The organism is Burkholderia sp. AU39826 (assembly GCF_020419965.1).
Taxonomy (GTDB): Bacteria; Pseudomonadota; Gammaproteobacteria; order Burkholderiales; family Burkholderiaceae; genus Burkholderia; species Burkholderia semiarida.
In genome coordinates this window covers 1-55,538 of record NZ_JAIZQG010000021.1, presented here as the reverse complement: position 1 = coordinate 55,538, position 55,538 = coordinate 1, and the positions used below count along the sequence as shown (strand labels likewise).

Annotated in this window: 60 protein-coding genes, 4 tRNA genes and 1 rRNA gene (1 of these 65 running past the window's edge); 5 read left to right on the top strand and 60 right to left on the bottom strand. The window is 63.0% G+C overall.

Features of this window, described 5'->3' with window-relative positions:
• The 4 genes in view from pilQ to LGM42_RS26895 are tightly spaced (each overlapping or abutting the next) and all read right to left on the bottom strand, a layout consistent with a single transcriptional unit that may run on beyond the window.
• A protein-coding gene (gene pilQ, locus LGM42_RS26910; RefSeq protein WP_226233764.1) for a type IV pilus secretin PilQ crosses the window boundary here: on the bottom strand, nt 1–630 show its 5' end (the start). Its footprint begins 996 nt before the window's first position; the window shows 630 of its 1,626 coding nt (coding positions 1–630); the start codon lies at nt 628–630; its stop codon lies off the left edge, out of view.
• On the bottom strand, nt 627–1,493 hold the full coding sequence (locus LGM42_RS26905) for a pilus assembly protein (protein WP_226233763.1): 867 nt from the start codon (nt 1,491–1,493) through the stop codon (nt 627–629). The genes pilQ and LGM42_RS26905 overlap by 4 nt, the downstream gene beginning before the upstream one ends.
• The gene (locus LGM42_RS26900; RefSeq protein ID WP_226233791.1) at nt 1,490–2,143 is read right to left on the bottom strand and encodes a fimbrial protein; all 654 of its coding nucleotides are present in this window, start codon (nt 2,141–2,143) and stop codon (nt 1,490–1,492) included. The genes LGM42_RS26905 and LGM42_RS26900 overlap by 4 nt, the downstream gene beginning before the upstream one ends.
• Nucleotides 2,143–3,066 carry a competence protein ComA gene (locus LGM42_RS26895; RefSeq protein WP_226233787.1) on the bottom strand — a complete coding sequence of 308 codons (924 nt, stop codon included), beginning with the start codon at nt 3,064–3,066 and terminating at the stop codon, nt 2,143–2,145. Before LGM42_RS26895 ends, LGM42_RS26900 begins: the two co-directional genes overlap by 1 nt.
• Before the next feature lie 220 nt (nt 3,067–3,286).
• Between LGM42_RS26895 and LGM42_RS26890 the strand changes: the two genes are divergently transcribed.
• Nucleotides 3,287–5,680, top strand: coding sequence for a penicillin-binding protein 1A (locus LGM42_RS26890; RefSeq protein ID WP_226233761.1), 2,394 nt, complete (start codon nt 3,287–3,289; stop codon nt 5,678–5,680).
• Nucleotides 5,681–5,760: 80 nt separating this feature from the next.
• Here LGM42_RS26890 and cyaY read toward each other — a convergent pair whose 3' ends face one another.
• A complete protein-coding gene (gene cyaY / locus LGM42_RS26885) occupies nt 5,761–6,087 on the bottom strand; it encodes an iron donor protein CyaY (protein WP_059577339.1) in 327 nt (108 codons plus the stop codon).
• Nucleotides 6,088–6,123: 36 nt separating this feature from the next.
• Here cyaY and lptM point away from each other — a divergent pair, with 36 nt between their 5' ends.
• The gene (gene lptM / locus LGM42_RS26880) at nt 6,124–6,402 is read left to right on the top strand and encodes an LPS translocon maturation chaperone LptM (protein WP_081066463.1); all 279 of its coding nucleotides are present in this window, start codon (nt 6,124–6,126) and stop codon (nt 6,400–6,402) included.
• A 50-nt stretch (nt 6,403–6,452) separates the two neighbouring features.
• Here the strand turns inward: lptM and msrQ are convergent, their stop codons facing one another.
• The 5 genes from msrQ to LGM42_RS26855 all read right to left on the bottom strand — a co-directional run bounded on the left by msrQ (nt 6,453) and on the right by LGM42_RS26855 (nt 12,625).
• On the bottom strand, nt 6,453–7,169 hold the full coding sequence (msrQ, locus tag LGM42_RS26875) for a protein-methionine-sulfoxide reductase heme-binding subunit MsrQ (protein WP_226233759.1): 717 nt from the start codon (nt 7,167–7,169) through the stop codon (nt 6,453–6,455).
• A gap of 20 nt (nt 7,170–7,189) precedes the next feature.
• Nucleotides 7,190–8,185 (bottom strand): protein-methionine-sulfoxide reductase catalytic subunit MsrP, encoded by a 996-nt coding sequence (gene msrP / locus LGM42_RS26870; RefSeq protein WP_059577410.1) that lies wholly within the window; start codon nt 8,183–8,185, stop codon nt 7,190–7,192.
• A 159-nt stretch (nt 8,186–8,344) separates the two neighbouring features.
• The gene (ccsB, locus tag LGM42_RS26865) at nt 8,345–9,535 is read right to left on the bottom strand and encodes a c-type cytochrome biogenesis protein CcsB (RefSeq protein ID WP_060315550.1); all 1,191 of its coding nucleotides are present in this window, start codon (nt 9,533–9,535) and stop codon (nt 8,345–8,347) included.
• Nucleotides 9,536–9,539: 4 nt separating this feature from the next.
• Nucleotides 9,540–11,753 (bottom strand): cytochrome c biogenesis protein ResB, encoded by a 2,214-nt coding sequence (locus LGM42_RS26860; protein ID WP_226233758.1) that lies wholly within the window; start codon nt 11,751–11,753, stop codon nt 9,540–9,542.
• A gap of 218 nt (nt 11,754–11,971) precedes the next feature.
• The gene (locus LGM42_RS26855) at nt 11,972–12,625 is read right to left on the bottom strand and encodes a c-type cytochrome (protein WP_059640224.1); all 654 of its coding nucleotides are present in this window, start codon (nt 12,623–12,625) and stop codon (nt 11,972–11,974) included.
• A 214-nt stretch (nt 12,626–12,839) separates the two neighbouring features.
• Between LGM42_RS26855 and yihA the strand changes: the two genes are divergently transcribed.
• Both yihA and hemB read left to right on the top strand, forming a co-directional pair.
• Nucleotides 12,840–13,499: a ribosome biogenesis GTP-binding protein YihA/YsxC gene (gene yihA, locus LGM42_RS26850; RefSeq protein WP_059640226.1), complete on the top strand. Its 660-nt coding sequence runs from the start codon at nt 12,840–12,842 to the stop codon at nt 13,497–13,499.
• Nucleotides 13,500–13,752: 253 nt separating this feature from the next.
• Complete coding sequence (gene hemB / locus LGM42_RS26845) at nt 13,753–14,751, top strand: porphobilinogen synthase (protein WP_050013164.1); 999 nt, start codon at nt 13,753–13,755, stop codon at nt 14,749–14,751.
• Nucleotides 14,752–14,882: 131 nt separating this feature from the next.
• On the opposite strand, the gene dsbD is transcribed toward hemB, so the two are convergent.
• From dsbD to LGM42_RS26600, 49 genes are all read right to left on the bottom strand, one after another.
• Entirely contained in the window at nt 14,883–16,730 is a 1,848-nt protein-coding gene (gene dsbD, locus LGM42_RS26840) for a protein-disulfide reductase DsbD (RefSeq protein WP_226233757.1), read from the bottom strand.
• Nucleotides 16,723–17,049 (bottom strand): divalent-cation tolerance protein CutA, encoded by a 327-nt coding sequence (gene cutA / locus LGM42_RS26835; protein ID WP_226233756.1) that lies wholly within the window; start codon nt 17,047–17,049, stop codon nt 16,723–16,725. The genes dsbD and cutA overlap by 8 nt, the downstream gene beginning before the upstream one ends.
• A gap of 191 nt (nt 17,050–17,240) precedes the next feature.
• On the bottom strand, nt 17,241–17,636 hold the full coding sequence (rplQ, locus tag LGM42_RS26830; RefSeq protein WP_006477175.1) for a 50S ribosomal protein L17: 396 nt from the start codon (nt 17,634–17,636) through the stop codon (nt 17,241–17,243).
• Nucleotides 17,637–17,785: 149 nt separating this feature from the next.
• On the bottom strand, nt 17,786–18,763 hold the full coding sequence (locus LGM42_RS26825) for a DNA-directed RNA polymerase subunit alpha (protein WP_006477176.1): 978 nt from the start codon (nt 18,761–18,763) through the stop codon (nt 17,786–17,788).
• A gap of 124 nt (nt 18,764–18,887) precedes the next feature.
• On the bottom strand, nt 18,888–19,511 hold the full coding sequence (gene rpsD / locus LGM42_RS26820; protein ID WP_059577365.1) for a 30S ribosomal protein S4: 624 nt from the start codon (nt 19,509–19,511) through the stop codon (nt 18,888–18,890).
• Nucleotides 19,512–19,665: 154 nt separating this feature from the next.
• A complete protein-coding gene (gene rpsK / locus LGM42_RS26815; protein ID WP_004197937.1) occupies nt 19,666–20,067 on the bottom strand; it encodes a 30S ribosomal protein S11 in 402 nt (133 codons plus the stop codon).
• 28 nt (nt 20,068–20,095) lie between these two features.
• The gene (rpsM, locus tag LGM42_RS26810) at nt 20,096–20,461 is read right to left on the bottom strand and encodes a 30S ribosomal protein S13 (protein ID WP_006400641.1); all 366 of its coding nucleotides are present in this window, start codon (nt 20,459–20,461) and stop codon (nt 20,096–20,098) included.
• Nucleotides 20,462–20,499: 38 nt separating this feature from the next.
• Nucleotides 20,500–20,616 (bottom strand): 50S ribosomal protein L36, encoded by a 117-nt coding sequence (gene rpmJ / locus LGM42_RS26805; protein WP_004199844.1) that lies wholly within the window; start codon nt 20,614–20,616, stop codon nt 20,500–20,502.
• Nucleotides 20,617–20,636: 20 nt separating this feature from the next.
• Nucleotides 20,637–20,855, bottom strand: a complete 219-nt coding sequence (gene infA, locus LGM42_RS26800; RefSeq protein WP_004521905.1) for a translation initiation factor IF-1 — start codon at nt 20,853–20,855, stop codon at nt 20,637–20,639.
• Nucleotides 20,856–20,862: 7 nt separating this feature from the next.
• Nucleotides 20,863–22,212 carry a preprotein translocase subunit SecY gene (secY, locus tag LGM42_RS26795; protein ID WP_006482915.1) on the bottom strand — a complete coding sequence of 450 codons (1,350 nt, stop codon included), beginning with the start codon at nt 22,210–22,212 and terminating at the stop codon, nt 20,863–20,865.
• A 42-nt stretch (nt 22,213–22,254) separates the two neighbouring features.
• Nucleotides 22,255–22,689 (bottom strand): 50S ribosomal protein L15, encoded by a 435-nt coding sequence (gene rplO / locus LGM42_RS26790; RefSeq protein WP_006482880.1) that lies wholly within the window; start codon nt 22,687–22,689, stop codon nt 22,255–22,257.
• A 26-nt stretch (nt 22,690–22,715) separates the two neighbouring features.
• Nucleotides 22,716–22,898 carry a 50S ribosomal protein L30 gene (gene rpmD / locus LGM42_RS26785; RefSeq protein ID WP_006400644.1) on the bottom strand — a complete coding sequence of 61 codons (183 nt, stop codon included), beginning with the start codon at nt 22,896–22,898 and terminating at the stop codon, nt 22,716–22,718.
• Between the two features lie 15 nt (nt 22,899–22,913).
• Nucleotides 22,914–23,432 carry a 30S ribosomal protein S5 gene (gene rpsE, locus LGM42_RS26780; RefSeq protein WP_006482895.1) on the bottom strand — a complete coding sequence of 173 codons (519 nt, stop codon included), beginning with the start codon at nt 23,430–23,432 and terminating at the stop codon, nt 22,914–22,916.
• A gap of 14 nt (nt 23,433–23,446) precedes the next feature.
• Nucleotides 23,447–23,812, bottom strand: a complete 366-nt coding sequence (gene rplR / locus LGM42_RS26775) for a 50S ribosomal protein L18 (protein WP_006477183.1) — start codon at nt 23,810–23,812, stop codon at nt 23,447–23,449.
• Nucleotides 23,813–23,824: 12 nt separating this feature from the next.
• The gene (rplF, locus tag LGM42_RS26770) at nt 23,825–24,355 is read right to left on the bottom strand and encodes a 50S ribosomal protein L6 (RefSeq protein ID WP_006477184.1); all 531 of its coding nucleotides are present in this window, start codon (nt 24,353–24,355) and stop codon (nt 23,825–23,827) included.
• 18 nt (nt 24,356–24,373) lie between these two features.
• A complete protein-coding gene (gene rpsH / locus LGM42_RS26765) occupies nt 24,374–24,769 on the bottom strand; it encodes a 30S ribosomal protein S8 (protein ID WP_006477185.1) in 396 nt (131 codons plus the stop codon).
• Between the two features lie 14 nt (nt 24,770–24,783).
• Nucleotides 24,784–25,089 (bottom strand): 30S ribosomal protein S14, encoded by a 306-nt coding sequence (rpsN, locus tag LGM42_RS26760; protein WP_006482884.1) that lies wholly within the window; start codon nt 25,087–25,089, stop codon nt 24,784–24,786.
• 7 nt (nt 25,090–25,096) lie between these two features.
• On the bottom strand, nt 25,097–25,636 hold the full coding sequence (gene rplE / locus LGM42_RS26755) for a 50S ribosomal protein L5 (protein WP_006482882.1): 540 nt from the start codon (nt 25,634–25,636) through the stop codon (nt 25,097–25,099).
• 16 nt (nt 25,637–25,652) lie between these two features.
• Nucleotides 25,653–25,961 carry a 50S ribosomal protein L24 gene (gene rplX, locus LGM42_RS26750; protein ID WP_006477187.1) on the bottom strand — a complete coding sequence of 103 codons (309 nt, stop codon included), beginning with the start codon at nt 25,959–25,961 and terminating at the stop codon, nt 25,653–25,655.
• A 9-nt stretch (nt 25,962–25,970) separates the two neighbouring features.
• Complete coding sequence (rplN, locus tag LGM42_RS26745) at nt 25,971–26,339, bottom strand: 50S ribosomal protein L14 (protein WP_006482918.1); 369 nt, start codon at nt 26,337–26,339, stop codon at nt 25,971–25,973.
• A gap of 309 nt (nt 26,340–26,648) precedes the next feature.
• On the bottom strand, nt 26,649–26,921 hold the full coding sequence (gene rpsQ, locus LGM42_RS26740) for a 30S ribosomal protein S17 (RefSeq protein WP_006477189.1): 273 nt from the start codon (nt 26,919–26,921) through the stop codon (nt 26,649–26,651).
• A complete protein-coding gene (rpmC, locus tag LGM42_RS26735; protein WP_006400652.1) occupies nt 26,918–27,112 on the bottom strand; it encodes a 50S ribosomal protein L29 in 195 nt (64 codons plus the stop codon). Before rpmC ends, rpsQ begins: the two co-directional genes overlap by 4 nt.
• Before the next feature lie 9 nt (nt 27,113–27,121).
• On the bottom strand, nt 27,122–27,538 hold the full coding sequence (gene rplP / locus LGM42_RS26730; protein WP_006482873.1) for a 50S ribosomal protein L16: 417 nt from the start codon (nt 27,536–27,538) through the stop codon (nt 27,122–27,124).
• Nucleotides 27,539–27,540: 2 nt separating this feature from the next.
• Entirely contained in the window at nt 27,541–28,341 is an 801-nt protein-coding gene (rpsC, locus tag LGM42_RS26725; protein WP_006482899.1) for a 30S ribosomal protein S3, read from the bottom strand.
• 11 nt (nt 28,342–28,352) lie between these two features.
• Entirely contained in the window at nt 28,353–28,682 is a 330-nt protein-coding gene (gene rplV / locus LGM42_RS26720) for a 50S ribosomal protein L22 (protein WP_004199272.1), read from the bottom strand.
• 12 nt (nt 28,683–28,694) lie between these two features.
• Nucleotides 28,695–28,970 carry a 30S ribosomal protein S19 gene (rpsS, locus tag LGM42_RS26715; RefSeq protein ID WP_004199273.1) on the bottom strand — a complete coding sequence of 92 codons (276 nt, stop codon included), beginning with the start codon at nt 28,968–28,970 and terminating at the stop codon, nt 28,695–28,697.
• 10 nt (nt 28,971–28,980) lie between these two features.
• A complete protein-coding gene (gene rplB / locus LGM42_RS26710; RefSeq protein ID WP_034209733.1) occupies nt 28,981–29,808 on the bottom strand; it encodes a 50S ribosomal protein L2 in 828 nt (275 codons plus the stop codon).
• Between the two features lie 2 nt (nt 29,809–29,810).
• Nucleotides 29,811–30,125, bottom strand: coding sequence for a 50S ribosomal protein L23 (gene rplW / locus LGM42_RS26705; RefSeq protein WP_004199275.1), 315 nt, complete (start codon nt 30,123–30,125; stop codon nt 29,811–29,813).
• Nucleotides 30,122–30,742: a 50S ribosomal protein L4 gene (rplD, locus tag LGM42_RS26700; protein ID WP_006477192.1), complete on the bottom strand. Its 621-nt coding sequence runs from the start codon at nt 30,740–30,742 to the stop codon at nt 30,122–30,124. The genes rplW and rplD overlap by 4 nt, the downstream gene beginning before the upstream one ends.
• Entirely contained in the window at nt 30,742–31,392 is a 651-nt protein-coding gene (gene rplC, locus LGM42_RS26695; RefSeq protein WP_006482922.1) for a 50S ribosomal protein L3, read from the bottom strand. Before rplC ends, rplD begins: the two co-directional genes overlap by 1 nt.
• 178 nt (nt 31,393–31,570) lie before the next feature.
• Complete coding sequence (rpsJ, locus tag LGM42_RS26690; protein ID WP_004199280.1) at nt 31,571–31,882, bottom strand: 30S ribosomal protein S10; 312 nt, start codon at nt 31,880–31,882, stop codon at nt 31,571–31,573.
• Nucleotides 31,883–32,169: 287 nt separating this feature from the next.
• Entirely contained in the window at nt 32,170–33,360 is a 1,191-nt protein-coding gene (gene tuf, locus LGM42_RS26685; protein WP_034209732.1) for an elongation factor Tu, read from the bottom strand.
• A gap of 42 nt (nt 33,361–33,402) precedes the next feature.
• Complete coding sequence (gene fusA, locus LGM42_RS26680) at nt 33,403–35,505, bottom strand: elongation factor G (RefSeq protein WP_059535572.1); 2,103 nt, start codon at nt 35,503–35,505, stop codon at nt 33,403–33,405.
• 123 nt (nt 35,506–35,628) lie between these two features.
• A complete protein-coding gene (rpsG, locus tag LGM42_RS26675; RefSeq protein WP_006477195.1) occupies nt 35,629–36,099 on the bottom strand; it encodes a 30S ribosomal protein S7 in 471 nt (156 codons plus the stop codon).
• A gap of 172 nt (nt 36,100–36,271) precedes the next feature.
• Entirely contained in the window at nt 36,272–36,652 is a 381-nt protein-coding gene (gene rpsL, locus LGM42_RS26670) for a 30S ribosomal protein S12 (RefSeq protein WP_006400662.1), read from the bottom strand.
• Between the two features lie 225 nt (nt 36,653–36,877).
• Nucleotides 36,878–38,725, bottom strand: coding sequence for a DNA helicase RecQ (recQ, locus tag LGM42_RS26665; RefSeq protein ID WP_226233755.1), 1,848 nt, complete (start codon nt 38,723–38,725; stop codon nt 36,878–36,880).
• A 277-nt stretch (nt 38,726–39,002) separates the two neighbouring features.
• The gene (rpoC, locus tag LGM42_RS26660; RefSeq protein ID WP_006482896.1) at nt 39,003–43,244 is read right to left on the bottom strand and encodes a DNA-directed RNA polymerase subunit beta'; all 4,242 of its coding nucleotides are present in this window, start codon (nt 43,242–43,244) and stop codon (nt 39,003–39,005) included.
• A gap of 21 nt (nt 43,245–43,265) precedes the next feature.
• The gene (rpoB, locus tag LGM42_RS26655) at nt 43,266–47,372 is read right to left on the bottom strand and encodes a DNA-directed RNA polymerase subunit beta (protein ID WP_034209726.1); all 4,107 of its coding nucleotides are present in this window, start codon (nt 47,370–47,372) and stop codon (nt 43,266–43,268) included.
• A gap of 381 nt (nt 47,373–47,753) precedes the next feature.
• Entirely contained in the window at nt 47,754–48,128 is a 375-nt protein-coding gene (rplL, locus tag LGM42_RS26650) for a 50S ribosomal protein L7/L12 (protein WP_006482911.1), read from the bottom strand.
• A gap of 63 nt (nt 48,129–48,191) precedes the next feature.
• A complete protein-coding gene (gene rplJ, locus LGM42_RS26645; protein ID WP_006482916.1) occupies nt 48,192–48,689 on the bottom strand; it encodes a 50S ribosomal protein L10 in 498 nt (165 codons plus the stop codon).
• Between the two features lie 308 nt (nt 48,690–48,997).
• On the bottom strand, nt 48,998–49,696 hold the full coding sequence (gene rplA / locus LGM42_RS26640) for a 50S ribosomal protein L1 (protein ID WP_006482906.1): 699 nt from the start codon (nt 49,694–49,696) through the stop codon (nt 48,998–49,000).
• Nucleotides 49,697–50,128, bottom strand: coding sequence for a 50S ribosomal protein L11 (gene rplK / locus LGM42_RS26635; RefSeq protein WP_006477201.1), 432 nt, complete (start codon nt 50,126–50,128; stop codon nt 49,697–49,699).
• A gap of 141 nt (nt 50,129–50,269) precedes the next feature.
• Nucleotides 50,270–50,827: a transcription termination/antitermination protein NusG gene (nusG, locus tag LGM42_RS26630; protein WP_006400672.1), complete on the bottom strand. Its 558-nt coding sequence runs from the start codon at nt 50,825–50,827 to the stop codon at nt 50,270–50,272.
• A gap of 1 nt (nt 50,828) precedes the next feature.
• The gene (gene secE, locus LGM42_RS26625; protein ID WP_006482892.1) at nt 50,829–51,209 is read right to left on the bottom strand and encodes a preprotein translocase subunit SecE; all 381 of its coding nucleotides are present in this window, start codon (nt 51,207–51,209) and stop codon (nt 50,829–50,831) included.
• 42 nt (nt 51,210–51,251) lie between these two features.
• Nucleotides 51,252–51,327, bottom strand: a tRNA-Trp gene (locus LGM42_RS26620).
• Between the two features lie 59 nt (nt 51,328–51,386).
• Complete coding sequence (gene tuf, locus LGM42_RS26615; RefSeq protein WP_034209732.1) at nt 51,387–52,577, bottom strand: elongation factor Tu; 1,191 nt, start codon at nt 52,575–52,577, stop codon at nt 51,387–51,389.
• Between the two features lie 66 nt (nt 52,578–52,643).
• A tRNA-Thr gene (locus LGM42_RS26610) sits at nt 52,644–52,718 on the bottom strand.
• Nucleotides 52,719–52,740: 22 nt separating this feature from the next.
• Nucleotides 52,741–52,814 (bottom strand) — tRNA-Gly (locus LGM42_RS26605).
• Between the two features lie 43 nt (nt 52,815–52,857).
• A tRNA-Tyr gene (locus LGM42_RS26600) sits at nt 52,858–52,943 on the bottom strand.
• A 1,145-nt stretch (nt 52,944–54,088) separates the two neighbouring features.
• Between LGM42_RS26600 and LGM42_RS26590 the strand changes: the two genes are divergently transcribed.
• Nucleotides 54,089–55,209 (top strand): IS3 family transposase gene (locus LGM42_RS26590; RefSeq protein WP_226233753.1). Its coding sequence is split into 2 segments (ribosomal slippage): nt 54,089–54,347 and nt 54,347–55,209, totalling 1,122 coding nucleotides; the frame shifts between segments, so codons are not numbered across the junction.
• A 228-nt stretch (nt 55,210–55,437) separates the two neighbouring features.
• On the opposite strand, the gene rrf is transcribed toward LGM42_RS26590, so the two are convergent.
• Nucleotides 55,438–55,538, bottom strand: a 5S ribosomal RNA gene (gene rrf, locus LGM42_RS26585); the annotation flags it as partial.

The following is a 55,538-nucleotide window of genomic DNA, read 5'->3' as shown; positions in this document are numbered from 1 at the left end:
CGTACGGCTCGCGAGCGGCTCCAGATCGGCGGCCCGCGCGTGCATGTCGAAGCGCTCGCGTTCGCGCGCAGCCAGCTCGGCTGCCGGGGTGACCCAGATCACGTTGCCGCGCCGGGACATCGCGAGCCCGTGCGTGTCGAGCAGCGTATCGAACGCGTCGCGCCAGCCGACATTGTTCAGACGTAACGTCACCGTGCCCCGCACCTGCTCGCCGACGACGATGTTGAGCCCCGTGAACCGCGCGATCGCGTCGAACGCAGCCGCGAGCCCGACGCCCTGCAGATTCAGCGAGATCCGCCGTGCGTCGTCCGCATCGCCCGGTTGCCGGGCCGCGGCGTCGCTCATCCGGGCTGGCGGCGCCAGCGGGATCGGCGGTCCCTCCAGCGCGGGGCCCGGTGCAGCGGTTTCCGTCTGCAGCGCCGCACGCGCCGCCTGTTCCAACGGCGGCGGGCCGGCGTCCTGCGCGACCGCGCCGTCCATGCCGTCAGCCGCCTGCGGCGGCAAGCGCGGCACCGGCACATCCGTCGATCCGGCAGGCCACACCGCCGGCAGCGGCGGCAACGACGCGCTTGCGCCGGCCGCCATCATGCCGGCCCAGATGGCAAGCGCCCCACAACGGTACTTCGTCACGGCCGGCCTCCGTCGTCCAGGACGAGCCGCTGCGATCCGTCCGCCGTCGCGAGCATCACGGCCGCGCGCTCGACGCGCACCACGCGCGCGGCCCCCAACACCTCGCCCGGTGCAACGGTCGTGAACGTGCCGTCGCCGTCGTCGAACAACGCGAGACCGGCACGCGCATCGCGAATCGTGCCGGCAAGGCGCGCGGCGTGCCCCGCCGCCTCGGCCAGGCCAGCCTCGCCGAACGGATCGGCGCCGGGCGCAAAGGCGCGAACCGGCGTGTTGCCGTCCGCGGCCGATATCGCCGGCAGCGCCGGAAACACGTCGATGGACATGTCCACCCGCTCCGCCGACACGCCACGCTCGATACGCAGCGCCGACGGAACGGCCAGCACCGGAAAGCGCGCCAGCCCGCCAACCAGATGCAGCAGCGCACTGAAACCGCCATCCGCGGCGATATGCACGGTGCGCCTGCCGTCCGGTGCCGCGCCATCGGCGCGCTGCGGTTCGATCGACACGCCTTGCAGCCCGCTGGATGCGGCCAGATCGGCCAGTTCCAGCATCAGCGCGGCCCACTCCGGCGCCGGCGGCAAGCGATCGTCGCGCGTCGACGCACGACGCCCGTCGCGCCGTTGTGCGGCGGATGCAAGCATGCGTTGCGCGTCGGCCGCACGCGCCTGCGCCGCGGCAAGCAACGCGCGACTACGGGCAAGCCCGCTCCAGTCGGCCGCATTTACCAGATGAATGCCGCCCGCCAGCACGGCCGCGAATACCAGCACGCAACCGGCGGCATGCACGGCCGCCGGCGACATGCGCGACACGCGGCCCGGCGCGGCGCCTTCGAGCGGTACCGGCCGATGCACGAGCGCCGTCATGCGCCACCTCCCGATACCTTCCGCGACGACGTCGCGTCGTGCCAGCGCAACTGCACGGAGAACCGAAAAGGCATCTCGGCCGTCGAAGCCGGCCCATCCGACGCCGGCTTCAACGTGTCTATATCGATCCGCCAGTCGCGCTGCTCGCGCGCCATCGCGGCGAGCCACCGCGCAGCCGCCCGGTAACTCGCGGCGCGCGCATCGAGCACGGCGCCGGTGGACGTCATGCGCAGCGCGTCGAGCCGGACTTGATCGGCACGCACCTGCTTCAGGGTCGCCAGCAACCCCGCCACGCGCCGGTAGGGCGCGGCCAGCGCCGCCGCCTGCGCGTCGCGCCGCGCGACGGCGGCGGCGGCATGGGCGGCGCGCGTCGCGGCAGCCACCTGTGGCTGCAACTGCCGCAGCCGCGCCTCCACGCCGGCGCGCTCGGCGTCCACGCGCCACCGCGACAGCACGGCAGCGCCCGTCCACAGCCCGGCGCCGAGCACGCCGAGCAGCATCGCCACACTGAACTGCGCGGCCCGGCGGCGCCGCAACGCCTGCGCCAACCGCCCGCGGTACGGCAGCAGATTGAAGTCGCCGAGTACCGCCTGTACCGCCTGCCCGGCCGCACCCCCCGCGCCCTCGTTTGCCGCCACGTGACCGGCCATCATTCCCACACCCCGCGCAACGCCAGCCCGAACGCGACGGCAAACGCCGGGCCGCCCCGCACGCCGGCGCGCACGCACGGCTGCCCGTCCCAACCCGTGCAGTCGAACGGAACCACAGCCGTGCCGAGCACATCGCCAATCTCTGCGACGGACGTATCGAAGCGGGCGATACATCGCTCGTCCCCGGCGACGAGTACGCAATGGACGGCCCCGAGCGCGCGCCGGCGCAACGCGTCGGGAAGCGCTTCCGGCAACGTGCCGGACAGCGTCAGCACCGGGATGGCCGACGGGCCCTCGATCCGCCAGCCGCGCACGCCCGCGTCGCAGAACCACAGCACGGCATAGTCGCGCTGCGCACCGGGTTCGAACTGCGCGGCATAGCGCAACGCACGCAGCACGGCGGCCGACTCGCCGTCGATCACCGTCAGGTCGATACCGGCCTGCGCGGCCACGTCGATCCGCCGCTCGAGCAGCGCCAGCGGCGCCACCGCCACCGCGATCTCGCCGGACCGCACGCCGCCGTAGTGCCGCCAGTCGAACGCGAGACTGTCCGGCGCCAGCCCCGAGAGGCGTTCGGCGGCCTGCCGCGCGGCGTCCGCGATGTCGCCGCGCCCGGCCAGATCGAGCGTCGCGGTGCGCATCTCGTCATCGTGCAGCGCCATCACGCCGCGCGCGTCGCACCGCACATCTGACGCCGACAGCCGCGACACGGCCGCCGCCAGCGATCGCGCGACCGCTGCCCAGCGCGCGTCTTCCGGCCCATCCGCCAGCCCGACCGGTTCCCGCTCGAGCCCCTCGACGCACACCTCCGTGCCCCTGCCGCGCCCGCTGACCACGGCGACCCTCACCTCGTGCGCGCCGACGTCGATTCCCGTCGACCGGTGCCTGCCCTGTACAAACCGCGCCACCCATCGTCCTGCCATCCCAGCCTCCCGAGATCGTCGCGGCCCACGCCGCGTTTCCGAGACCTGATTCTGCAAAGCGGCGCGCGCGGCCGACAGTCGGCCAAACGGCCAGAATGGGCTCGCGGCGGCCGTGCACGGACTATGCTGACGGCACGCCGATCCGCGGCTTTTCGACGGGCGGCCCCCGCGTCAGGGCCGGTCTTACCGGGCAGCTATAATCGCGGGACTGTTTTCCGGTATGCCTATGCAATCCACGACTCCTACGTCCCCGCCTCCCGCTCCGGAGCCGAAGAAGCGGCCCTGGTGGCTCAAAGTCCTGCTCGGCTTCGCCGCGATGTGCGTGGCCCTCGTCGTGGCCGGCGGCCTCGTGCTCGGCTACGCGCTAGTCGTGGCCTGGCCGAACATGCCGTCGCTCGACGCGCTGACCGACTACCGCCCGAAGGTGCCGCTGCGCATCTATACGTCCGATCACGTGCTGATCGGCGAATTCGGCGAGGAGCGCCGCGACGTCGTCCATTTCAAGGACGTGCCCGACTCGCTGAAGAAGGCGATCCTCGCGATCGAGGACGCGCGCTTCTACGATCACGGCGGCGTCGACCTCACCGGCATCATCCGCGCCGGCTTCGTCGCGCTGACGAACGGCCACGCGTCGCAGGGCGCGAGCACGATCACGATGCAGGTCGCGCGCAACTTCTTCCTGTCGAGCGAGAAGACCTACACGCGCAAGATCTACGAGATGCTGCTCGCGTACCGGATCGAGCGCGCGCTGACGAAGGATCAGATTCTCGAGGTCTACATGAATCAGATCTATCTCGGCCAGCGCGCGTACGGCTTCGCGAGCGCCGCGCGGGTCTATTTCGGCAAGGACCTGAAGGACATCACGCTCGCGGAAGCCGCGATGCTCGCGGGGCTGCCGAAGGCGCCGTCCGCGTACAACCCGGTCGTCAACCCGAAACGCGCGAAGGTGCGCCAGGAATACATCCTCGAGCGGATGCTCGAGCTGAACTTCATCACGCGAGAGCAGTACGACGAAGCGTCCGCGCAGCCGCTCGTCGTCAAGGGGCCGGGCCGCGATTTCAGCGTGCACGCCGAGTACGTCGCCGAAATGGTCAGACAGATGATGTACGCGCAGTATCGCGAGGAAACCTATACGCGCGGCTTCAACGTCGTCACGACGATCGATTCCGCGGACCAGCAGGTCGCATACACCGCGCTGCGCAAGGGCATCATGGATTACGAGCGCCGCCACGGCTATCGCGGGCCGGAGGGCTTCATCGAGCTGCCGGCCGGTGCCGACGATCGCGAACAGGCGATCGACGACGCGCTGCTCGAGCATCCCGACAACGGCGAGCTGATCGCCGCGGTCGTGACGGCCGCGAGCCCGCGCCAGATCACGGTCGCGTTCATCGACGGCAGCAATGCGACGATCGACGGCGACAACCTGCGCTTCGCGTCGAGCGCGCTGTCCGCCAACGCGCAGCCGAACCGCCGCATCCGCCCCGGCGCGATCGTCCGCGTGGTGAAGAGCGATGCCGGCAAGTGGTCGATCACGCAGTTGCCGCAGGTCGAAGGCGCGTTCCTGTCGATCGTCCCGCAGGACGGGGCGATCCGCTCGCTCGTCGGCGGCTTCGACTACAACAAGAACAAGTTCAACCACGTCACGCAGGCGTGGCGGCAGCCCGGTTCGTCGTTCAAGCCGTTCATCTACTCGGCGTCGCTCGACAAGGGCCTCGGGCCGGCCACCGTGATCAACGACGGCCCGCTGTATTTCAGCGCCGCGGAAACGGGCGGCCAGCCGTGGGAGCCGAAGAACTACGGCGGCGGCTTCGAGGGCCCGATGTCGATGCGCACCGCGCTGCAGCGCTCGCGCAACCTCGTGTCGATCCGGATCCTGAACCACATCGGCACGAAATACGCGCAGCAATACATCACGCGCTTCGGCTTCGACGCCGAGCGCCATCCGGCCTACCTGCCGATGGCGCTCGGCGCCGGCCAGGTCACGCCGCTGCAGATGGCCGGCGCGTACTCGGTCTTCGCGAACGGCGGCTACCGCGTCAATCCGTACCTGATCGCCGAGGTCACCGATCAGAACGGCGCGATCGTCGCGCGCGCGCAGCCGCTCGTCGCCGAGCAGAATGCGCCGCGCGCGATCGATGCGCGCAACGCCTACGTGATGAACAGCCTGCTGCAGAGCGTCGCGCAGCGCGGCACGGGCGCGCGGACCAACGTGCTGAAGCGCACCGATCTCGCGGGCAAGACCGGCACGACGAACGACTCGCACGACGCGTGGTTCGCCGGCTACCAGCACACGCTCGCCGCGATCGCATGGATCGGCTACGACAATCCGCGCAGCCTCGGCGATCGCGAAACCGGCGGCGGCCTGTCGCTGCCGGTCTGGATCGACTACATGGGTGCGGCGCTGAAGGGCGTGCCGGAGTTCAAGCCGACGGTGCCTGAAGGCGTGGAGTCGCTCGGCGGCGAACTGTACTTCACCGAGTTCACGCCCGGTCACGGCTTCGTGTCGACGGTCGGCGTGCCGCAGGCGCCGGCCGCGCAGGACGTCGACGAAGCGGTGCCGCACGTCGACGAACAGGAAAAGCAGGACATCATGAACCTGTTCCGCGGCCACTGACGCGCGGCCACGGCCATGAAAAAAGCGCCCGCGGGCGCTTTTTCTTTTGGTACGACGTTCGGAGCGCAGCGCCCCGGCCGTCACGCGCTGAACGTGATCGGCAGGCCGGCCTGCTGGGTCGCGTATTCGGTGAGCGCCGAGAAGAACTCGGTACCCGTGCGCGTATCGCGCCACGCGCCGTCGACGAAACGGTAGTGGAATCCGCCCGCCTTCGCCGCGATCCACACTTCCTTCATCGGCGGCTGCAGGTTGACGATGATCTTCGAGCCGTTCTCGAACGTCAGCGTCAGCACGCTGCCGTTGCGCTCCAGATCGATGTCGTGATCGCCGTCGTTCGCGACGTCCACGGTACGCTCGACGGCCGCCAGCACGGCCTCGGCACGGGCCAGGTATTCAGTATCGGACATGCTAAACTCTATCGGTTAAATTGTTCAGGGACGATCATGCGAGTCGTTTTCCGGATGAGCGCGATTGTAGCGGCTTTGGCGATTCTTGCCGGCTGCGGTCAAAGCGGCGCGCTCTATCTGCCCACCGTGCCTCCGATGCCCAAGCCGATCCAGCAGCAGAACACGCCGCCGTCGGACGTGAAACCGACCGACGAAAACGCGTCGTCCGACGAGACGCCCGATACGTCCGGCTCGCCGCTCACGCTGTCGCCCGAGTTGTCGAGCAGCGCATCGACCATGCCAGCCCCGGCATCGGGCCCGGCCGCCACGAAGTAACGACGCGATGCCGCCCGCGCGGCGCTCACAACAAGGCGATGACTTCCCGGTCATCGCCTTTTGTTTTTCCGGGCCGCACCATCACGCACCACGCGCCGCCATCCCCACGCAACCAGCCGCCAGCCGAGCAACACGGCGACGATCGCCGCGTAGAGCTTCGGCTGCGCGAGATCGTGCTTGCCGGCACGCATCCACCAGAAATGCAGCACGCCGAACAGCGCGATCGCGTAGATCGCCTTGTGCAGCGTCGGCCAATGGCGACCGAGCCGGCGCACCATCGCGCGCGGCGACGTCGCGGCGAGCGGAATCAGCAGCACGAACGCCGCGAAGCCGACCGTGATGAACGGGCGCTTGCCGACGTCCTTGAGGATTTCGACGACGTCGAACCACTTGTCGAACCACAGGTAGGTCGTGAAATGCAGCGTCGCGTAAAAGAACGCGAACAGCCCGATCATCCGGCGAAAGCGCAGCAGCGGTGCGAAGCCCGTCATGCGCCTCAGCGGCGTGACGGCAAGCGTGATGCACAACAGGACGAGCGTCCACAAGCCCGTCGAGCGCGTGATGAACTCGAGCGGGTTCGCGCCGAGCCGGTCGGTCAGCCCGAGCAGCACGAGGCGCGCGAGCGGATAGAGGCCGGCCGCGAACACCAGCACCTTGGCCGGTGCGAGCCAGCGCGGCGCGGCGGGACGGACCGCGCCGGCCCGCGCCGTGCGTGCATCGGGCCCGGCGCTTGCCGCGCGCGCGGGCGTGAGCGTCGAAGGAGGCATGTCGTTTCTCACCGTCGCACTCAGAAGTTCTTCTTCAGGTCCATGCCCTGATACATCGATGCGACCAGGTCGCCGTAGCCGTTGAACATCAGCGTCTTGCGCTTCGGCGTGAAGAAACCGTCCTCGCCGATGCGCCGCTCGGTCGCCTGGCTCCAGCGCGGATGATCGACGTTCGGGTTCACGTTCGAATAAAAGCCGTACTCGTTCGCGGCGTATGTGTTCCAGCTCGTCTTCGGCTGCTTGTCGACGAAGCGGATCTTCACGAGCGATTTCGCGCTCTTGAACCCGTATTTCCACGGCACGACGATTCGCACCGGCGCACCGTTCTGGTTCGGCAACACCTGCCCGTAGACGCCCATCGTCAGCAGCGTCAGCGGATTCATCGCCTCGTCCATGCGCAGCCCTTCCGAGTACGGCCAGTCGAGCACGGGCGTCGACAGGCCCGGCATCTGCGACGGATCGGCCAGCGTGACGAACTGCACGTATTTCGCGTTGCCGGTCGGCTGCACGCGCCGGATCAGCTCGGACAGCGGCACGCCGATCCACGGGATCACCATCGACCAGCCCTCGACGCAGCGCAGCCGGTACACGCGCTCCTCGAGCGGCGCGAGCTTCAACAGCTCGTCGAGATCGAATACCTTCGGATGCTGCACCTCGCCCTCGACACTCACACGCCACGGACGCGGCCGCAGCGTGCCCGCGTTCTGCGCCGGGTCGCTCTTGTCGGTGCCGAATTCGTAGAAGTTGTTGTAGGACGTGATGTCCTTGAACGGCGTGACCTTGTCGATCGCGACGAATTTCGGGTTCGTTTTTGCCGCGAGCTTCGCCGCCCGCGCGTCGGGGGACGCATACGCGGCAAGCGCCGCGCCGCTCGCGCCGAACAGGCCGCCGGCGGCCGCGAATCCGGCCGCCTGCAATACGCGCCGCCGGTTCTCGAATACCGCGCGCGGCGTGATCTCGCTCGGCGCGATGTCCGCGCCGGTCAGTACGTTACGCAAAGGGCGTTTGATCCACATCGTCCAGTTCCTCCCGCATGCGCGGCGCGCATGCTTCATCAGCGTTCGACCCGGCCCGTCGCGCGCCGTTCGACGCCTCGATCGCCCGCTCGTTACAAAAGAAAACCGCCGGGCACGCAGTGCACCGGCGGTTTGATAGTCGGACGAACGGCGAAAATCTTACAGCTTGCCGTAGCTGTGCAGGCCAGACAGGAACATGTTGACGCCGAGGAACGCGAACGTCGTGACCAGCAGGCCGGTGAGCGCCCACCACGCGGCCACCGCGCCGCGCAGGCCTTTCATCAGCCGCATGTGCAGCCACGCCGCATAGTTCAGCCACACGATCAGCGCCCAGGTTTCCTTCGGGTCCCAGCTCCAGTAGCCGCCCCACGCTTCGGCCGCCCACAGCGCGCCGAGAATCGTCGCGATCGTGAAAAACGCGAAACCGACCGCGATCGACTTGTACATCACGTCGTCGAGCACTTCCAGCGTCGGCAGGCGATCGGCGAGGACCCCGCGCTCTTTCATCAGGTACGCGACCGACACCATCGCCGACAGCGCGAAGCTGCCGTAGCCGATGAAGTTCGCCGGCACGTGGATCTTCATCCACCAGCTTTGCAGCGCCGGCACGAGCGGCTGGATCTGCTGCGCATCGCGCGCGACCGAGTACCACATCAGGAAGCCGACCGCCGCGCTGATGACCAGCAGCACGAACGCGCCGAGCGAACGCGTGCCGTAGTGGCCTTCGTAGTACAGATAAAGCAGCGCGGTGATCAGGCTGAACAGGACGAACACTTCATAGAGGTTCGACACGGGGATATGCCCGACGTCCGCCCCGATCAGGTAGGACTCGTACCAGCGCACCATCAGCCCCGTGAAGCCCATCAGCACGGCGACCCACGTGAGCTTCTGGCCGATCGCGGCGCCCGTTTCCGAGCGCGCGAGCAGGCCGATCCAGTAGAAGATCGTCGCGAGCACGAACAGCGCGCTCATCCACAGGATCGCGGACTGGCTCGACAGGAAGTACTTGAGGAAGAACGCCGAATCGGCGCGCGCGAGATCGCCCTGGTAGATCTGGATCGACAGCAGCGACAGCACGGCGATCGACGCCATCATCAGCCGCGCGGGCTTCCAGCGCCAGCCGAGCGCGACGAGCGCCGGCACGGTGCCGATCATCACCGCCTTGTCGTAGTAATCCATGTGCGCGTTGTAGTGCACGAGCGCATAGCCCGCGCCCGCCACCAGCGCCAGGGCGAACAGCCAGTCGAACAGCGACAGGCGCGCGAGGAACGGACGGTCGTCGAACAGCGGCGACGATGCCGACGCCGGAGCCGACGCCGTACGGGAAGAGGAAACTTGCGTGAGATCCATGATCTTACCGGGTGGAATTCTCGGAATCGGAACCGCCGCCGGCAGGCGGGCGGGCCGTCGATGCCGCACCGGCGGGCGCGGCGTCGCGAGGTGCGGCGCGCAAGGCGGCGCCGGCCGCATCGCGCGTCTGCACGAATTCTTTCTCGAAATCGAAGGTCTTGCGGGCCGTGGACATTGCCATCACCACATCGACGCCCGAACCGGCGTCCTTCAGCCAGAACCAGAGTCGCCGCTCGCGTACGTAGAACATCGAGAAGATGCCGGCGACCAGCAGCAGGCTGCCAAGATACACCAGATTCTTGCCGGGCGCGCGCGTCAACTGAAATACCGAAGCTTGCACCTGCTTGAACGAGTCGAGCTGCAAATAGACCGGCGATCCATACAGGAAGCTGTCGGATAGCGCGTTGATCGCGTTCTGCACGAAGCGGATCGTGTCGGTGCCCTGCTGCGCGGCCGGCTCGCCGGCACGCTCGCGCGCGATCTGCCACACCTCCCACATCGAGCCCTCGAGCATCCGCAGCAGCAGGCTCGCGGCCTTCTCCTGCTCGCCCTTCGGCACCGAGCGGTCGATGAACGTCGCCACCGCCTGGAAGCCGCCGACCGGCTGGCCGTCCGCCCCGCGGCCGACGCTGTCGTCGCTCGCCGCAAAAAGGGTCAGCACCTTCGATGCGCTGTCCTGCAGACGGCCGCGCAGCGACGCATCGCCCGGCAGCGAACGCTGCGCGAAGCGCGCGGCGGCTTCGGTGCGCACGGCCGGATCCTCGAGCGCGGCGCGCAGGCGCATCCATTCGCCGATCGAGTCCTGGCTGTCGGCCGGGATCCGCATGTAGCGGAACGGATCGTTCGGGCTCGCGCGCACGCCGGCGAGGAACACGCGCTCGCCGTTCATGTCGACGGGCAGCATGTAGTTGTTGAATTCGCGCGCCTGGCCGTCCTTGCCGCGGATCTTGTACTGCACCGACGGGCCGATGTTGTGAAGCTGCGTCGGCTTCGACGTCTTCGCGCCCGAGCCGAGCCGCTCGTCGAACACTTCCTTCAGCGAGCTGGTCGTCGCGACGCCGCGCACGTCCGGCTTGCCGTTCGCGTCGGCCATGTTCTCGACGTTGATCGCGCGGAAGTCGGAGAACTCGATCGTCTCGCCGTCGGCGCCGGGGACCTGCAGCGGCGCCGAACTGCCGATCGTGCCCTTCACGGGGACGGTCGCCGCACGGCTGCCCGTCATCGGATAGGCCGTCATCTGCATCTGCGAGCCGCCATCCTGGAAGCTCGACTGGTAGATCGACACGCCCTTGTACGTAAACGGCTTGTTGACCTCGACCCGCGCCGGGATCTTCCGGCCGGTCTCGCGATCGATCACGACGATGTCGCTCGCGAACAGCTTCGGCATGCCCGTCGTGTAGTAATCGACGATGAACTTGTCGAGCTGGATCGAGAACGGCAGATCCTGGATCAGCGAGCCGCTCGGCTGGTTCAGGATCGCGGTCGACACGAACTGGCCCTCCGGCACCCACGCATAGCCGCGGAACGTCGGGTTCGACGCGGACAGCCGATGGTCGGACGAGATCTCGCTGATCGTCGCGCTCGTGTTGACCGGGCTCTTGCCGAACATCAGCATCTGGAATTTGATCGGCAGGTTGCTGTCGAGCAGGCCGCCGATACAGATCACGACGATCGCGAGGTGCGCGGAGATGTAGCCCCATTTGGTCATCGCGCCGCGCTTCGCGGAAATCAGCGTCGCGCCGTCGGTTTCACGCACGACGTGCTTGTAGCCGGCCTTCGCGACGAACGTGGCGAGCGTCGCCGCGACGCTCGCGCGCGTGCCGGACGCCGTGTACTCGGCCTTGTGGTGGAATGCGCGCAGGCTGCCTTCGCGGACCTTGTCCTTCCAGCTCTTCGCGTCGGCGAGCATCTTCGGCGCGTTGCGGATCACGCACAGCGAGATCGACACGACGAGGAAGATCAGGATCAGCATGAACCACCACGCGCTGTACACGTTGTACAGGCCGAGCGAGCGGAAGATGTCCGCCCAGAACGGCCCGAACTGGTTCACGTAGTTCGGATACGGATCGTCCTGGGTCAGGACCGTGCCGATGATGCTCGCGATCGACAACACCACCAGCAGCGCGATCGCGAAGCGCATCGAGCTCAGCAGCTCGACCGCGCGTTTCGACGCGCCGTGACTCGACTTCGACTGCAACCCCGACGTGGTAACGCTCATTCAAACTCCGACTAAGGGGACACGGCCCCCACGCTTACTATGTTCGCTTCGGGGGCGCAGCCCCGATCGCCTGCCAGCCCTTCCATTCCGGCTCGGCCCGGCGAGTGCCGACAAAAAAGAAGGGCGAGGCCACCGCAACGACGCGGCGCCCCACCCTTTTCTTGTTCTGACTCCGGCCGCCCTTCGGGCGCCCGGTCATTCCATTCGCGGCGGACCGCTCAACGCAGGCCCGCGATGTAATCCGCGACGGCCTTGATCTCGGTATCCGACAGCCGCGACGCGATCTGATGCATCGCCTCGTTGTTGTTGCGCGCGCCGGCACCCTGCTGGAACGCGGTCAACTGCGCGACCGTGTAATCGGCCCATTGCCCCGACAGACGCGGGTACTGGACCGGGATCCCCTGCCCCGTCGGCCCGTGGCAGCTCGCGCAGGCGGGGACACCCTTTTCCGCGATGCCGCCGCGATAGATCTTCTGGCCGATCGGCACGGTCGCCGCATCACGCGCAGTACCGAGCTTCGTCGTCTGCGACCCGTAGTACGCGGCGACATTGCGCATGTCGTCCGCGCTCAACGCGCTCGCGAATCCGACCATCACCGCGTTGTTACGCGCCGGCCCCTTCGCGCCCGGCTGCGTCTTGAAGTCGTTCAACTGCTTGACCAGATATTCGGGATGCTGGCCGGCAAGCTTCGGGAAACTGCCCGACGCGCTGTTGCCGTCGGCGCCGTGACACGACGCGCAAACCTGCCCGGCAATCGCCTTGCCGCGGTCCAGATCCGGTTTGGCCGCATCTGCCGCGTTTGCCTCCGCTACGAAACCTACGAACCCTGCTGCAACCTGAAGCACCATCAGAGACTTGCACAGTCGATTCATTCGCACACCCTGTTTCGTCTTGTGGGAATTTGAGGTTCTGCAAAAAACGACGGCGTTCAGTCTACCGCAGAAGCCACATAAAAGCGCGAGGCAGGCGCCCGGTGGCCTTCGGTAAAACCGCCGTATTGTACAATATCGTGCTGAAAGCTCCCGCGCCTATCGGGGCTACCCCGCCTCCACCAAGCGGCTCGCGCCGCCCGTCCTTCCGGTTCCCATGGCCTTTCTGCTCCATCAAGCCCGCTTCTACACGACCGTCAACCATCTGCGCGACCTGCCGCCGACGGTCCAGCCGGAAATCGCGTTCGCGGGCCGCTCGAATGCCGGCAAGTCGACGGCGATCAACGTGCTGTGCAACCAGAAGCGGCTGGCCTTCGCGTCGAAGACGCCCGGCCGCACGCAGCATATCAACTACTTCTCCGTCGGCCCGGCCGCCGAGCCCGTCGCGAATCTCGTCGACCTGCCCGGCTACGGCTATGCAGAAGTGCCCGGCGCCGCGAAGGCGCACTGGGAGATGCTGCTGTCGTCCTATCTCGCGACGCGCTCGCAGCTCTGCGGTCTGATCCTGATGATGGATTCGCGCCGCCCGCTCACCGAGCTCGATCGCCGGATGATCGAGTGGTTCGCACCGACCGGCAAGCCGATCCACACGCTGCTGACGAAGTGCGACAAATTGACGCGCCAGGAAAGCATCAACGCGCTGCGCAACACGCAAAAGGGGCTCGACGCGTATCGCGACCAGGGCGTGAAGGGCAAGCTGACGGTCCAGCTGTTCTCGGCGCTGAAGCGCACGGGGCTCGACGAGGCTCATGAACTGATCGAGAGCTGGCTGCGGCCGTCCGTCGCCGACGAAAAAGGCGAGCCTGTAGCACAATGAGCGGGCAACGCGCGGCTGGGATCGGCTGCGCGCACCTGACGGCACCTGCGGATTCGGCCGGCTCATAAAAAAACCCGCCGTTGAACGGCGGGTCAAACAGCCTAATCGAAAAACGACAGGCACCCGCTCAGGGAGGAGAAGCGGGGAGCTGCACGCAACGCGCGCCGCTCGATCGCTATCATATACCAACGATCTCGAAAATGACCTAAGGGTTCCGTAAGGTTCTTCTTGCCCTGATTTCTGCCAAATCGCCATGAGCTTCCATCCGCTTCATCGTCCGCGCCGGATGCGCCGCGACGACTTCTCCCGCCGCCTGATGCGCGAAAACCGCCTGACCACCGACGACCTGATCTACCCGGTGTTCGTCGTCGAAGGCACCAACGAACGCCAGCCCATCCCGTCGATGCCCGGCGTCGAACGCGTGTCGGTCGATCTGCTGATGCACGTCGCCGAGCAATGCGTCGAACTCGGCGTGCCCGTGCTGTCGCTGTTCCCGGCCATCGAGCCGTCGCTGAAGACGCCGGACGGCCGCGAGGCGGCCAATCCGGAAGGCCTGATCCCGCGTGCGGTGCGCGAGCTGAAGAAGCACTTCCCCGAACTCGGCGTGCTGACCGACGTCGCGCTCGATCCGTACACGAGCCACGGCCAGGACGGTGTGCTCGACGAGAACGCCTACGTGATCAACGACGACACGATCGAGATTCTGGTCGACCAGGCACGCGCGCAGGCGGAAGCCGGCGTCGACATCGTCGCGCCGTCGGACATGATGGACGGCCGCATCGGTGCGATCCGCGAGATGCTGGAAAGCGACGGCCATATCCATACGCGGATCATGGCCTATTCGGCGAAGTTCGCGTCGGCGTTCTACGGCCCGTTCCGCGACGCGGTCGGTTCGGCCTCCAATCTGGGCAAGGGCAACAAGATGACCTACCAGATGGATCCGGCGAACAGCGACGAAGCGCTGCGCGAAGTGCGCCTCGACATCGACGAAGGCGCCGACATGGTGATGGTCAAGCCCGGCATGCCGTATCTCGACATCGTGCGCCGCGTAAAGGACGAGTTCCGCTTCCCGACCTACGTGTACCAGGTGAGCGGCGAGTACGCGATGCTGAAGGCGGCCGCGATGAACGGGTGGCTCGATCACGACAAGGTCGTGCTCGAATCGCTGCTCGCGTTCAAGCGCGCGGGCGCCGACGGCGTGCTCACGTACTTCGCGCTCGATGCCGCGCGTCTGCTGAAAGCGCAACGCTGATCGCGCACCGGCACGCACCTGCAAAAAACGGCGGAACACCTTGGTGTTCCGCCGGTTTTTGTTTACCGTCGATCGCGGTTGTCAGCCGCCCCGATTCTTCTCTTCCGCGGTTCGCCTCCGGCGGGCCATCGTCATACCGTCGGAACGGCTGCCCGGTCGAGGCTGCGCAAGAAGGTGTCGGCCGCCTGATAGCCGACCACGCGGCCGATCTCGTTGCCGTTGCGATCGAAGAAGATGATGCCCGGCGGCCCGAACAGGTTGAAGCGCTTGAGGAGCGCCTGATCGTCCGCGTTGTTCGCGGTGACGTCCGCGCGCACGAGGTGAAGCCGCGCGAGCCGCGCCTGCACGCGCGCGTCGGTGAACGTCAGATGTTCCATCTCCTTGCAGCTCACGCACCAGTCGGCGTAGAAGTCGAGCATCACGGGCTGGCCCGATGTCTTGAGCAGCGCATCGAGTTCGCCAATGGAGCGCACCGGCGCGAACGCTGGGCCATCCTGCGCGGCAGCCACGCCGGCCGTCGCCGCGCCGCCGGACGCCACCGTACGCGCCGCCAGCACGGCCAGCGGCTTGACGGGATCGGTCGAGCCCGCGGCCAGGCCGACGAGCAGCGTCGCGGCCCAGATCGCGAGCGCGGCCCCCAAGCCGCGGCCCAGGCGGCGCCAGATCGACGCAGCGCCGGCATTCGGCGTGAACAGTCCGAGCGCCGCGGCCGCGATCAGCAGCCACAACGCCGCGAGCACCATCTTCAGCCCGCCCGCCAACACCGGCCATACGATCCACAGCGCGGCCGCGAGCAGCACGATGCCGAAGAACACCTTCACGCCGTCCATCCACGCGCCCGCGCGCGGCAGCACCGTGCCGGCCCCGACGCCGACGACCAGCAGCGGCACGCCGAGCCCCAGCCCCATCGCAAATAGCGCGGCACCGCCGAGCAACGCATTGCCCGTGTGCGCGATGAACGCGAGCACGGCGAACAGCGGCGCCGTCATGCACGCGCCGACAACCAGCGCCGACAACGCACCCATCGCCGCGACCGCGACGAAGTGGCCGCCCTGGCGCGCGCTCGATGCGTCGGCCGCGCCGTTCTGCCAGCGCGCCGGCAGTGCGATGTCCCGGCCCGAGATCAGCGACACCGCGAACGCGGTCAGCAGCACGCCGAATGCGCCGAGCACCCACGGGTTCTGCAACCACGCGCCGAGGCTCTGACCGACCAGCGCGGCGGCGATGCCGAGTACCGTGTAGACCAGCGCCATGCCGAGCACGTAGGTCAGCGACAGCGCGAAGCCGCGTGCGTGCGTCGCGCGCGTGCCCTGACCGATGATGATCGCGGACACGATCGGAATCATCGGGTACGAACACGGCAGCAGGCTCAGCACGACACCCGCGACGAAGTAGAGCGCGACGATCGTGAAGAAGCCGTGGCCTTCGAGCAGCGACTGCGCGAAATCGGCGCTCGTGACCTTGTCGAACCAGCTACCCGCGGCAGCCGTGTCACCGGACGACGATGCGGCGCCGAGCGCGGCGCCGTCGACCTTCACCACGTGCTCGGCCGGCGGATAGCAGATCCCTTCGTCCGCGCACCCTTGCGACGTCACCGCGAGTTCGAACGGCCCGGCCGCCTGCTTCACCGGCACGTGAACGACGACTTCGTCACGATAGGTCTCGACGTCCTTCTGGAACGTCTGGTCGAACTTCACGTGGCCAGCCGGGTACTGCGGCTCGCCGAGCGTCGCCTGGCCGCTCTTCACCGCGAACGCGAAGCGCTCGCGGTACATGTAGTAGCCGTTGGCGATCTTGAAGCGGACGTCGACCTGTCCCGGCGATTCGCTCGCGCTGAACTTGAACGCAACCGACGGATCGAGGAAATCGTCGGCCGCGCGCGCGGCGGACAGGCCGCCCAGCACGAGCACGAACGACAACAGGACCGCAAGAAACCGCAGCGCGCGCACGCGCACCGAAAGCGCCATACCGTTAAACATGAAATTGACGTTGAGTTTCGCTGGTCACCCATTGGCCATACGCGGCCGATACCGTCGTCTGCCACGAGACGATTTCGGGCGTCTCGTACGGGTGATGCGCGAGAATAAATCGCTCCAGTTCGAGCGCCCGGATGGGGCTCGTCTTGAACAGCAACTGGATCTCGTCGGCCGTTTCGACCTTGCCCTGCCAGTGATAGCGCGACTTGATCGTGCCGAGCTCCGACACGCACGCCGCAAGCCGCGCGTCGAGCGCGCCGTCGGCGAGCGCCGCGGCCGTCGCCGCATCGGGGACCGTCGTCAGCATCAGCACCACTATCATCCGCGCTCTCCTCGCTGGTCTGCCGGCGCCGGTTACCCGTTCAGGAACCGCGCCGGTTGCCCGTATCGTAGCGCAGCCCGCGCGACGCTGCCGGCACCGGCCTGCGACAATCGATCGCAGCCGGCATCTCAAAAACAAAAAGGGCCAAGCAATTGCTCGGCCCCTTTCAGATACTGCTGCGTACCGGAAGCTTACTCAGCTTCTTGCACGTTTTCCGTTTCGTCGACTTCCGGACGGTCGAGCAGTTCGACCAGTGCCATCGGTGCGTTGTCGCCCACGCGGAAGCCGAACTTCAGCACGCGCAGGTAGCCGCCCGGGCGGTTCGCGAAACGCGGGCCGAGGACGTCGAACAGCTTCGCGACCGAGTCACGATCGCGCAGGCGGTTGAACGCCAGGCGACGGTTTGCCAGCGACGGCTTCTTGCCGAGCGTGATCAGCGGCTCGACGACTTTACGGAGTTCCTTCGCCTTCGGCAGCGTCGTCTTGATGACTTCGTGCTCGATCAGCGAGTTGGACATGTTACGGAGCATAGCCAGACGGTGGCTGCTCGTGCGGTTCAGTTTCCGCAGACCATGACGATGGCGCATTTCAGTTTCCTTGATTCAAAGTTTTGATCCAGCTCTTCTATCGCACCTCGGAGGGTGCACGGGCCGGTAACGAAAAAAAGCAAGATGCGGATTTTAAAGGAAAATCCGCATCTTTGCCAACTACAGCTATAGCAGGGCTACAACCGGGCTTACTTGTCGAGACCAGCCGGCGGCCAGTTCTCGAGCTTCATGCCCAGCGTGAGACCGCGCGAAGCGAGCACTTCCTTGATCTCGTTGAGCGACTTGCGACCGAGGTTCGGCGTCTTCAGCAGCTCGTTTTCCGTGCGCTGGATCAGATCGCCGATGTAGTAGATGTTCTCGGCCTTCAGGCAGTTCGCCGAACGAACCGTCAGCTCGAGATCGTCCACCGGACGCAGCAGGATCGGATCGATCTGCGGTGCACGCGACGGCGCTTCGGCAGCCGTTTCCGTGCCTTCCAGCGCCGCGAACACGGACAACTGGTCGACCAGGATGCGGGCCGACTGGCGGATCGCTTCTTCCGGCGTGATCACGCCGCTCGTCTCGATGTTCATCACGAGCTTGTCGAGGTCGGTACGCTGCTCGACACGTGCGCTCTCGACAGCGTAGCTCACGCGGCGAACCGGCGAGAACGATGCGTCGAGGACGATGCGGCCGATAATCTTGGCCGTGTCTTCGCCGTAGCGACGGACGTTGCCGGGCACATAGCCGCGACCCTTTTCGATCTTGATCTGAACGTCGAGCTTGCCACCCTTCGACAGGTGCGCAATCACGTGATTCGGATTGATGACTTCGCAATCGTGAGCCAGCTCGATATCGCCGGCCGTCACGACGCCTTCGCCTTCCTTGCGCAGCGTAACCGTCACTTCGTCACGGTTATGCAGCTTGAACACCACGCCCTTCAGGTTCAGCAGCAGGTTGACGACGTCTTCCTGCACGCCATCCAGCGTCGAGTACTCGTGCACCACGCCCGCGATCGTGACTTCGGTCGGCGCGTAGCCCACCATCGACGACAGCAGCACGCGGCGAAGCGCATTGCCCAAGGTGTGGCCGTAACCGCGTTCAAACGGTTCCATGACCACCCTCGCGTGGTTCTCGCCCAGCGATTCCACGGCGATGATCTTGGGTTTCAGCAAACTGGTTTGCATGGGCTTTCCTTTTCAATACCCTCGGCTCGTTACACCGATAAGGCTGACCGGTAACAACCAGAAAATAAACAGCCGAGGCCCCTCCTTGCGCAACGCAATCGGGGTACCTCGGCCGTCAATCGGATTAACGCGAATACAATTCGACGATCAGGCTTTCGTTGATGTCGCCTGCGATTTCAGCGCGTTCCGGCATTTGCTTGAACGTGCCTTCGAACTTCTTCGCATCGACTGCAACCCAGCTCGGCATGCCGCCTTGCTCGGCCAGCGACAGCGCTTCGACGATACGCGCCTGCTTCTTCGCCTTTTCGCGGATCGCGATGACGTCGCCCGCCTTCACTTGCTGCGACGGGACGTTTGCGACGACGCCGTTCACGGTGATCGACTTGTGGCTCACCAGCTGACGCGCTTCAGCGCGGGTCGAGCCGAAACCCATGCGATACACGACGTTGTCGAGGCGCGATTCGAGCAGTTGCAGCAGGTTTTCACCCGTGTTGCCCTTGCGGCGATCGGCTTCAGCGAAGTAACGACGGAACTGACGTTCCAGCACGCCGTAGATACGCTTGACCTTCTGCTTTTCGCGCAGCTGCGTACCGTAGTCGGACGTACGTGCGCCCGAGGTACGGCCGTGCTGACCCGGCTTGCTGTCGAGCTTGCACTTGTCGGCGAGCGAGCGGCGCGCGCTCTTCAGGAACAGGTCGGTGCCTTCACGGCGGGACAGCTTGGCTTTGGGGCCGATATAACGTGCCACTTTGCATTCCTTTATCAATCAGTCACGCGGATCGGAATCCGCGCTAGTCCGCTCCCTTTGGGGCGAACGGTGGGCTTAGTCAATCAAAAAAGCAACGCCCGTCGACGCTGAGCGGCGACAGGCAATGCGCTAGCACGAGCGTGCCAGCACATCCTTAGATACGACGACGCTTCGGCGGGCGGCAGCCGTTGTGCGGAATCGGGGTGACGTCCGAAATCGCGGTGATCTTGATGCCGAGGCCGTGCAGTGCGCGCACTGCCGACTCGCGACCCGGGCCCGGGCCCTTGATCCGCACTTCCAGATTCTTCACGCCGTATTCCATCGCGACGCGGCCAGCCGACTCGGCTGCGACCTGAGCAGCGAACGGCGTCGATTTGCGCGAGCCCTTGAAGCCCTGACCGCCCGACGTCGCCCATGCCAGAGCGTTGCCTTGGCGATCGGTGATCGTGATGATCGTGTTGTTGAACGACGCGTGAACGTGAACCACGCCTTCAGCGACGTTCTTCTTAACCTTCTTGCGAACGCGTTGCGCCGCGGTGTTCGAAGCCTTAGCCATTACGTTTTCCTGTAACTGTCAGTTCCGCTTACTTCTTCAGCGCTTGCGCTGCACGACGCGGACCCTTGCGGGTACGTGCGTTCGTACGCGTACGCTGACCGCGCATCGGCAGGCCCTTGCGATGACGGACGCCGCGGTAGCAACCGAGGTCCATCAGGCGCTTGATGTTCATCGTCACTTCACGGCGCAGATCGCCTTCAACGACAAACTTGCCTACTTCTTCACGCAGCTTTTCCAGGTCTGCGTCGGTCAGATCCTTGACCTTCTTCGAAAAATCGACGCCAGCTGCCACGCAGATGCTGCGCGAACGGGTGCGGCCGATACCGAAGATAGCCGTCAGGCCGATCTCGGTATGCTGGTGATTCGGGATGTTAACCCCTGCGATACGAGCCATTGTTTTTCCTCAAACAAAAAGCGCAAACAAACGCGCGGTCAGCCTTGGCGCTGCTTGTGGCGCGGATCCGAGCTGCAGATCACGCGAACGACGCCTTTGCGCTTGATGATCTTGCAATTGCGGCAAATGCGCTTAACCGATGCCATCACTTTCATGATAATACCCTTTTTTCAAATCACTTCGCCCGGAACACGATCCGCGCACGAGACAGATCGTAAGGCGTCAATTCAACCGTCACCTTGTCGCCCGGCAGGATGCGGATGTAGTGCATCCGCATCTTCCCGGAAATATGCCCCAACACGACATGGCCGTTTTCCAGCTTCACGCGGAAGGTCGCATTCGGGAGGTTTTCAATCACCTCACCCTGCATCTGGATTACATCGTCTTTGGCCATAGTCCTTTCAACGCATCGGGATGTTGCCGCCCTTGAAGTTTGCCTTCTTGAGCAGCGACTCATACTGTTGCGACATAACGTACGACTGCACCTGCGCCATAAAGTCCATCGTGACGACGACAATGATCAGCAGCGACGTTCCACCAAAATAAAACGGCACGTTCCAGCGCAGCACCAGGAATTCCGGCAGCAGACACACGAAGACGATGTAGATCGCACCGGCCAGCGTCAGACGCGTGAGGATGCGGTCGATATATCGCGCGGTCTGATCGCCCGGACGGATGCCCGGAACAAACGCGCCGCTCTTCTTCAGGTTGTCCGCGGTCTCCCTGCTGTTGAACACCAGTGCGGTGTAGAAGAAGCAGAAAAACACGATCGCCAGCGTGTACAGCAGCACATAGACCGGCTGGCCCGGCTTCAGCGCTTCCGCAACGTTATGCAACGTATTGGAAATCCAGCTTCCCGTCGGCTGACCGGTACTGAACCAGCCGAGAATCGTTGCCGGGAACAGAATGATCGACGATGCGAAGATCGGCGGAATCACGCCCGACATGTTCAGCTTCAGCGGCAGATGCGACGACTGCCCACCGTAGATCTTGTTGCCGACCTGGCGCTTCGCGTAGTTCACGAGGATCTTGCGCTGACCGCGTTCGATGAACACGACCAGGTAAGTCACCGCGGCGATCAGAACGACGATGATGATCGCCGAAATGATGCTCATCGAACCCGTACGCACCAGTTCGAACAACCCACCCACGGCATTCGGGAACCCTGCTGCGATCCCGCCGAAGATGATGATCGAGATACCGTTGCCCAGACCACGCTCGGTAATCTGCTCGCCGAGCCACATCAGGAACATCGTGCCCGTTACCAGCGTCACGACCGTCGTCAGACGGAACAGCATGCCGGGATCGGTGACGAGGCCCGGCTGATTTTCCAGCGCAGCCGCGATACCGAACGCCTGGAAGGTCGCGAGCACCACGGTGAAATACCGCGTGTACTGCGTGATCTTCCGTTGCCCTGCCTGCCCTTCCTTCTTCAGCGCCTCGAGCTGCGGCGAAACGATCGCCAGCAACTGCATGATGATCGACGCCGAGATGTACGGCATGATCCCCAGCGCAAAGATCGTGAAGCGGGAAAGTGCGCCACCCGAGAACATGTTGAACATGCCCAGGATGCCGCCCGCCTGGCTCTGGAACAGCTTGGCCAGTTGATCCGGATCGATTCCCGGCACGGGAATGTGCGCGCCGATGCGATAGACGATCAGCGCCAGGAGCAGGAACATCGCTCGCCGGCGCAGATCGCCGAATTTCGCCGTGCTTCGACCGGGTTTTGCAAGACTCGGGCTGTTAGCCAAGTACCTTCTCCGATGAATGCAAGTGACGACGCGCTACGCGTGTCACTCGGCGAACGAACCGCCAGCCGCTTCGATCGCAGCGCGCGCACCCTTGGTGGCACCGAGACCCTTCACGACGATCTTGCGCTTCAGTTCGCCCGTCGCGATGATCTTTGCGCTCTTCGTCAGCTCGCCGACCAGGCCGGCTTGCTTCAGTGCGAGCAGATCGATCTCGTCGACCGGCAGCTTCTCGAGGTCGCCCAGGCGCACTTCACCGACGAATTCCTTCGTCAGCGACGTGAAGCCGCGCTTCGGCAGACGACGTTGCAGCGGCATCTGACCGCCTTCGAAACCGACTTTGTGGAAGCCGCCCGAACGCGATTTCTGACCCTTGTGACCACGGCCAGCCGTCTTGCCGAGGCCCGAACCGATGCCACGACCGACGCGACGCTTGGCGTGCTTGGCGCCAGCGGCCGGCTTCAGGTTATTCAATTCCATATCAACTCCTTGATCCGTAGGGCCGCTTACGCGATGACCTTAACGAGGTACGAGACCTTGTTGATCATGCCGCGGACCGCCGGCGTGTCCTGCAGCTCGCTAACCGAGTTGAGTCGGCGCAGGCCCAGGCCACGCACGGTCGCGCGGTGCGATTCGCGGGTCCCGATCAGGCTCTTGACGAGCTGAACCTTGACAGTTTTTTCAGACATGGTGACCACCCGGGCTTAGCCCAAAATTTCTTCGACGGACTTGCCGCGCTTCGCCGCGATGTCTGCCGGGGTCGACTGCTTGCGCAGGCCGTCCAGCGTGGCGCGAACGAGGTTGTACGGGTTCGTCGAACCGTGGCTCTTCGCCACGACGTTCTGAACGCCCATCACGTCGAACACTGCGCGCATCGGGCCGCCGGCGATCACGCCCGTACCTGCCTTCGCCGGAGCGAGGAGGACGGCCGATGCGCCGTGCTTGCCGTGCACTTCGTGTTGCAGCGTGCCGTTCTTGAGCGGCACCTTGAACATGTTGCGGCGAGCTTGTTCCATTGCCTTCTGGACAGCGACCGGCACTTCCTTCGCCTTGCCCTTGCCCATACCGATGCGGCCATCGCCGTCGCCGACCACGGTCAGTGCGGCGAAGCCGAGAATACGGCCACCCTTCACGACCTTGGTCACGCGGTTGACCGAAATCATCTTTTCGCGAAGGCCGTCGTCGCGCTCGTCAGCCTGAACTTTCGCTTGCATCTTTGCCATGACGAATTCCTTCCTTAGAACTTGAGCCCAGCTTCGCGAGCTGCCTCAGCCAGCGCCTTGACGCGGCCGTGGTAGCGGAAGCCCGAGCGGTCGAAGGCGACGGATTCGATGCCGGCAGCCTTTGCCTTCTCGGCAATACGCTTGCCGATCAGCGTCGCGGCATTCACGTTGCCGCCCTTGCCCGACTTGTCGGCCAGTTCAGCGCGCACTTCAGCTTCGAGCGTCGACGCGCTGGCGAGCACCTTGGTGCCGCAGGGCGAGAACACTTGAGCGTAGATGTGCGTGTTCGTGCGATGCACGGCGAGACGCGCGACCTGCAGCTCAGCGATCTTGATACGCGTCTGGCGAGCGCGGCGCAGGCGAGATTGAGTCTTATCCATGATTGCGCACCCTTACTTCTTCTTCGTTTCTTTGAGGATCACAACCTCGTCGGCATAACGCACGCCCTTGCCCTTGTAGGGCTCCGGCGGACGGTAACCGCGGACTTCCGCAGCCACTTGACCGACTTGTTGCTTGTTGATCCCCTTGATCACGATTTCGGTTTGCGTCGGGGTTTCAGCCTTGACGCCTTCCGGCATCTGGTGCACCACCGGGTGCGAGAAACCCAGCGACAGGTTCAGCTTGTCGCCTTGCGCTTGCGCACGGTAACCGACGCCAACCAGCGTCAGCTTGCGCTCGAAACCCTTGGTCACGCCGTGCACGGCATTCGCGATGATCGCGCGCATCGTGCCCGACAGTGCATTTGCTTCGCGGCTTTCGTCGACCGGCGACAGATTCAGCGTGCCGTCGTTGTTCGCCACGTTCACGAGCGGATTGATCGCTTGCGTGATGGTGCCCAGCGGGCCCTTGACGGTGATCGCACCGTCGGCCAGCTTGACTTCCGCGCCTTGCAGCGCGATCGGGCTCTTACCTACTCGAGACATGTTTCTCTCTCCTCGGCTTTAAGCGACGTAGCAGATGACTTCGCCGCCGACGCCGGTAGCGCGCGCCTTGCGGTCGGTCATCACGCCCTTCGGCGTCGACACGATTGCCACACCGAGGCCGTTCATGACCTGCGGAATGTCGTTACGGCCGCGGTACACGCGCAGACCAGGTTTCGACACGCGCTCGAGGCGTTCGATGACCGGGCGACCTGCGTAGTACTTCAGCGCGATATTCAGTTCGGACTTCGCACCTTCCGCCTTCACGGCGAAATCGTCGATATAACCTTCGTCCTTCAGGACTTGCGCGATTGCAACCTTGACCTTCGACGAGGGCATCGCGACCGATACCTTCTCGACCATCTGCGCGTTGCGGATGCGAGTCAGCATATCGGCGATAGGATCACTCATGCTCATTTACGTTTCTCCTATTACCAGCTCGCCTTGGTCAGGCCAGGAATCTCGCCACGGAATGCGATTTCACGAATCTTGTTACGCGCGAGGCCGAATTTACGGAACGTGCCACGCGGACGGCCCGTGATCGCGCAGCGGTTGCGCTGGCGGGTCGGGTTTGCGTTGCGGGGCAGTTGCTGCAGCTCCAGGCGTGCTTCGTAGCGCTCTTCTTCCGACTTGCTTTGGTCTTCGACGATCGCCTTCAGCGCTTCGCGCTTTGCTGCGAACTTCGCGACCAGGCGGGCGCGCTTCTTTTCACGTTCGATCAGTGCCAGTTTAGCCACGGTAACCTCAGTTTCTGAACGGGAACTTGAAGCTGGCGAGCAGAGCCTTTGCTTCGTCGTCGGTCTTCGCAGTCGTCGTGATGCTGATGTTCAGCCCACGCAGTGCGTCGATCTTGTCGTAATCGATTTCGGGGAAAATGATCTGCTCTTTCACACCGATGTTGTAGTTGCCACGGCCATCGAAAGCACGACCCGACACACCGCGGAAGTCACGCACGCGGGGCAGGGCAACCGTCACGAAACGGTCGAGGAATTCGTACATCGCGCGGCCACGCAGCGTCACCATCGCGCCGATCGGGTAACCCTGGCGGATCTTGAAGCCAGCGATTGCCTTGCGGGCCTTCGTGACGACCGGCTTCTGGCCGGCGATCTTCGTGAGGTCGCCAACGGCGTTCTCGATGATCTTCTTGTCAGCGATCGCTTCGCCAAGACCCATGTTCAGCGTGATCTTGGTGATGCGCGGCACTTCCATGACCGACTTGTAACCGAACTTCTCGATCAGGCCGGGCACAACCTTTTCTTTGTAAAACTCTTGAAAACGAGCCATTTTTTACTCCGCTGCGTCAGGCGCTCAGTACGGCACCGGTCGTCTTCAGGAAGCGAACCTTCTTGCCTTCCTCGACCTTGATGCCAACACGCGACGCCTTGCCATTCGCGTCGACCAGTGCGACGTTCGAAATATGCAGGGGCATCGTCTTCGCTTCCACGCCGCCCGTCGTACCCTTCATCGGGTTCGGCTTCACATGCTTCTTGACGAGGTTGATACCTTCAACCGTCACATGTTCAGCACCGACAGCCAGCACGACGCCGCGCTTGCCCTTGTCCTTGCCAGTGACGACGATGACTTCGTCACCTTTGCGAATCTTGTTCATCGCGACTCCTTACAGCACTTCCGGCGCCAGCGAAACGATCTTCATGAATCGTTCGCTACGCAGCTCACGCGTCACCGGCCCGAAGATACGGGTGCCGATCGGCTCGAGCTTGTTATTCAAAAGCACAGCGGCGTTGCCGTCGAACTTGATCAGCGAGCCGTCTTGACGGCGCACGCCCTTGGCGGTGCGGACCACCACGGCGTTGTAAATTTCGCCTTTCTTCACGCGCCCGCGCGGCGTTGCCTCTTTGACGCTCACCTTGATGATGTCGCCAATGCCGGCATAACGACGCTTCGAGCCGCCGAGCACCTTGATGCACAGGACTTCACGTGCACCCGTGTTGTCGGCTACTTCGAGCCGAGATTCGGTCTGGATCATGGTTTGTCTTTCCCAACTTAATCCGGATGCACCACCATGATGCATTCGGTCAGTCTTGGTCCCGTCAGCCAATCGGCTGCTTGGGTTGGAACAGCAGCGACGGCAAACGAAACCCGCCATCGCAATTCGGTGAATCTTTCGGACAGGCAGGCGCCAGTCCGCTTCCCCCACCAACTTCGCCCGCGACGGGGCTCCCATAAAGAGGGAAGACCGGGATTATAACAAATAATCCCGGTCACGCAAGCAAAAACTTTGCGATTTCAAGCACTTCTTGGCGAAGTGCCCGTTACTGCCTACTGCGCTGCCCGCTTAAATGACACGAGCGGCTTCGACGAGGCGCGACACCGTCCAGGCCTTCGTCTTCGAAACAGGACGCGTTTCCTGGATTTCGACGAGATCGCCTTCGTTGTAGGTGTTCGCTTCATCGTGCGCGTGGTACTTCTTCGAACGCACGACATACTTGCCGTAGATCGGGTGCTTGACGCGGTGCTCGATCAGCACGGTGACGGTCTTGTCCATCTTGTTGCTGACGACCCGACCGACCAGCGTCCGCTTCAGCGAGGTTTTCACGCTATCGTTCATTTCTGGTTCGCCTTCTGAGTCATGACGGTCCGCACACGTGCGATGTCGCGACGAACCTTCTTCAGCTGGCTCGTGTTCGTGAGCTGCTGGGTCGCGAGTTGCATGCGCAGGCCGAATTGCGCCTTCAGCAGGTCCGCCAGCTCCTTGTTGAGCGCGGCCTGGTCTTTCTGGAGAAGTTCGGAAGCCTTCATGTTTTCTCCTTAGGCGCCGAGCTGGCGCACGATGAATGCCGTCTTCAGCGGCAGCTTGGCTGCAGCCAGACGGAACGCTTCGCGTGCCAGTTCTTCGGTTACGCCGTCCATTTCATAGAGCATCTTGCCCGGCTGAATCTCGGCGACGTAGTACTCCGGGTTACCCTTACCGTTACCCATACGCACTTCGGCCGGCTTCTGCGAAATCGGCTTGTCCGGGAAGATCCGGATCCAGATGCGGCCGCCACGCTTGATGTGACGCGTCATTGCACGACGCGCCGCTTCAATCTGACGTGCGGTCAAACGACCGCGACCGATCGCCTTCAGGCCGAATTCACCGAACGACACTGCGTTGCCGCGCGTCGCCTTGCCGGTGTTACGACCCTTCTGCTCTTTACGATACTTTCTGCGTTTCGGTTGCAGCATCGTTATTCTCCAGTCTTGCCGTCTTCGGGCTTGCCGGCGCCACGGCGCGGTGCGCCACGACGAGCACCCGGAGCGCCGCCTTCGCCGTCACGGCGCGGACGACGGTCGCCCGGACGCGCATTGCGACGCGGACGCTTGTCTTCGGCTACTTCTTCCACCACCGGTGCGTCGTTGCGGCCGAGCGTATCGCCCTTGTAGACCCACACCTTGACGCCGATGATCCCGTAAGTCGTCTTCGCTTCCGAAGTCGCGTAGTCGATATCAGCACGCAGCGTGTGAAGCGGCACGCGACCTTCGCGATACCACTCCGTACGAGCGATTTCGATACCGTTCAGACGGCCTGCGCTCATGATCTTGATGCCTTGGGCACCCAGACGCATCGCGTTCTGCATCGCACGCTTCATCGCGCGACGGAACATGATCCGGCGCTCGAGCTGTTGCGTGATCGAGTCAGCGATCAGCTGAGCATCGGTTTCCGGCTTGCGGATTTCTTCGATGTTGACGTGAACCGGCACGCCCATGCGGCGTTGCAGTTCCGTCTTCAGCTGTTCGATATCCTCGCCCTTCTTGCCGATGACCACGCCCGGACGCGAGCTGTAAATCGTGATGCGCGCGTTCTTCGCCGGACGCTCGATGACGACCCGACCGACCGAAGCGTTCTTCAGCTTCTTCTTCAGGTATTCACGAACACCGATGTCTTCCTGCAGCATCGCCGCGAAATTGTTGTTGTTCGCGTACCAACGCGAAGCCCAATTGCGGCTGACAGCCAGGCGGAAGCCAGTCGGATGAATTTTCTGTCCCATCGTATGGCTCCTTAATTCCCGACCGTCACAGTGATGTGACAGGATTGCTTCTCGATGCGGTTACCGCGGCCCTTGGCGCGCGCGGTGAAACGCTTGAGCGATGCAGCCTTGTCGACGTAGATGCTCTTGATCTTGAGCTCGTCGATATCAGCGCCTTCGTTGTGCTCCGCATTCGCGATTGCCGACAGCACAACCTTCTTCACGATGCCAGCCGCCTTCTTCGGCGAGAACGTCAGAACGTTCAGCGCCTTGTCGACCGGCAAACCGCGGATCTGGTCAGCCACAAGGCGCGTTTTCTGCGCCGAGATGCGGGCACCGCGATGAATTGCTTTCACTTCCATCTTGATTGCCCCTTATTTCTTGGCCTTCTTGTCGGCTGCGTGACCCTTGAACGTACGGGTCAGTGCGAACTCGCCAAGCTTGTGGCCGACCATGTTTTCCGAGATGTACACCGGAACGTGTTGACGGCCGTTGTGAACAGCGATCGTCAGGCCGATGAAATCCGGCAGAATCGTCGAGCGACGCGACCAGGTCTTGATCGGCTTTTTGTCGCGCGAAGCTGCAGCCGCCTCAACTTTCTTCAGCAAATGGGCGTCGCAGAACGGACCTTTTTTTACAGAACGTGCCATTGCCTACTCCTTAACGCTTGTGACGGCGCTGGACGATCATCGTCGTCGTGCGCTTGTTGCTGCGGGTGCGGTAACCCTTAGCCGGCGTACCCCACGGGCTCACCGGGTCGCGACCTGCAGCCGTCTTGCCCTCACCACCACCGTGCGGGTGATCAACCGGGTTCATCGCAACGCCACGCACCGTCGGGCGGATACCGCGCCAGCGGTTCGCGCCAGCCTTGCCGATCTGGCGCAGGCTATGCTCTTCGTTGCCGACTTCACCGATCGTTGCACGGCACTCGATGTGCACGCGGCGGATTTCGCCCGAACGCAGACGAACCTGCGCGTAGACGCCTTCACGTGCCAGCAGCATGGCCGACGTGCCAGCCGAACGCGCCATTTGCGCGCCCTTGCCCGGCAGCATCTCGATGCAGTGGATCGTCGTACCGACCGGAATGTTGCGGATCGGCAGCGTGTTGCCTGCACGGATCGGCGCTTCCGAACCCGACATCAGCTGTTGGCCGACGGTCAGGCCCTTCGGGGCGATGATGTAGCGACGTTCGCCGTCTGCGTAGAGCACCAGCGCGATGTTCGCGCTACGGTTCGGGTCGTACTCGAGACGCTCGACCTTTGCCGGGATGCCATCCTTCGTGCGACGGAAATCGACGATACGGTAGTGCTGCTTGTGACCACCACCCTTGTGACGCGTGGTGATACGACCGTTGTTGTTACGGCCGGCGGTCGAGCTCTGCGAGTCGAGCAGTGCCGCGTACGGCTTGCCCTGGTGCAGGTTCTTGTTGACCACCTTGACCATCGCGCGGCGACCCGGCGATGTCGGCTTAACTTTCACGATTGCCATGATTACTTGGCCTCCGCTTCAAAGTTGATTTCCTGGCCGGGCTTCAGGCAAACGTACGCCTTCTTCACGTCCTTGCGGCGGCCCATCGAACGGCCGAAGCGCTTTTGCTTGCCCTTCTGAACCAGCACGTTGACCGAATCAACTTCAACCTTGAACAGCAGCTCGACAGCCGCCTTCACTTCCTGCTTCGTGGCATCCGGTGCGACTTCGAACACGACTTGCTCGTTCTTGTCGGCAACCAGCGTCGCCTTTTCCGAGATCACCGGTGCGAGCAGGACCTGCATCAAACGATGATCGTTCTTGCGAATCTCGCTCATGACAGCAACTCCTCGATCTGGGCGACCGCAGCCTTCGTGACCAGCACTTTCTTGAAGTAGATCAGCGACAGCGGGTCAGCGTAGCGCGGCTCGACAATCGCCACGTGCGGCAGGTTGCGCGAAGCCAGGTACAGGTTCTCGTCGACCGTGTCCGTGATGATCAGAACGGAGTCGAGACCCATGGTCTTGAATTTGTCGGCCAGCAGCTTGGTCTTCGGCGCTTCGAGGATGATGTCCTCGACGACCGACAGACGGCCTTCACGGGCCAGCTGCGAGAAGATCGAGCAGAGACCTGCGCGATGCATCTTCTTGTTGACCTTGTGCGAGAAGTTTTCTTCCGGCGAATTCGGGAAGATACGACCACCGCCACGCCACAGCGGGCTCGACGACATACCGGCACGAGCGCGGCCCGTACCCTTCTGGCGCCACGGCTTCTTGGTCGTGTGCTTGACTTGCTCACGGTCCTTCTGTGCGCGGTTACCCTGGCGAGCATTCGCCTGGTAAGCGACGACGACCTGGTGGATCAGCGCTTCGTTGTAGTCACGACCGAACACGACGTCCGATGCGTTGACCACTGCACCTTCCTGACCATTTTCGTTCAGGAGCTTGAGTTCCATTATTTCGCCCCCTTGGTCTTGACGGCCGGCGTCACGAAGACCTTGCCGCCCTTCGCGCCCGGAATCGCACCCTTCACGAGCAGCAGCTTGCGCTCTGCGTCGATACGAGCGATTTCGAGGTTCTGCACCGTCACCGTCACGTCACCCATGTGACCCGTCATGCGTTTACCCGGGAAAACACGACCCGGATCCTGCGCCATACCGATCGAGCCCGGCACGTTGTGCGAGCGCGAGTTACCGTGCGTGGCACGGCCGGAGGAGAAGTTGTAACGCTTGATCGTACCGGCGTAGCCCTTACCGATCGACACGCCTTGCACGTCGACCTTCTGGCCCACTTCGAAAAGATCTGCACCGACCACGGCGCCATTCGACAGCTCGGCTGCCTTGGCCGCGTCAATGCGGAATTCCTTGAGGATTTCACCGGCTTCGACACCGGCTTTGGCGAGATGACCTGCCAGCGGCTTCGTCACGCGCGATGCGCGGCGGGAGCCGAATGCAACCTGCACGGCCGTGTAGCCGTCGGTTTCAACAGTCTTGATCTGCGTCACGCGGTTGTCCGACACGTCCAGCACGGTGACGGGAATCGAATCCCCTTCCGCCGTGAAGATACGGGTCATGCCAACCTTGCGACCTACGAGTCCAAGGCTCATCATTTTCTCCATTCCCGACTGCGATTGGTCGGGGCTGATTTACAAAATGCCGGGCACGCAAGGCCCAGCTTTTTTACGCGAATACGCGAAAAGCCAAGCAGTATAGCCCGACTCTGCGATTTCCGCAAGCAATACAAAGACTTAGCGCCACCCGACACGCCGGGCGGCGCTGGAAGCCTTACTGCAGCTTGATTTCCACGTCGACGCCAGCCGGCAGATCGAGCTTCATCAGCGCGTCGACGGTCTTGTCCGTCGGATCGACGATGTCCATCAGGCGCTGGTGGGTACGGATTTCGAGCTGATCGCGCGACGTCTTGTTGACGTGCGGCGAACGCAGGATGTCAAAACGCTGAATGCGCGTCGGCAGCGGCACCGGGCCACGGACGATTGCGCCAGTCCGCTTCGCGGTATCGACGATTTCGGCGGCCGATTGATCGATCAGACGATAGTCGAAAGCCTTCAGGCGAATGCGGATTTTCTGTTGCTGCATGACAATTCCTTGAAAAGAGCGAGGCGATGTTGCATCGCCGGACACTAAAAGAACGTGAAACATGACGCCAGCGGGGAGCGAAGCATCAGGTTCCGGACGGTACTTCCACTGCTAAGCCCGCGATTCTACACGAAAATTCGCGGTGGTGGTGCGCGTTTGTCGATGCTGCGCTTCGTACGCCACAAAGAAAAACCGGGTGCCAGATCGAACTGGACACCCGGTTTCGGCGGTACGCAGCTGCTTACCGCGGAATCGCGGACCCCGGAGGGATCCGCGGATCGTCGATATTACTCGATGATCTTGGCGACGACGCCGGCGCCGACGGTACGGCCGCCTTCGCGGATCGCGAAGCGCAGACCTTCTTCCATCGCGATCGGAGCGATCAGCTTCACCGTGATCGACACGTTGTCGCCCGGCATCACCATTTCCTTGTCCTTCGGCAGCTCGATCGAGCCCGTCACGTCCGTCGTACGGAAGTAGAACTGCGGACGGTAGTTGTTGAAGAACGGCGTGTGACGGCCGCCTTCGTCCTTGCTCAGCACGTACACTTCAGCCGTGAAGTGCGTGTGCGGCGTGATCGAACCCGGCTTCGCCAGAACCTGGCCACGCTCCACGTCTTCACGCTTCGTGCCGCGCAGCAGGATACCCACGTTGTCGCCTGCCTGACCTTGGTCCAGCAGCTTGCGGAACATTTCCACGCCCGTGCAGGTCGTCTTCACCGTCGGCTTGATACCGACGATTTCGATTTCCTCGCCGACCTTGATGATGCCGCGCTCGACACGACCCGTCACCACCGTACCGCGGCCCGAGATCGAGAACACGTCTTCCACCGGCATCAGGAACGCGCCGTCAACCGCACGCTCCGGCGTCGGGATGTACGTGTCCAGTGCGTCTGCCAGGTTCATGATCGCCACTTCGCCCAGCTCGCCCGTGTCGCCTTCCAGCGCCAGCTTCGCCGAACCCTTCACGATCGGCGTGTCGTCGCCCGGGAAGTCGTACTTCGACAGCAGTTCGCGAACTTCCATCTCGACCAGCTCGAGCAGTTCCGCGTCGTCCACCATGTCGCACTTGTTCAGGAACACGATGATGTACGGAACGCCAACCTGACGCGCCAGCAGGATGTGCTCACGCGTTTGCGGCATCGGGCCGTCTGCTGCCGAGCAAACCAGGATCGCGCCGTCCATCTGCGCCGCGCCCGTGATCATGTTCTTCACGTAGTCAGCGTGGCCCGGGCAGTCGACGTGTGCGTAGTGGCGGTTAGCCGTTTCGTACTCGACGTGTGCCGTGTTGATCGTGATGCCGCGCGCCTTTTCTTCCGGTGCCGCGTCGATCTGGTCGTACGCCTTCGCTTCGCCGCCGAACTTCTTCGTCAGAACCGTCGTGATCGCTGCCGTCAGCGTCGTCTTGCCGTGGTCAACGTGACCAATCGTACCAACGTTCACGTGCGGCTTGGTCCGCTCAAACTTTTCTTTTGCCATGATTCTCTTCTTTCAAAAAATAATCGATTGAGAGCTACAGATTTACTTCGACTTCGCGCTGATGATCGCTTCGGCAACGTTGCGCGGAGCTTCAGCGTAGTGCTTGAACTCCATCGTGTACGTTGCACGACCTTGCGTCAGCGAGCGCAGCGAAGTCGAATAGCCGAACATTTCCGACAGCGGCACTTCGGCGCGCACGATCTTGCCGCCGCCAACCATGTCTTCCATGCCCTGGACGATACCGCGACGGCCCGACAGGTCGCCCATCACGTTGCCCATGTAGTCTTCCGGCGTCTCGACTTCGACAGCCATCATCGGCTCGAGGACGACCGGGTTCGCCTTGCGCATCGCTTCCTTGAACGCCATCGAACCGGCCATGCGGAACGCGTTTTCGTTCGAGTCGACGTCGTGGTACGAACCGAACGTCAGGTGCACCTTCACGTCGACGACCGGGAAGCCGGCCAGCACGCCCGACTTCAGCGTGTCCTGGATACCCTTGTCGACCGCCGGGATGTATTCGCGCGGAATCACACCACCCTTGATCTCGTCGAAGAACTCGTAGCCCTTGCCTTGTTCGTTCGGCTCGAGCGTGATGACCGCGTGACCGTACTGGCCGCGACCACCCGACTGCTTGACGAACTTGCCGTCGACATCCTTCGCCGTCGAACGGATCGTTTCGCGGTACGCAACCTGCGGCTTGCCGACGGTCGCTTCCACGCCGAATTCACGCTTCATCCGGTCGACCAGAATTTCGAGGTGGAGCTCGCCCATGCCCGAAATGATGGTCTGGCCCGACTCTTCGTCGGTCTGCACGCGGAACGACGGGTCTTCCTGAGCCAGACGGTTCAGTGCGAGGCCCATCTTTTCCTGGTCGGCCTTGGTCTTCGGCTCGACCGCCTGCGAAATCACCGGCTCCGGGAACACCATGCGTTCGAGAACGATCGGGTTCGCCGGGTCGCACAGCGTGTCGCCCGTGGTGGCTTCCTTCAGGCCGACCGCCGCGGCGATGTCGCCTGCGCGGACTTCCTTGATTTCTTCACGCTGGTTCGCGTGCATCTGCAGAATACGGCCGAGGCGTTCCTTCTTGCCCTTGGTCGAGTTCAGCAGCGTGTCGCCCGAGTTGACGACGCCCGAGTACACACGGAAGAAGATCAGCTGGCCGACGAACGGGTCGGTCATGATCTTGAACGCGAGCGACGAGAACTTCTCGTCGTCCGACGCCTTGCGCTCTGCTTCTTCACCGTTCTCGAGCTCGCCCTTGACCGGCGGGATGTCGACCGGCGACGGCAGGAAGTCGATCACGGCGTCGAGCATACGCTGCACGCCCTTGTTCTTGAACGCGGTACCGCACAGCATCGGCTGGATTTCGCATGCGATCGTACGATCACGCAGCGCCTTGACGATGTCGGCTTCCGGCAGATCGCCTTCTTCCAGGTACTTGTTCATCAGGTCTTCGCTGGCTTCGGCAGCCACTTCGACCATCTTTTCGCGCCATTCCTTGCAGGTCTCGGCGAGTTCGGCCGGGATGTCGACGTAGTCGAACTTCGTGCCTTGCGACGCCTCGTCCCAAATGATCGCCTTCATCTTGATCAGGTCGACCACGCCCTTGAAGTTTTCTTCCGAGCCGATCGGCACCACGACCGGAACCGGGTTCGCCTTCAGGCGCAGACGGAGCTGGTCGTAGACCTTGAAGAAGTTCGCGCCGGTACGGTCCATCTTGTTGACGAACGCGAGACGCGGCACCTTGTACTTGTTCGCCTGACGCCACACCGTTTCCGACTGCGGCTGCACGCCGCCCACTGCGCAGTACACCATGCACGCGCCGTCGAGCACGCGCATCGAACGCTCCACTTCGATCGTGAAGTCGACGTGGCCCGGGGTGTCGATGATGTTGATGCGGTGTTCCGGATAGTTGCCGCCCATGCCCTTCCAGAAGGCCGTGGTAGCGGCGGACGTGATCGTGATGCCACGTTCCTGTTCCTGCTCCATCCAGTCCATCGTGGCTGCGCCGTCGTGGACTTCACCGATCTTGTGGTTCACACCGGTGTAAAACAGAATGCGCTCGGTCGTCGTCGTCTTGCCGGCGTCGATGTGAGCGCTAATACCGATATTGCGGTAGCGCTCGATAGGAGTCTTGCGAGCCACTTTGATCCTCTACTGGGATGACGTGATGCAGCCTTGCCGCATCACGCCTCAACACAAACGGGCGAGGCGCCTGAAAAGCGCACCCGCCCGGAATTTATTTCCGCAAACAGCCCAGCCAGGCGCTTAGAAACGGAAATGCGAGAACGCGCGGTTGGCTTCTGCCATGCGGTGAACTTCGTCGCGCTTCTTCATCGCGCCGCCACGGCCTTCGGCCGCTTCGGAGAGTTCACCTGCCAGGCGCAGGGCCATCGACTTCTCGCTGCGCTTCTTCGCAGCCTCACGCAGCCAGCGCATCGCCAATGCCATACGACGCGACGGGCGCACTTCGACCGGAACTTGATAGTTGGCACCACCAACGCGACGGCTCTTCACTTCGACCACCGGCTTCACGTTGTTGAGCGCAACCGTGAACACTTCCAGCGGGTCCTTGCCACCCTTGGTCTGGATTTGTTCGAATGCGCCATAAACGATGCGCTCTGCGACCGACTTCTTGCCGGACAGCATCAGCATGTTCATGAACTTGGCAACATCAACGTTGCCGAACTTCGGATCCGGCAACACTTCCCGCTTGGGGACTTCGCGACGACGCGGCATGATTCTTCCTTTACTTGTTCAGTTGGAGCTGGATTCAGCTCCGCGGCCACCAACAAACCCGATCACATCTTCACGACTAACCAGCTTGGCCGGGTGACCACTTACTCGACAGCACCGGCAATCCGGCACTCCCGCCTCGACCGCCCTGCGGCGATCCCTGATCAAAAACTGCTTACTTGGCAGCCTTTGCACGCTTCGCGCCGTACTTCGAGCGCGCTTGCTTACGGTCCTTGACGCCCTGGGTATCCAGCGAGCCGCGAACCATGTGGTAACGCACACCCGGCAAGTCCTTCACACGGCCGCCGCGGATCAGCACAACCGAGTGTTCCTGCAGGTTGTGGCCTTCACCGCCGATGTACGAAATCACTTCGAAGCCGTTCGTCAGACGAACCTTGGCGACCTTACGGAGTGCCGAGTTCGGCTTCTTCGGCGTCGTCGTGTACACACGGGTGCACACGCCGCGACGCTGGGGGCAGTCCTGCAGGGCCGGGCTCTTGCTCTTCGTCGTTTCCGACTGACGGCCTTTGCGAACCAGTTGGTTGATGGTTGGCATTGTTTATTCCTGAAATTGAACAAAATCTGCACATCGATTTCGGGCAAAGCGAGAATCGACGCACAGTTGACTTCCGAACCGGCGGATCGGGCGCGAACTTTCGAACGCGACGCGGCCTCCGAATACCGGAACCCAACATGATATTCCGGAAATACCAACGAAGTCAACGGCTTGCGTGATTTGCCGGCCGACCGCGCGGTCTATGGAAGGGGTCGGAACCCTGTGTCAAGCCGATTCGACGACGTCGATGATCTCGTCGCCGAAGCGCTCGAGCTTGCGCACGCCCATGCCTGGAATGTGACGCAGGTCGTCGATCGTCTCCGGCGCGTTGCGCGCGATTTCGGCGAGCGTCGCGTCGTGGAAGATCACGTAGGCCGGCACGCCGTCCGTCTTCGCGGTTTCCGCGCGCCACGCACGCAGCGCGTCCCAGCGTGCGCGCTCGCGAGCGCCCATGCCGGCCGTCGGGTCGACCCGCGTGCCGCTGCGGCTCGACGACTGGTGCGTACGCTGCGGCTTCACGTAGCGGCGCAGCGTGACCTTTTCCTCGTTCTTCAGCACCGGCTTCGCGGCCTCGGTGAGCACCAGCGCGCCGAAGCCGCCATGGTCGACCGCCAGGTAGCCGTACGCGACCAGTTGCCGGAAAATCGCGCGCCACTCGGGCTCGGACAGCGACGCGCCGATACCGAACGTGCTCAACTGGTCATGGCCGCGCTGCAGCACCTTCTCGGTGCGGCCGCCGCGCAGGATCTCGATCAGATGGCTCGCGCCGAAGTTGAAGCCGCTCGCGCGCTGCGCGCGAAACACGCACGACAGCGCCATCTGCGCCTCGCGCGTCGCGTCCCATGAATCGGGCGGCTCCAGGCACGTGTCGCAGTTGCCGCACGGCTGGCTCGCCTCGCCGAAGTAGTTCAGCAGCCGCACGCGGCGACACGAGATCGTCTCGCACAATCCGAGCAGCGCGTCGAGCTTCGACGTCTGCACGCGCTTGTGCGCGTCGTCCGCATCCGACTCGTCGATCATCTTGCGCTGCTGGACGACGTCGCCGAGGCCATACGCCATCCACGCGTTCGCGGGCATCCCGTCGCGGCCCGCGCGGCCGGTCTCCTGGTAGTAGCCTTCGACGCTCTTCGGCAAATCGAGGTGGGCAACGAAGCGCACGTCGGGCTTGTCGATACCCATGCCGAACGCGATCGTCGCGCACATCACGATGCCTTCCTCGCGCTGGAACATTTCCTGGTGCTTCTGCCGCACCTCGAATTCCATCCCCGCGTGATACGGCAGCGCGCGCACGCCCTGCGCCTTCAGCCATTCGGCCGTTTCCTCGACCTTGCGGCGCGACAGGCAGTAGACGACGCCCGCATCCGTCGTGCCGTCGGCATTCGTGTGTTCGGCGCGGATGAAGTCGAGCAGCTGCGAGCGCGCGTTGTCCTTTTCGACGATCCGGTAGCGGATGTTCGGGCGGTCGAAGCTCGACACGAACACGCGTGCGTCGTCGAGCGCGAGCCGATGGATGATCTCGTCGCGCGTGATCGCGTCGGCCGTGGCGGTCAGCGCGATGCGCGGCACCGACGGGAAGCGCTCGTGCAGCACCGACAGCTGGATGTATTCCGGACGGAAATCGTGCCCCCATTGCGACACGCAGTGCGCTTCGTCGATCGCGAACAGCCCGATCTTCGCGCGCTCGAGCAGGTCGAGGAAGCGCCCCGTCATCAACCGCTCCGGCGCGACGTACAGCAGGTCGATTTCACCTTCGCGCAGCGCGCGCTCGGTGGCTGCCGCCTCGGCGCCCGACAGTGTCGAATTCAGGTAAGCCGCGCGCACGCCGACTTCGCTCAACGCGGCGACCTGGTCCTGCATCAGCGCGATCAGCGGCGACACGACGATGCCGGCGCCCTGCCCGGCCTCGCGGCGCAGCAGCGCGGGAATCTGGTAACACAGCGACTTGCCGCCGCCCGTGGGCATCAGCACGAGACAATCGCCGCCGCCGGCGACGTGCTCGACGATCTCACCCTGCTGGCCGCGAAAGGCGGAATAACCAAAGACTTCGTCGAGTATTTCGAGGGCGCGGGACATGAATGAGACCAGGGACGGCTAAACGATGACCGCAATTTTAACAACCCGCTCGCGCGACGCGTGGCGAATCGCGCGATGTTGGCCATTCGGTCAGGGTTCGTTCGCGTGCATCATGAGCCTGTCGCCGCCATGCCGAAGGCGATCGCGGAGCATGCGTCGGCGCGGCACAGGCACGTCATGCGCGTGAACGAAGGACGAAAAAAAACCGCCCGGCAGAACCGGGCGGTTTCGGTGACAGCGATGATAGCAAGGCAACGCGGCTTTCGCCGCCCCGCGCTTACTCGGCTGCCGGGTGTTGCGGCTCTTCCGCCGGCGCGCTCGGCGTGCCGAAGTCGAATGCCTCTTCCGCTGCGATCTGGTCGAAACGCTCGCGATCCGACGATTCCTTCGCCTTGCGTGCCTTGTGGAACGCGAGACCCGTACCGGCCGGAATCAGACGGCCGACGATCACGTTTTCCTTCAGGCCGCGCAGATCGTCGCGCTTGCCCATGATCGCCGCTTCGGTCAGCACGCGGGTCGTTTCCTGGAACGATGCCGCGGAGATGAACGAGTCGGTCGACAGCGAAGCCTTCGTGATACCGAGCAGCACGTTGTCGTACGAAGCCGGGCGCTTGCCCTCGGCGATCATGCGATCGTTCTCGTCCAGCATGTCGGAACGCTCGACCTGTTCGCCCGGGATGAAGCGCGTATCGCCGTTGTCGGTGATCTGCACACGACGCAGCATCTGGCGAACGATCACCTCGATGTGCTTGTCGTTGATCTTCACGCCCTGCAGACGGTACACGTCCTGCACTTCGTCGACGATGTAGCGCGACAGCGCCTCGATACCCTGCAGACGCAGGATGTCGTGCGGATCGGCCGGACCGTCCACGATCATTTCGCCCTTGTTGACCACCTGGGCATCGTGAACCAGAACCTGCTTTTCCTTCGCGATCAGGAACTCGTGCTGGTTGCCCTCGAGGTCCGTGATGACGAGACGCTGCTTGCCCTTCGTGTCCTTGCCGAACGACGTCGTACCGGTGACTTCCGCGAGAATGCCGGCATCCTTCGGCGAACGCGCTTCGAACAGTTCCGCCACCCGCGGCAGACCGCCGGTAATGTCACGCGTCTTCTGCGCTTCCGTCGGGATACGTGCGAGCACTTCACCGACCTGCACCTGCTGGCCATCCTTCACGGTGATCAGTGCGCCGACCTGGAAGCCGATCTGCACTGCGTGCTCCGTGCCCGGAATCTTCACTTCCTCGCCGTTCGCGTCGAGCAGCTTCACCTGCGGACGCACGCTCTTCGACGCCTGCGAACCGCGGCGCTTCACGTCGATCACGACCAGCGTCGACAGGCCCGTCACGTCGTCGATCTGCTTCGCGACGGTCACGCCTTCCTCGACGTTCTCGAACTTCACCGTACCACCGTACTCGGTGATGATCGGGCGCGTCAGCGGATCCCACGTGGCGAGCTGCGTGCCGGCCTTGATGGTCGCGCCGTCGAGCTGCAGCAACGTCGCGCCGTACGGCACTTTGTGACGCTCGCGCTCGCGACCGAAGTCGTCGGTGATCATCGCTTCGCCCGAACGGGAAATGACGATCTGCTCGCCCTTCGCGTTCGTGACGTAGCGCATCGTCGCCGTGAAGCGGACGATACCGTTGCTCTTCGCTTCGACCGACGAGGCCACTGCCGCACGCGACGCCGCGCCACCGATGTGGAACGTACGCATCGTCAGCTGCGTGCCCGGCTCGCCGATCGACTGCGCGGCGATCACGCCGACCGCTTCGCCGACGTTCACGAGCGAGCCGCGGCCAAGGTCGCGGCCGTAGCAGGCTGCGCACAGACCGTAACGCGTTTCGCAGGTCAGCGGCGTGCGCACGCGCACTTCGTCGATGCCGAGGCGTTCGATTTCCTCGACCGCCGTTTCGTCGAGCAGCGTGCCCGATTCGTACAGCGTTTCCTGCGTTTCCGGGTTCACGACGTCCGCGACCGCGACGCGGCCGAGGATACGGTCGCGCAGCGCTTCGACGACTTCACCGCCTTCGACGAGCGCCTTCATCGCCACGCCGTTCGACGTGCCGCAATCGTCTTCCACCACGACCAGATCCTGCGTGACGTCGACGAGACGACGCGTCAGGTAACCCGAGTTCGCGGTCTTCAGTGCCGTATCAGCCAGACCCTTACGTGCACCGTGGGTCGAGATGAAGTACTGCAACACGTTCAGACCTTCGCGGAAGTTCGCGGTAATCGGCGTCTCGATAATCGAGCCGTCCGGCTTCGCCATCAGGCCACGCATGCCGGCCAGCTGACGAATCTGAACCGCCGAACCCCGGGCGCCCGAGTCGGCCATCATGTAGATCGAGTTGAACGACTCCTGGCGCGTCTCGTTGCCGTCGCGATCGATCACGGGCTCCGTCGACAGCTGCTCCATCATCGCCTTGCCGACCGCTTCCGACGTTGCCGACCAGATGTCGACCACGTTGTTGTAGCGTTCCTGCGCGGTGACGAGACCCGACATGTACTGGCGGTCGTACTCCTTCACCTTCTTCGCGGCGTCGCCGACGATCGTTTCCTTCTGCGGCGGCACGAGCATGTCGTCAACGCAGATCGAGATGCCGGCACGCGTCGCGAGACGGAAACCCGACTGCATCAGCTGGTCGGCGAACACGACCGTCGCACGCAGACCGCACTTGCGGAACGCCGTGTTGATCAGGCGCGAGATTTCCTTCTTCTTCAGCGGCTTGTTCAGCACCGAGAACGGCAGGCCGTGCGGCAGGATCTCCGACAGGATCGCGCGACCGACGGTCGTCGCGTACAGCGTGATCTTCGGCACGAATTCCGGCGCGCCTTCCGACGTGTCCTCGTTGCGGACCATTTCGGTGATCCGGACGTTGACGCGCGAGGCCAGCTCGACTTCCTTGTTCTCGTACGCGCGGATCACTTCCGACACGCCGGTAAACGACAGGCCTTCGCCCTTGCCGTTGATCGCTTCGCGGGTCGCGTAGTACAGACCTAGCACGATATCCTGCGACGGCACGATCGACGGATCGCCGTTGGCCGGGAACAGCACGTTGTTCGACGCGAGCATCAGCGTGCGCGCTTCCATCTGCGCTTCGAGCGACAGCGGCACGTGAACGGCCATCTGGTCACCGTCGAAGTCGGCGTTGAACGCCGCGCAGACGAGCGGGTGCAGCTGGATCGCCTTGCCTTCGATCAGCACCGGCTCGAACGCCTGGATACCGAGACGGTGCAGCGTCGGCGCACGGTTCAGCATCACCGGGTGCTCGCGGATCACCTCTTCGAGGATGTCCCACACCACCGGCGTCTGGTTCTCGACTTCCTTCTTCGCGGCCTTGATGGTCGTGGCGACGCCCATCACTTCCAGCTTGTTGAAGATGAACGGCTTGAACAGCTCGAGCGCCATCAGCTTCGGCAGACCGCACTGGTGCAGCTTCAGCGTCGGGCCGACCACGATGACCGAACGGCCCGAGTAGTCGACGCGCTTGCCCAGCAGGTTCTGACGGAAACGACCGCCCTTGCCCTTGATCATGTCGGCGAGCGACTTCAGCGGACGCTTGTTCGCGCCCGTCATCGCCTTGCCGCGACGACCGTTGTCGAGCAGCGAGTCGACGGCTTCCTGCAGCATCCGCTTTTCGTTGCGGACGATGATTTCAGGCGCCTTCAGCTCGAGCAGACGCTTCAACCGGTTGTTCCGGTTGATCACGCGGCGATACAGGTCGTTCAGGTCCGACGTCGCGAAACGGCCGCCGTCCAGCGGCACGAGCGGACGCAGTTCCGGCGGCAGCACCGGCAGCACTTCGAGGATCATCCACTCGGGCTTGATGCCCGAGCGCTGGAATGCCTCGAGGACCTTCAGGCGCTTCGCGTACTTCTTGATCTTCGCTTCCGAGCCGGTGTTCTTCAGCTCGGTGCGCAGCGTCTCGACCTGCTCGTCGATGTTGATCGCGCGCAGCAGTTCACGCACGCCTTCCGCGCCCATTTCGGCACGGAATTCGTCGCCGTATTCCTCGACCTTGTTGTAGTAATCCTCTTCGGTCATGATCTGCCGCGCCTTCAGCGGCGTCATGCCCGGTTCGATGACCACATAGGCTTCGAAGTACAGCACGCGTTCGATGTCGCGCAGCGTCATGTCGAGCACCATGCCCAGACGCGACGGCAGCGACTTCAGGAACCAGATGTGCGCGACCGGCGAGGCCAGCTCGATGTGGCCCATCCGTTCGCGACGCACCTTCGCCAGCGTCACTTCGACGCCGCACTTCTCGCAGATCACGCCGCGGTGCTTCAGACGCTTGTACTTGCCGCACAGGCACTCGTAGTCCTTGATCGGCCCGAAGATCTTCGCGCAGAACAGACCATCGCGTTCCGGCTTGAACGTACGGTAGTTGATGGTCTCCGGCTTCTTCACTTCGCCGAACGACCACGAACGGATCTTGTCGGGCGAGGCCAGACCGATCTTGATCGCGTCGAAAACTTCTTCCTGTTGGACTTGCTTGAATAGATCGAGCAGAGCTTTCATTGCTTTCTCTCCGTAGTCCGATTAATTGCGGTCGAGATCGATATCGATACCGAGCGAGCGGATTTCCTTCACGAGCACGTTGAAGGATTCCGGCATGCCTGCATCGATCACGTGATCGCCCTTGACGAGGTTTTCGTACACCTTCGTCCGGCCGGTCACGTCGTCCGACTTCACCGTCAGCATTTCCTGCAGCACGTAGGACGCGCCGTACGCTTCGAGTGCCCACACTTCCATTTCACCGAAACGCTGGCCACCGAACTGCGCCTTACCACCCAGCGGCTGCTGCGTGACGAGCGAGTACGGGCCGGTCGAACGCGCGTGCATCTTGTCGTCGACCAGGTGGTGCAGCTTCAGGTAGTGCATGTAGCCGAGCGTCACGCGACGTTCGAACATTTCACCCGTGCGGCCGTCGTACAGGCGGACCTGGTTCTTCGACGGGTTCATGCCGAGCTGTTCGGCGATGTCGTCCGGGAACGCGAGGTCGAGCATCTTGCCCATTTCTTCCTCGGTCGCACCGTCGAACACCGGCGTCGCGAACGGCACGCCTTCGCGCAGGTTCTTCGCGAGTTCGAGGATCTCGTCGTCGGTGAAGCTTTCCAGATCTTCCTGGCGGCCCGACTCGTTGTAGATCTTCGTCAGGAACGCGCGCAGTTCCTCGATCTTCGCCTGACGCTGCAGCATTTCGCCGATACGCCAGCCGAGGCCCTTCGCGGCCCAGCCGAGGTGCACTTCCAGAACCTGACCCACGTTCATCCGCGACGGCACGCCGAGCGGGTTCAGCACGACGTCTGCCGGACGGCCGTCGGCCATGTACGGCATGTCTTCGATCGGAACGATCTTCGACACGACACCCTTGTTACCGTGACGGCCCGCCATCTTGTCGCCAGGCTGCAGACGGCGCTTCACCGCGAGGTACACCTTGACCATCTTCAGCACGCCCGGCGGCAGTTCGTCGCCTTGCGTGAGCTTCTTGCGCTTCTCTTCGAACGCGAGGTCGAACTGGTGACGCTTCTCTTCGATCGAGTTCTTGATCGCTTCGAGCTGCGCCGCCGCTTCGTCGTCCGCGAGGCGGATGTCGAACCAGTGGTAATGGTCGAGGTCTTCCAGGTAAGCCTGGTCGATCTTCGTGCCCTTCGCGAGCTTCTTCGGACCGCCGTTCGCGACCTTGCCCACGAGCATGCGCGCGAGACGCTGGAACGCGTCGCCTTCCACGATGCGCAGCTGGTCGTTCAGGTCGAGACGGTAGCGCTTCAGTTCGTCGTCGATGATCTGTTGCGCACGCTTGTCGCGCTGGATGCCTTCACGCGTGAACACCTGGACGTCGATCACCGTCCCGCTCATGCCCGACGGCACGCGCAGCGACGTGTCCTTCACGTCCGAAGCCTTCTCGCCGAAGATCGCGCGCAGCAGCTTCTCTTCCGGCGTCAGCTGGGTCTCGCCCTTCGGCGTGACCTTACCGACCAGCACGTCGCCAGCTTCGACTTCCGCACCGATGTACACGATGCCCGATTCGTCGAGACGGCCGAGCTGGACTTCCGCCAGGTTCGAGATGTCGCGCGTGATTTCTTCCGGCCCGAGCTTCGTGTCGCGTGCAACGACGTTCAGCTCTTCGATGTGGATCGACGTGTAGCGATCGTCCGCGACCACCTTCTCCGAGATCAGGATCGAATCCTCGAAGTTGTAGCCGTTCCACGGCATGAACGCGATCAGCATGTTCTGGCCGAGCGCGAGCTCGCCCAGGTCCGTCGAGGCGCCGTCGGCCAGCACGTCGCCGCGCGAGACCTTGTCGCCCATCTTCACGATCGGACGCTGGTTGATGTTCGTGTTCTGGTTCGAACGCGTGTACTTGATCAGGTTGTAGATGTCGACACCGACTTCACCCGCGACCGCTTCGTCGTCGTTCACGCGAATCACGATACGGCCTGCGTCGACGTAGTCGACCACACCGCCGCGGAACGCCTGAACCGTCGTACCCGAGTCGACCGCGCAGGTGCGCTCGATGCCCGTACCGACGACCGGCTTTTCCGGACGCAGACACGGCACGGCCTGACGCTGCATGTTCGAACCCATCAGTGCACGGTTCGCGTCATCGTGCTCGAGGAACGGGATCAGCGACGCTGCCACCGACACGATCTGCGACGGCGCGACGTCCATGTACTGGATCCGGTCCGGCGTGACCATCATCGTTTCGCCGGCTTCGCGCGACGACACGAGTTCGTCGATCAGTCGGCCGTCTTCGTCGATCGCGGCGTTCGCCTGGGCGATCATGTAGCGACCTTCCTCGATCGCCGACAGGTAGTCGATCTGATCGGTCACCTTGCCGTCCACGACCTTGCGGTACGGCGTCTCGAGGAAGCCGTACTCGTTCAGGTGCGCGTACAGTGCGAGCGAGTTGATCAGGCCGATGTTCGGACCTTCCGGCGTCTCGATCGGGCACACGCGGCCGTAGTGGGTCGGGTGCACGTCGCGGACTTCGAAGCCTGCGCGCTCGCGCGTCAGACCGCCCGGGCCCAGTGCGGAAACACGGCGCTTGTGCGTGATTTCCGACAGCGGGTTGGTCTGGTCCATGAACTGCGACAGCTGCGACGAACCGAAGAACTCGCGGATCGCCGACGAAATCGGCTTCGAGTTGATCAGGTCGTGCGGCATCAGGTTTTCGCTTTCGGCCTGGCCGAGGCGTTCCTTGACCGCGCGCTCGACACGCACGAGACCGGCGCGGAACTGGTTTTCCGCCAGTTCGCCGACGCAACGCACGCGACGGTTGCCGAGGTGGTCGATGTCGTCCACTTCGCCCTTGCCGTTACGCAGCTCGACGAGGATCTTGATCGTCGCGAGGATGTCGTCGTCCTGCAGCGTCATCGGGCCGACGATCTCGTCACGGCCGACGCGGCGGTTGAACTTCATGCGGCCGACCTTCGACAGGTCGTACGCTTCTTCGCTGTAGAACAGACGGTTGAACAGCGCCTCGACCGCTTCTTCGGTCGGCGGCTCGCCCGGACGCATCATGCGGTAGATCGCGATGCGCGCGGCCGTCTTGTCGGTCGTTTCGTCGACACGCAGCGTGGACGAGATGTAAGGACCCTGGTCCAGATCGTTCGTGTAGAGCGTCTGGATGTCCTTGATGCCCGCTTCGCGCAGCTTCTCGAGCACGCTTTCCGTGACTTCGTCGTTCGCGCTCGCGATCACTTCGCCGGTGTCGCCGTCGACGACGTTCTTCGCCAGCACGCGGCCGAGCAGATAGTCTTCCGGCACCGAGATGAACTTGGTCTTCGCGGCTTCGAGGTCGCGAATGTGCTTCGCGTTGATCCGCTTGTCCTTCTGGACGATGACCTTGCCGTCGCGATCCGTGATGTCGAAGCGCGCGACTTCGCCACGCAGGCGCTCGGGCACGAACTCGAGTTGCGCGCCTTCGTCCATCAGCGTGAAGTTGTCGAACACGAAGAAGTTCGCGAGGATCTGTTCCGGCGTCAGGCCGATGGCCTTCAGCAGGATCGTGACCGGCATCTTGCGGCGACGGTCGACGCGGAAATACAGGATGTCCTTCGGATCGAATTCGAAGTCGAGCCACGAGCCGCGGTACGGAATGATCCGTGCCGAGAACAGCAGCTTGCCCGAGCTGTGCGTCTTGCCCTTGTCGTGTTCGAAGAACACGCCCGGCGAACGATGCAGCTGCGAGACGATGACACGCTCGGTGCCGTTGATGACGAACGAGCCCGTCGGCGTCATGAGCGGAATTTCGCCCATGTACACTTCCTGCTCCTTCACTTCCTTGACGACCGGCTTGTTCGGCGATTCCTTGTCGAGGATGACGAGGCGGACCTTCGCGCGCAGCGCGGAGCAGTACGTCAGGCCGCGCTGCTGGCATTCCTTGATGTTGAATGCCGGCGACGACAGCGCATAGCTCACGAACTCGAGGCGCGCGAAACCGTTGTGCGAAACAATGGGAAATACCGACGTGAACGCGGCCTGCAAACCCTCGGGCTTACGTTGCGTCGCGGGCACATCGGCTTGCAGAAACGTGCTGAATGATTCAAGCTGAGTAGCCAGCAAGAACGGAACTTGGTGAACGATGGGGCGCTTCGCGAAACTCTTGCGAATGCGCTTCTTCTCGGTGAAGGAATATTGCATACGATCTCCGAATCACGGCGGGTGCTATCGAGGCGGAATACCTGGACGTTTCAAACCCGAGTGTTCACCGACTGAGACCCGATGGCCGTTCGACGGCTTGAACGAGCCGAGAAGCTTGGTGGTTGGCCGCTACCAACCGCTGGCTGACGGCAGCGGATGCCTGTGTTGCCCGCTACCCGACCAAACTTGCCTTCTGCAGTCGCTTCAGAAGACAAAGAGAACCGCCAATCGTGAGTGATGCATCACAACGATCAGGCGGTTTTCTTTGGCTTCTGGGGCCGATTATTCGGGCTCCCGAATGAGTGCCAGAATAACGTCCCCACAAAGCACAAAAAGGCCGGCGGTGAAAATACCGCCAGCCTTCGCACAGCGCGCCGAAACTTACTTGACTTCGACCTTCGCGCCAGCTTCTTCCAGCTTCTTCTTGGCTTCTTCAGCAGCAGCCTTGTCGACGCCTTCCTTGATCGGCTTCGGTGCACCGTCAACCAGGTCCTTCGCTTCCTTCAGGCCCAGGCCCGTCAGTTCGCGAACGGCCTTGATGACCGAAACCTTGTTGGCGCCGGCTTCAGCCAGGACGACCGTGAATTCGGTCTTCTCTTCTGCAGCAGCAGCAGCGCCGCCGCCTGCCGGGCCAGCGACTGCCACTGCAGCTGCCGACACGCCAAACTTCTCTTCGAATGCCTTGACCAGTTCGTTCAGTTCCAGAACGGTCATCCCTTCGACTGCTGCCAGGATGTCTTCTTTTGCGATTGCCATTTGAAATACTCCTAAATTGAATTCGGATACAGCCAGCGATCAATGACGCTGATGCACGTTCGCTTACGCAGCTTCCGCTTGCTTCTTCTCGGCCAGCGCGGCCAGAGCACGCGCGAAGCCCGAAACAGGCGCTTGCATAACGAACAGCAGCTTCGAGAGCAGTTCTTCGCGGCTCGGGATGCTTGCCAGCGCTTGCACGCCAGCCTTGTCCATCACCTTGCCATCGAACGAACCAGCCTTGATGACCAACTTGTCATTGCTCTTGCTGAAGTCGTTGACGACCTTAGCAGCGGCAATTGCATCTTCCGAGATGCCGTAGATCAGCGGACCAGTCATCTGCTCTGCCAGCGGAGCAAACGGCGTACCTTCGACAGCGCGACGCGCCAGCGTGTTCTTCAACACGCGCAGGTAAACCTTTTGCTCACGCGCTTGCGCGCGCAGCTTGGTCAGATCGCCAACCGCAATTCCACGATACTCAGCCAGCACAACGGTCTGGGCCTTCGCGACTTGCGCGGAAACCTCAGCGACGACGGCTTGCTTGTCTTCTCTATTAAGCGGCACGGTTAGCCTCCAGAAACGATACGTTCGGCCTTGCCGGTATGGCGAAACCTCACGTACCTCGTTCAACAACGGCGTCCGACCTCGTTAGGAGTATTTCCACCTCATGCCGCGAATCGCTTCGCGGCCTGCGGCTTCACCACTGCAAAACTTTTTCGGGTTCGCCATCTGCGTTGGCTTGAATTAAGGGGATCACCTGACTGCTGCGCCCCACCAACGGTCTTTGATAACCGGTTGCCCGCCCTGCTGCACGAACAACCGCCCAAAGCCCATGTGGACCGCTTCGCGAGCGAAGCGGCCCGAATACTTGCTTACTGTGCTGCCAGCGTAGCCTGGTCGACGCGCACGCCGACGCCCATCGTGCTCGACAGTGCGATCTTGCGCAGGTACACGCCCTTGCTCGTTGCCGGCTTTGCCTTCTGCAGCGCTTCGATCAGCGCCGACAGGTTCGAACGCAGCGCGGTCGGCTCGAACGATGCACGGCCGATGGTCGCATGGATGATACCGGCCTTGTCGACACGGAATTGCACCTGACCAGCCTTCGCGTTCTTGACGGCGGTTGCGACGTCCGGCGTGACCGTACCGACCTTCGGGTTCGGCATCAGGCCGCGCGGGCCGAGGATCTGGCCGAGCGTACCGACGATACGCATCGTGTCCGGCGAAGCGATCACGATGTCGAAGTCCATCTGGCCAGCCTTGATCTGCTCAGCCAGGTCTTCCATACCGACGATTTCCGCGCCAGCTGCACGAGCTTGCTCGGCCTTTTCGCCTTGCGCGAACACGGCAACGCGAACCGACTTGCCCGTACCTGCCGGGAGAACGACCGAACCACGAACGACCTGGTCCGACTTCTTCGCATCGATGCCGAGCTGGACTGCGACGTCGATCGACTCGTCGAACTTCGCGCTCGCGCATTCCTTCACGAGGCTCAGTGCGTCTTCGATCGCGTACAGCTTCTGACGGTCGACCTTGGCGGCAAATGCCTGACGGCGCTTGGAGATCTTAGCCATTTACACGCCCTCCACAGTGATACCCATCGAGCGTGCGCTACCAGCGATGGTGCGAACGGCTGCGTCCAGATCAGCTGCCGTAAGGTCCGGCATCTTGGTCTTCGCGATTTCTTCGGCTTGAGCGCGCGTGATCGAACCGACCTTGTCGGTGTGCGGCTTGCTCGAGCCCTTGTCCACCTTCGCCGCCTTCTTGATCAGGACGGTCGCCGGCGGCGTCTTCATCACGAACGTGAAGCTCTTGTCAGCGAATGCCGTGATGACCACCGGCACCGGCAGACCCGGCTCCATGCCTTGAGTCTGCGCGTTGAACGCCTTGCAGAACTCCATGATGTTCAGGCCGCGCTGGCCCAGTGCCGGACCAACCGGCGGCGACGGGTTGGCTTTACCTGCAGGGATCTGCAGCTTGATAAAGCCGATAATCTTCTTTGCCATTTGAAACCTCATTGGAACGCCGGAGAAGGCGTTCGGTGAGTGATAACGCGCTTTCGCCGCTGGCTACTGACGCTCCTCAACGGCCATGACGCGGGCCGTAAGCGCGAAGGTGGGCAGCCGAGGCTGCCCACCGAATCGGGATCAAACTTTTTCGACCTGACCGAACTCGAGTTCGACGGGGGTCGAGCGGCCAAAGATGGTGACCGACACACGCACGCGCGATTTCTCGTAGTTGACTTCTTCGACGGTGCCGTTGAAGTCCGTGAACGGGCCTTCCTTGACACGCACCATCTCGCCGACTTCGAACAGGGTCTTCGGGCGCGGCTTTTCGACGCCTTCCTGCATCTGCGACATGATCTTCTCGACTTCCTTCGGGGAAATCGGGGTCGGGCGGTTACGCGCACCGCCGACGAAACCCGTGACCTTCGCGGTGTTCTTCACGAGGTGCCACGTTTCGTCCGTCATTTCCATTTCCACCAGCACGTAGCCAGGGAAGAAACGACGTTCGGTCACAGCCTTGTGGCCGCCTTTGACTTCGACCACTTCTTCGGTCGGAACCAGGATCTGACCGAATTTGTCCTGCATGCCAGCACGTTCGATGCGCTCTTGAAGCGCGCGTTGCACGCTCTTCTCCATACCGGAGTAGGCGTGCACGACGTACCAACGCTTTCCGCTCGGGGATGCCGGAGTATCGCTCATATCATTTCCAACCCAGAATCGCCGAGAAAATCACCCATTCGATCGATTTGTCGCTCAACCAGAGGAAAATCGCCATCACGAGCACGAAACCGAACACGACGAGTGTGGTTTGCGTTGCTTCCTTGCGGGTGGGCCATACGACCTTCCGGACTTCCTTGTACGAATCCTTGGCAAACGCGATGAGGCTCTTGCCAGGGGCGGACATCAGCCCGACGGCCACGCCGGCGATGATACCTACCGCCAACGCGGCACCGCGGACATACCACTGCTGATTGGCCAGCCAGAAGAAGCCCACGAATCCGGCCAACACCAGCAATACGCCCAGGGCCAGCATCAGCTTATCGCCGGAGGTATTTACAGTTTCGACGGATGGATTCGCCATAACACCTTAAAACAAATGCCACGTGGGACACGTGGCGATTTTTGGCAGGGGCAGAGGGAATCGAACCCCCAACCTTCGGTTTTGGAGACCGACGCTCTGCCAGTTGAGCTATACCCCTAAACCATGTTGGGGCCGGCTGCTGCCAGCCCCAAAACTGTCGATCAACGAATAACTGGCTTACTCGATGATCTTGGCGACGACGCCGGCGCCGACGGTACGGCCGCCTTCGCGGATCGCGAAGCGCAGACCTTCTTCCATCGCGATCGGAGCGATCAGCTTCACCGTGATCGACACGTTGTCGCCCGGCATCACCATTTCCTTGTCCTTCGGCAGCTCGATCGAGCCCGTCACGTCCGTCGTACGGAAGTAGAACTGCGGACGGTAGTTGTTGAAGAACGGCGTGTGACGGCCGCCTTCGTCCTTGCTCAGCACGTACACTTCAGCCGTGAAGTGCGTGTGCGGCGTGATCGAACCCGGCTTCGCCAGAACCTGGCCACGCTCCACGTCTTCACGCTTCGTGCCGCGCAGCAGGATACCCACGTTGTCGCCTGCCTGACCTTGGTCCAGCAGCTTGCGGAACATTTCCACGCCCGTGCAGGTCGTCTTCACCGTCGGCTTGATACCGACGATTTCGATTTCCTCGCCGACCTTGATGATGCCGCGCTCGACACGACCCGTCACCACCGTACCGCGGCCCGAGATCGAGAACACGTCTTCCACCGGCATCAGGAACGCGCCGTCAACCGCACGCTCCGGCGTCGGGATGTACGTGTCCAGTGCGTCTGCCAGGTTCATGATCGCCACTTCGCCCAGCTCGCCCGTGTCGCCTTCCAGCGCCAGCTTCGCCGAACCCTTCACGATCGGCGTGTCGTCGCCCGGGAAGTCGTACTTCGACAGCAGTTCGCGAACTTCCATCTCGACCAGCTCGAGCAGTTCCGCGTCGTCCACCATGTCGCACTTGTTCAGGAACACGATGATGTACGGAACGCCAACCTGACGCGCCAGCAGGATGTGCTCACGCGTTTGCGGCATCGGGCCGTCTGCTGCCGAGCAAACCAGGATCGCGCCGTCCATCTGCGCCGCGCCCGTGATCATGTTCTTCACGTAGTCAGCGTGGCCCGGGCAGTCGACGTGTGCGTAGTGGCGGTTAGCCGTTTCGTACTCGACGTGTGCCGTGTTGATCGTGATGCCGCGCGCCTTTTCTTCCGGTGCCGCGTCGATCTGGTCGTACGCCTTCGCTTCGCCGCCGAACTTCTTCGTCAGAACCGTCGTGATCGCTGCCGTCAGCGTCGTCTTGCCGTGGTCAACGTGACCAATCGTACCAACGTTCACGTGCGGCTTGGTCCGCTCAAACTTTTCCTTGGCCATTTTCAACTCCCAAAAGGAATTTCACAGGTTGCGCCGCGCGCAAACAAGACACTGACTTTTTACTGCTGGTGCCCATGGGCAGGATCGAACTGCCGACCTCTCCCTTACCAAGGGAGTGCTCTACCACTGAGCCACATGGGCGCTACGCTTCAACTTAGCGGTCTGGAGCGGGTGAAGGGAATCGAACCCTCGTCGTAAGCTTGGAAGGCTTCTGCTCTACCATTGAGCTACACCCGCACGGGCCACTAACGATTCCTTGCCGCTCACTGCGCTGATATCTTGGTGGAGGAGGTTGGATTCGAACCAACGTAGGCGTAAGCCAACAGATTTACAGTCTGCCCCCTTTAGCCACTCGGGCACCCCTCCGTAGAGAACTGACGATTATGGGGGTGCATCGCACTCCTGTCAAGCATATCCGGAAGATTATTTTCACTTTCTTCCCGACCTCTGCTTCCCGCCGATCGCCGCCCTTGCCCGGCTAAGGCAAGCGCGAGATGTTGCCGACCGGCACCACATCTTCGTCAGACTCCGCCTTCAGCGCCGATCTGCATCTGCGCTAAAAACGAAAGACCGCCATCATACGGCCTCTTTCGCACAATGCCAAGCGGGTAGACGCAAATTTTCCGCAAATTTCGTGCCGGGCCGAGCACCCGGCGCGGTCGCCCGTTGTCCGCGGAGGCCCGGTGGGGCGTTCGGCAGGAATAGGGACCTACAGGCGACCTTGGGGCTTCCTGGCTTCTTCGTCAGGGGCGGCTGAGGGATACTCTAAGAGGCAGCAGGCCAACGTGAGCATCTGGTCGTGCTGACCGCTGCGAACCGTCGGTATTACGCGAAATCGCAACCGCTCGTGCGCGGCCATCCACCAGAACCAGATTGGGGCGCCGTCCTCGTTGTCGCAATTGCTCGAGCAGACGCGCCACGTGAACATCCACCAGCGAGAAGTCGACCTCGATGTGCGGAAACCGCCCGGTTCCACGTATCGATGATGGCCAACATTCGAATACGTCGACCACGCACCAGCGCGTCAGCAACGAAGTCCACCGCCCGGCTTTTGTCGATGCCATTGGGTGTCGACATGACCACGCGCCAATGACTCGGACGCTTCTTTCGCCGTTTCAGGCGAAGCGATAGACCCTCTCGGCGCAGCAAGACGTGCGGGCGAGGCGAGCCAAACCGTGGCCGCCGCCGCGCCAGTTCGCATTGTCGTTGCCGCACTTGCTGGTCGCTGTCTGGCGAGGCCGGCCGCCGCAACGTCCGGCGATTCAGACCAGTGAACGTGCACGCGTGCTTCGCCAGCCACAAGCCATCCGGCGCCTGTACAGCAAGGCGGGACTGGGTGCGCGCAAGCGGCGACGCAAGCGTATTGCGGCCGTCGAGCGCACACCTCTGCCGTTACCAATAGGCCCGGATCAGAGTTGGTCGATGGACTTCGTTTCTGGCAGGTTGTGACCTGCCCCCAGCAAACAGGGCCAGGCGGAACCTAGTAAAGTTCGTTTTCGGAGAAGACGAACATGAAGAAACGCTTTTCGGAAGAGCAAATCATCGGCTTTCTGAAGGAAGCCGAGGCCGGCATGCCGGTCAAGGAGCTGTGCAGGAAGCACGGGTTCAGTGACGCGTCGTTCTACACCTGGCGTGCGAAGTTCGGCGGCATGGAGGTATCGGAAGCCCGTCGACTCAAGGACCTGGAGAGCGAGAACGCGCGGCTCAAGAAACTGCTGGCTGAAGCGATGCTCGACATGGAAGCCCTCAAGGTGGTCGTGAAGGGAAAGCCCTGAGCCCACAAGCCAAACGCGAAGCAGTGGTGGCGATTCGGGAGAAGGTCAATATCTCCGAGCGCCGCGCCTGCCGGCTTGTCGGGCTTTCTCGCAGCGTGCTGCATTACGACGCGAAGCCAGATGCCGAGAATGAAGCGTTGATGGCGCGCTTGGTCGAACTGGCCCATGAACGCCGTCGGTTCGGCTACCGCCGACTGCATGCGCTGGTGGAGCGCGAAGGCATTCACGCGAACCATAAGCGGGTGCATCGCCTCTACCGTGAGGCGGGACTGGCGGTACGGCGCCGCCGTCGGCGCCACGGGGTGATGATTGAACGCGAGCAGCTGAGTTTGCCGAGCGCGCCGAACGAGGTCTGGTCAATCGATTTCGTCATGGATGCGCTCTCCAATGGCCGCCGCTTGAAGTGCTTGACCATCGTCGATGACTTCACGAAGGAGTCGATCGATATCGTCGTCGATCATGGCATTTCGGGCTTGTATGTGGCTCGGGCGTTGGACCGAGCAGCGCGTTTCCGGGGCTATCCCAAGGCCGTGCGAACGGACCAGGGACCGGAATTTACGAGCCGTGCGCTCGACCAATGGGCCTACGCCAATGGCGTGACGTTGAAATTGATTCAGCCGGGCAAACCGACGCAGAATGCGTATATCGAGTCGTTCAACGGCAAGTTCCGCGATGAATGCCTCAATGAGCACTGGTTCACAAGTCTCGGGCATGCTCGGGCGCTCATAGCGACGTGGCGCCAGGACTACAACGAGGAACGGCCGCATAGCGCGCTGAACTACCTGTCGCCAGCAGAGTTTGCTGCGAAACACCGGGCAGCAGTGGATGCTCCTGCCGCTTTCCAGGAGTTGGTTTAAAGGGACTTTGCTAGAAACCCATTGGCCCTATTGAAGGGGGCAGGTCAGTTCGCCCGAGCGCACGATGAAAAGCAGCAGTTTTTAACCTCGGACTTTAACTGCAGTCCGGACTGAAACCTGGCAGGTCCGCAGGAGCGCAGATGGAACGGGCGCGGCCCGACGCATGCCTTTTGGGAGACCGAAATGCAAAAACCCCCGCCTTTCGGGCGGGGGTTCTTGGCTTAGGGAGCCTGACGATTACCTACTTTCACACGGGAATCCGCACTATCATCGGCGTAGAGTCGTTTCACGGTCCTGTTCGGGATGGGAAGGGGTGGGACCGACTCGCT

Bases quoted from the DNA above. Each gene is read 5' to 3' on its own strand.
- LGM42_RS26905 (WP_226233763.1), bottom strand. From the start codon at position 1,493: ATGACGGCGCTCGTGCATCGGCCGGTACCGCTCGAAGGCGCCGCGCCG.
- LGM42_RS26900 (WP_226233791.1), bottom strand. From the start codon at position 2,143: ATGGCCGGTCACGTGGCGGCAAACGAGGGCGCGGGGGGTGCGGCCGGG.
- LGM42_RS26895 (WP_226233787.1), bottom strand. From the start codon at position 3,066: ATGGCAGGACGATGGGTGGCGCGGTTTGTACAGGGCAGGCACCGGTCG.
- LGM42_RS26890 (WP_226233761.1), top strand. From the start codon at position 3,287: ATGCCTATGCAATCCACGACTCCTACGTCCCCGCCTCCCGCTCCGGAG.
- cyaY (WP_059577339.1), bottom strand. From the start codon at position 6,087: ATGTCCGATACTGAATACCTGGCCCGTGCCGAGGCCGTGCTGGCGGCC.
- lptM (WP_081066463.1), top strand. From the start codon at position 6,124: ATGCGAGTCGTTTTCCGGATGAGCGCGATTGTAGCGGCTTTGGCGATT.
- msrQ (WP_226233759.1), bottom strand. From the start codon at position 7,169: ATGCCTCCTTCGACGCTCACGCCCGCGCGCGCGGCAAGCGCCGGGCCC.
- msrP (WP_059577410.1), bottom strand. From the start codon at position 8,185: ATGTGGATCAAACGCCCTTTGCGTAACGTACTGACCGGCGCGGACATC.
- ccsB (WP_060315550.1), bottom strand. From the start codon at position 9,535: ATGGATCTCACGCAAGTTTCCTCTTCCCGTACGGCGTCGGCTCCGGCG.
- LGM42_RS26860 (WP_226233758.1), bottom strand. From the start codon at position 11,753: ATGAGCGTTACCACGTCGGGGTTGCAGTCGAAGTCGAGTCACGGCGCG.
- LGM42_RS26855 (WP_059640224.1), bottom strand. From the start codon at position 12,625: ATGAATCGACTGTGCAAGTCTCTGATGGTGCTTCAGGTTGCAGCAGGG.
- yihA (WP_059640226.1), top strand. From the start codon at position 12,840: ATGGCCTTTCTGCTCCATCAAGCCCGCTTCTACACGACCGTCAACCAT.
- hemB (WP_050013164.1), top strand. From the start codon at position 13,753: ATGAGCTTCCATCCGCTTCATCGTCCGCGCCGGATGCGCCGCGACGAC.
- dsbD (WP_226233757.1), bottom strand. From the start codon at position 16,730: ATGTTTAACGGTATGGCGCTTTCGGTGCGCGTGCGCGCGCTGCGGTTT.
- cutA (WP_226233756.1), bottom strand. From the start codon at position 17,049: ATGATAGTGGTGCTGATGCTGACGACGGTCCCCGATGCGGCGACGGCC.
- rplQ (WP_006477175.1), bottom strand. From the start codon at position 17,636: ATGCGCCATCGTCATGGTCTGCGGAAACTGAACCGCACGAGCAGCCAC.
- LGM42_RS26825 (WP_006477176.1), bottom strand. From the start codon at position 18,763: ATGCAAACCAGTTTGCTGAAACCCAAGATCATCGCCGTGGAATCGCTG.
- rpsK (WP_004197937.1), bottom strand. From the start codon at position 20,067: ATGGCTAAGGCTTCGAACACCGCGGCGCAACGCGTTCGCAAGAAGGTT.
- rpsM (WP_006400641.1), bottom strand. From the start codon at position 20,461: ATGGCTCGTATCGCAGGGGTTAACATCCCGAATCACCAGCATACCGAG.
- rpmJ (WP_004199844.1), bottom strand. From the start codon at position 20,616: ATGAAAGTGATGGCATCGGTTAAGCGCATTTGCCGCAATTGCAAGATC.
- infA (WP_004521905.1), bottom strand. From the start codon at position 20,855: ATGGCCAAAGACGATGTAATCCAGATGCAGGGTGAGGTGATTGAAAAC.
- rplO (WP_006482880.1), bottom strand. From the start codon at position 22,689: ATGGAATTGAATAACCTGAAGCCGGCCGCTGGCGCCAAGCACGCCAAG.
- rpmD (WP_006400644.1), bottom strand. From the start codon at position 22,898: ATGTCTGAAAAAACTGTCAAGGTTCAGCTCGTCAAGAGCCTGATCGGG.
- rpsE (WP_006482895.1), bottom strand. From the start codon at position 23,432: ATGGCAAAGATGCAAGCGAAAGTTCAGGCTGACGAGCGCGACGACGGC.
- rplR (WP_006477183.1), bottom strand. From the start codon at position 23,812: ATGGATAAGACTCAATCTCGCCTGCGCCGCGCTCGCCAGACGCGTATC.
- rplF (WP_006477184.1), bottom strand. From the start codon at position 24,355: ATGTCTCGAGTAGGTAAGAGCCCGATCGCGCTGCAAGGCGCGGAAGTC.
- rpsH (WP_006477185.1), bottom strand. From the start codon at position 24,769: ATGAGCATGAGTGATCCTATCGCCGATATGCTGACTCGCATCCGCAAC.
- rplE (WP_006482882.1), bottom strand. From the start codon at position 25,636: ATGGCTCGTTTTCAAGAGTTTTACAAAGAAAAGGTTGTGCCCGGCCTG.
- rplX (WP_006477187.1), bottom strand. From the start codon at position 25,961: ATGAACAAGATTCGCAAAGGTGACGAAGTCATCGTCGTCACTGGCAAG.
- rplN (WP_006482918.1), bottom strand. From the start codon at position 26,339: ATGATCCAGACCGAATCTCGGCTCGAAGTAGCCGACAACACGGGTGCA.
- rpsQ (WP_006477189.1), bottom strand. From the start codon at position 26,921: ATGAACGATAGCGTGAAAACCTCGCTGAAGCGGACGCTGGTCGGTCGG.
- rpmC (WP_006400652.1), bottom strand. From the start codon at position 27,112: ATGAAGGCTTCCGAACTTCTCCAGAAAGACCAGGCCGCGCTCAACAAG.
- rplP (WP_006482873.1), bottom strand. From the start codon at position 27,538: ATGCTGCAACCGAAACGCAGAAAGTATCGTAAAGAGCAGAAGGGTCGT.
- rpsC (WP_006482899.1), bottom strand. From the start codon at position 28,341: ATGGGACAGAAAATTCATCCGACTGGCTTCCGCCTGGCTGTCAGCCGC.
- rplV (WP_004199272.1), bottom strand. From the start codon at position 28,682: ATGGAAGTGAAAGCAATTCATCGCGGTGCCCGCATCTCGGCGCAGAAA.
- rpsS (WP_004199273.1), bottom strand. From the start codon at position 28,970: ATGGCACGTTCTGTAAAAAAAGGTCCGTTCTGCGACGCCCATTTGCTG.
- rplB (WP_034209733.1), bottom strand. From the start codon at position 29,808: ATGGCAATCGTGAAAGTTAAGCCGACATCGCCGGGTCGCCGCGCGATG.
- rplW (WP_004199275.1), bottom strand. From the start codon at position 30,125: ATGAGCGAGATTCGCAAGAACGATCATCGTTTGATGCAGGTCCTGCTC.
- rplD (WP_006477192.1), bottom strand. From the start codon at position 30,742: ATGGAACTCAAGCTCCTGAACGAAAATGGTCAGGAAGGTGCAGTGGTC.
- rplC (WP_006482922.1), bottom strand. From the start codon at position 31,392: ATGAGCCTTGGACTCGTAGGTCGCAAGGTTGGCATGACCCGTATCTTC.
- rpsJ (WP_004199280.1), bottom strand. From the start codon at position 31,882: ATGCAGCAACAGAAAATCCGCATTCGCCTGAAGGCTTTCGACTATCGT.
- tuf (WP_034209732.1), bottom strand. From the start codon at position 33,360: ATGGCAAAAGAAAAGTTTGAGCGGACCAAGCCGCACGTGAACGTTGGT.
- rpsG (WP_006477195.1), bottom strand. From the start codon at position 36,099: ATGCCGCGTCGTCGCGAAGTCCCCAAGCGGGAAGTGTTGCCGGATCCG.
- rpsL (WP_006400662.1), bottom strand. From the start codon at position 36,652: ATGCCAACCATCAACCAACTGGTTCGCAAAGGCCGTCAGTCGGAAACG.
- recQ (WP_226233755.1), bottom strand. From the start codon at position 38,725: ATGTCCCGCGCCCTCGAAATACTCGACGAAGTCTTTGGTTATTCCGCC.
- rpoC (WP_006482896.1), bottom strand. From the start codon at position 43,244: ATGAAAGCTCTGCTCGATCTATTCAAGCAAGTCCAACAGGAAGAAGTT.
- rpoB (WP_034209726.1), bottom strand. From the start codon at position 47,372: ATGCAATATTCCTTCACCGAGAAGAAGCGCATTCGCAAGAGTTTCGCG.
- rplL (WP_006482911.1), bottom strand. From the start codon at position 48,128: ATGGCAATCGCAAAAGAAGACATCCTGGCAGCAGTCGAAGGGATGACC.
- rplA (WP_006482906.1), bottom strand. From the start codon at position 49,696: ATGGCTAAGATCTCCAAGCGCCGTCAGGCATTTGCCGCCAAGGTCGAC.
- rplK (WP_006477201.1), bottom strand. From the start codon at position 50,128: ATGGCAAAGAAGATTATCGGCTTTATCAAGCTGCAGATCCCTGCAGGT.
- nusG (WP_006400672.1), bottom strand. From the start codon at position 50,827: ATGAGCGATACTCCGGCATCCCCGAGCGGAAAGCGTTGGTACGTCGTG.
- secE (WP_006482892.1), bottom strand. From the start codon at position 51,209: ATGGCGAATCCATCCGTCGAAACTGTAAATACCTCCGGCGATAAGCTG.
- tuf (WP_034209732.1), bottom strand. From the start codon at position 52,577: ATGGCCAAGGAAAAGTTTGAGCGGACCAAGCCGCACGTGAACGTTGGT.